The organism is Variovorax sp. GW821-FHT09B01 (genome assembly GCF_059418345.1).
In genome coordinates, this window is the sequence record NZ_JBWKPQ010000012.1 from 165,690 (window position 1) to 221,582 (window position 55,893).

53 protein-coding genes, 1 tRNA gene and 1 pseudogene (2 of these 55 running past the window's edge) are annotated in these 55,893 nt (G+C 69.4%); 33 read left to right on the forward strand and 22 right to left on the reverse strand.

The window, feature by feature from the left end; genetic code table 11:
- The 4 genes in view from AC07RV_RS28345 to AC07RV_RS28360 are tightly spaced (at most 58 nt apart) and all read left to right on the forward strand, a layout consistent with a single transcriptional unit that may run on beyond the window.
- Positions 1–535, forward strand: the end of a protein-coding gene (locus tag AC07RV_RS28345; protein WP_296775992.1) for an efflux RND transporter periplasmic adaptor subunit. It extends 911 nt beyond the left edge of the window; the window shows 535 of its 1,446 coding nt (coding positions 912–1,446); its start codon lies off the left edge, out of view; it ends in the stop codon at positions 533–535.
- 9 nt (positions 536–544) lie between these two features.
- Entirely contained in the window at positions 545–3,808 is a 3,264-nt protein-coding gene (locus tag AC07RV_RS28350) for a CusA/CzcA family heavy metal efflux RND transporter (protein WP_296775989.1), read from the forward strand.
- Complete coding sequence (locus tag AC07RV_RS28355; protein ID WP_296775986.1) at positions 3,798–4,700, forward strand: cation diffusion facilitator family transporter; 903 nt, start codon at positions 3,798–3,800, stop codon at positions 4,698–4,700. The genes AC07RV_RS28350 and AC07RV_RS28355 overlap by 11 nt, the downstream gene beginning before the upstream one ends.
- A 58-nt stretch (positions 4,701–4,758) precedes the next feature.
- The gene (locus AC07RV_RS28360) at positions 4,759–5,133 is read left to right on the forward strand and encodes a hypothetical protein (RefSeq protein WP_296775982.1); all 375 of its coding nucleotides are present in this window, start codon (positions 4,759–4,761) and stop codon (positions 5,131–5,133) included.
- 4 nt (positions 5,134–5,137) lie between these two features.
- On the opposite strand, the gene mog is transcribed toward AC07RV_RS28360, so the two are convergent.
- Together mog and yjgA are read right to left on the reverse strand one after the other, a co-directional pair.
- Positions 5,138–5,728, reverse strand: a complete 591-nt coding sequence (mog, locus tag AC07RV_RS28365) for a molybdopterin adenylyltransferase (RefSeq protein ID WP_296775980.1) — start codon at positions 5,726–5,728, stop codon at positions 5,138–5,140.
- Positions 5,725–6,381, reverse strand: coding sequence for a ribosome biogenesis factor YjgA (yjgA, locus tag AC07RV_RS28370; RefSeq protein WP_296775977.1), 657 nt, complete (start codon positions 6,379–6,381; stop codon positions 5,725–5,727). Before yjgA ends, mog begins: the two co-directional genes overlap by 4 nt.
- Positions 6,382–6,486: 105 nt before the next feature.
- On the opposite strand from yjgA, the gene pmbA reads away from it, so the two are divergent.
- The 11 genes from pmbA (at position 6,487) to AC07RV_RS28425 (ending at position 18,595) form a co-directional block, all read left to right on the forward strand.
- On the forward strand, positions 6,487–7,857 hold the full coding sequence (gene pmbA, locus AC07RV_RS28375) for a metalloprotease PmbA (protein WP_296775974.1): 1,371 nt from the start codon (positions 6,487–6,489) through the stop codon (positions 7,855–7,857).
- 68 nt (positions 7,858–7,925) lie between these two features.
- Positions 7,926–8,897, forward strand: coding sequence for a helix-turn-helix domain-containing protein (locus AC07RV_RS28380; protein WP_208513028.1), 972 nt, complete (start codon positions 7,926–7,928; stop codon positions 8,895–8,897).
- A 166-nt stretch (positions 8,898–9,063) separates the two neighbouring features.
- A complete protein-coding gene (locus tag AC07RV_RS28385; protein ID WP_093339452.1) occupies positions 9,064–10,356 on the forward strand; it encodes an ABC transporter substrate-binding protein in 1,293 nt (430 codons plus the stop codon).
- A gap of 34 nt (positions 10,357–10,390) precedes the next feature.
- Positions 10,391–11,260, forward strand: a complete 870-nt coding sequence (locus AC07RV_RS28390) for a carbohydrate ABC transporter permease (RefSeq protein ID WP_093339449.1) — start codon at positions 10,391–10,393, stop codon at positions 11,258–11,260.
- The gene (locus tag AC07RV_RS28395; protein ID WP_296775965.1) at positions 11,257–12,156 is read left to right on the forward strand and encodes a carbohydrate ABC transporter permease; all 900 of its coding nucleotides are present in this window, start codon (positions 11,257–11,259) and stop codon (positions 12,154–12,156) included. Before AC07RV_RS28390 ends, AC07RV_RS28395 begins: the two co-directional genes overlap by 4 nt.
- Before the next feature lie 38 nt (positions 12,157–12,194).
- A complete protein-coding gene (locus tag AC07RV_RS28400) occupies positions 12,195–13,298 on the forward strand; it encodes an ABC transporter ATP-binding protein (RefSeq protein ID WP_296775962.1) in 1,104 nt (367 codons plus the stop codon).
- Between the two features lie 31 nt (positions 13,299–13,329).
- Positions 13,330–14,376: an NAD(P)-dependent alcohol dehydrogenase gene (locus AC07RV_RS28405; RefSeq protein ID WP_296775958.1), complete on the forward strand. Its 1,047-nt coding sequence runs from the start codon at positions 13,330–13,332 to the stop codon at positions 14,374–14,376.
- A gap of 106 nt (positions 14,377–14,482) precedes the next feature.
- Positions 14,483–15,331, forward strand: a complete 849-nt coding sequence (locus AC07RV_RS28410; RefSeq protein ID WP_296775955.1) for an SDR family oxidoreductase — start codon at positions 14,483–14,485, stop codon at positions 15,329–15,331.
- 8 nt (positions 15,332–15,339) lie between these two features.
- Entirely contained in the window at positions 15,340–16,668 is a 1,329-nt protein-coding gene (locus AC07RV_RS28415) for a flavin-containing monooxygenase (protein WP_296775951.1), read from the forward strand.
- Between the two features lie 26 nt (positions 16,669–16,694).
- Complete coding sequence (locus AC07RV_RS28420) at positions 16,695–17,597, forward strand: bile acid:sodium symporter family protein (protein WP_093339441.1); 903 nt, start codon at positions 16,695–16,697, stop codon at positions 17,595–17,597.
- Positions 17,594–18,595 (forward strand): NAD-dependent epimerase/dehydratase family protein, encoded by a 1,002-nt coding sequence (locus tag AC07RV_RS28425; RefSeq protein ID WP_296775946.1) that lies wholly within the window; start codon positions 17,594–17,596, stop codon positions 18,593–18,595. The genes AC07RV_RS28420 and AC07RV_RS28425 overlap by 4 nt, the downstream gene beginning before the upstream one ends.
- Here AC07RV_RS28425 and AC07RV_RS28430 read toward each other — a convergent pair.
- Complete coding sequence (locus AC07RV_RS28430; RefSeq protein WP_093339439.1) at positions 18,592–19,488, reverse strand: LysR family transcriptional regulator; 897 nt, start codon at positions 19,486–19,488, stop codon at positions 18,592–18,594. The two genes, AC07RV_RS28425 and AC07RV_RS28430, sit on opposite strands and share 4 nt — an antisense overlap.
- A gap of 102 nt (positions 19,489–19,590) precedes the next feature.
- Here AC07RV_RS28430 and AC07RV_RS28435 point away from each other — a divergent pair, with 102 nt between their 5' ends.
- Positions 19,591–20,364, forward strand: coding sequence for a sulfite exporter TauE/SafE family protein (locus tag AC07RV_RS28435; RefSeq protein ID WP_208513307.1), 774 nt, complete (start codon positions 19,591–19,593; stop codon positions 20,362–20,364).
- 12 nt (positions 20,365–20,376) lie between these two features.
- On the opposite strand, the gene AC07RV_RS28440 is transcribed toward AC07RV_RS28435, so the two are convergent.
- From AC07RV_RS28440 to AC07RV_RS28525, 18 genes and pseudogenes are all read right to left on the reverse strand, one after another.
- A complete protein-coding gene (locus tag AC07RV_RS28440; RefSeq protein ID WP_296775937.1) occupies positions 20,377–20,868 on the reverse strand; it encodes an NUDIX domain-containing protein in 492 nt (163 codons plus the stop codon).
- 5 nt (positions 20,869–20,873) lie between these two features.
- A complete protein-coding gene (locus AC07RV_RS28445; protein ID WP_093339432.1) occupies positions 20,874–21,323 on the reverse strand; it encodes a GatB/YqeY domain-containing protein in 450 nt (149 codons plus the stop codon).
- Positions 21,324–21,450: 127 nt separating this feature from the next.
- Positions 21,451–21,663, reverse strand: coding sequence for a 30S ribosomal protein S21 (gene rpsU, locus AC07RV_RS28450; RefSeq protein ID WP_007833691.1), 213 nt, complete (start codon positions 21,661–21,663; stop codon positions 21,451–21,453).
- A gap of 112 nt (positions 21,664–21,775) precedes the next feature.
- Entirely contained in the window at positions 21,776–23,008 is a 1,233-nt protein-coding gene (locus AC07RV_RS28455; RefSeq protein ID WP_296775933.1) for a BaiN/RdsA family NAD(P)/FAD-dependent oxidoreductase, read from the reverse strand.
- Positions 23,009–23,069: 61 nt separating this feature from the next.
- The gene (locus AC07RV_RS28460; protein ID WP_296775931.1) at positions 23,070–23,858 is read right to left on the reverse strand and encodes a YaeF family permuted papain-like enzyme; all 789 of its coding nucleotides are present in this window, start codon (positions 23,856–23,858) and stop codon (positions 23,070–23,072) included.
- Positions 23,858–24,988: a sterol desaturase family protein gene (locus AC07RV_RS28465; RefSeq protein WP_203201933.1), complete on the reverse strand. Its 1,131-nt coding sequence runs from the start codon at positions 24,986–24,988 to the stop codon at positions 23,858–23,860. Before AC07RV_RS28465 ends, AC07RV_RS28460 begins: the two co-directional genes overlap by 1 nt.
- Positions 24,989–25,049: 61 nt before the next feature.
- Positions 25,050–25,940, reverse strand: a complete 891-nt coding sequence (locus tag AC07RV_RS28470) for an ABC transporter permease (RefSeq protein WP_093339423.1) — start codon at positions 25,938–25,940, stop codon at positions 25,050–25,052.
- 304 nt (positions 25,941–26,244) lie between these two features.
- The gene (locus tag AC07RV_RS28475) at positions 26,245–27,162 is read right to left on the reverse strand and encodes an ABC transporter permease (protein WP_208513301.1); all 918 of its coding nucleotides are present in this window, start codon (positions 27,160–27,162) and stop codon (positions 26,245–26,247) included.
- 4 nt (positions 27,163–27,166) lie between these two features.
- A complete protein-coding gene (locus AC07RV_RS28480; protein ID WP_093339417.1) occupies positions 27,167–28,435 on the reverse strand; it encodes an ABC transporter substrate-binding protein in 1,269 nt (422 codons plus the stop codon).
- A 55-nt stretch (positions 28,436–28,490) separates the two neighbouring features.
- Positions 28,491–29,594: an ABC transporter ATP-binding protein gene (locus AC07RV_RS28485; RefSeq protein WP_296775919.1), complete on the reverse strand. Its 1,104-nt coding sequence runs from the start codon at positions 29,592–29,594 to the stop codon at positions 28,491–28,493.
- A gap of 93 nt (positions 29,595–29,687) precedes the next feature.
- On the reverse strand, positions 29,688–30,500 hold the full coding sequence (gene cobA / locus AC07RV_RS28490; RefSeq protein WP_296775916.1) for a uroporphyrinogen-III C-methyltransferase: 813 nt from the start codon (positions 30,498–30,500) through the stop codon (positions 29,688–29,690).
- A complete protein-coding gene (gene ybiB, locus AC07RV_RS28495) occupies positions 30,497–31,402 on the reverse strand; it encodes a DNA-binding protein YbiB (protein WP_296775913.1) in 906 nt (301 codons plus the stop codon). The genes cobA and ybiB overlap by 4 nt, the downstream gene beginning before the upstream one ends.
- A gap of 206 nt (positions 31,403–31,608) precedes the next feature.
- Complete coding sequence (locus AC07RV_RS28500; protein ID WP_472922538.1) at positions 31,609–34,338, reverse strand: nitrate reductase; 2,730 nt, start codon at positions 34,336–34,338, stop codon at positions 31,609–31,611.
- Positions 34,324–35,636, reverse strand: a pseudogene (locus AC07RV_RS28505) (FAD-dependent oxidoreductase); the annotation flags it as partial. The pseudogene AC07RV_RS28505 and the gene AC07RV_RS28500, both read right to left, overlap by 15 nt.
- A gap of 90 nt (positions 35,637–35,726) precedes the next feature.
- Positions 35,727–36,536, reverse strand: coding sequence for an ABC transporter ATP-binding protein (locus AC07RV_RS28510; protein ID WP_093339406.1), 810 nt, complete (start codon positions 36,534–36,536; stop codon positions 35,727–35,729).
- Positions 36,533–37,450 (reverse strand): nitrate ABC transporter permease, encoded by a 918-nt coding sequence (gene ntrB / locus AC07RV_RS28515; protein ID WP_296775905.1) that lies wholly within the window; start codon positions 37,448–37,450, stop codon positions 36,533–36,535. Before ntrB ends, AC07RV_RS28510 begins: the two co-directional genes overlap by 4 nt.
- A 10-nt stretch (positions 37,451–37,460) precedes the next feature.
- Positions 37,461–38,705 (reverse strand): CmpA/NrtA family ABC transporter substrate-binding protein, encoded by a 1,245-nt coding sequence (locus AC07RV_RS28520; RefSeq protein WP_261212594.1) that lies wholly within the window; start codon positions 38,703–38,705, stop codon positions 37,461–37,463.
- A gap of 339 nt (positions 38,706–39,044) precedes the next feature.
- A complete protein-coding gene (locus AC07RV_RS28525) occupies positions 39,045–40,337 on the reverse strand; it encodes a nitrate regulatory protein (protein WP_296775900.1) in 1,293 nt (430 codons plus the stop codon).
- Positions 40,338–40,417: 80 nt separating this feature from the next.
- Between AC07RV_RS28525 and tsaD the strand changes: the two genes are divergently transcribed.
- Positions 40,418–41,470 (forward strand): tRNA (adenosine(37)-N6)-threonylcarbamoyltransferase complex transferase subunit TsaD, encoded by a 1,053-nt coding sequence (gene tsaD / locus AC07RV_RS28530; RefSeq protein ID WP_296775896.1) that lies wholly within the window; start codon positions 40,418–40,420, stop codon positions 41,468–41,470.
- Between the two features lie 70 nt (positions 41,471–41,540).
- Here tsaD and AC07RV_RS28535 read toward each other — a convergent pair whose 3' ends face one another.
- The gene (locus AC07RV_RS28535; protein WP_093339397.1) at positions 41,541–41,915 is read right to left on the reverse strand and encodes an Hsp20/alpha crystallin family protein; all 375 of its coding nucleotides are present in this window, start codon (positions 41,913–41,915) and stop codon (positions 41,541–41,543) included.
- A 122-nt stretch (positions 41,916–42,037) separates the two neighbouring features.
- On the opposite strand from AC07RV_RS28535, the gene AC07RV_RS28540 reads away from it, so the two are divergent.
- The 16 genes from AC07RV_RS28540 to nuoF all read left to right on the forward strand — a co-directional run.
- On the forward strand, positions 42,038–43,318 hold the full coding sequence (locus tag AC07RV_RS28540) for a branched-chain amino acid ABC transporter substrate-binding protein (protein ID WP_296775893.1): 1,281 nt from the start codon (positions 42,038–42,040) through the stop codon (positions 43,316–43,318).
- 5 nt (positions 43,319–43,323) lie between these two features.
- Complete coding sequence (locus AC07RV_RS28545; protein ID WP_296776212.1) at positions 43,324–44,532, forward strand: pyridoxal phosphate-dependent aminotransferase; 1,209 nt, start codon at positions 43,324–43,326, stop codon at positions 44,530–44,532.
- Positions 44,533–45,330 carry a helix-turn-helix transcriptional regulator gene (locus tag AC07RV_RS28550; RefSeq protein WP_296775891.1) on the forward strand — a complete coding sequence of 266 codons (798 nt, stop codon included), beginning with the start codon at positions 44,533–44,535 and terminating at the stop codon, positions 45,328–45,330. It abuts the gene before it with no gap.
- Between the two features lie 87 nt (positions 45,331–45,417).
- A complete protein-coding gene (locus AC07RV_RS28555; protein WP_296775889.1) occupies positions 45,418–46,335 on the forward strand; it encodes a DMT family transporter in 918 nt (305 codons plus the stop codon).
- Between the two features lie 90 nt (positions 46,336–46,425).
- Positions 46,426–46,692: a 30S ribosomal protein S15 gene (gene rpsO / locus AC07RV_RS28560; protein ID WP_007837783.1), complete on the forward strand. Its 267-nt coding sequence runs from the start codon at positions 46,426–46,428 to the stop codon at positions 46,690–46,692.
- A 206-nt stretch (positions 46,693–46,898) separates the two neighbouring features.
- Positions 46,899–49,244, forward strand: a complete 2,346-nt coding sequence (gene pnp / locus AC07RV_RS28565; RefSeq protein WP_296775885.1) for a polyribonucleotide nucleotidyltransferase — start codon at positions 46,899–46,901, stop codon at positions 49,242–49,244.
- Between the two features lie 96 nt (positions 49,245–49,340).
- The gene (locus tag AC07RV_RS28570) at positions 49,341–50,339 is read left to right on the forward strand and encodes an NAD(P)H-quinone oxidoreductase (RefSeq protein ID WP_296775882.1); all 999 of its coding nucleotides are present in this window, start codon (positions 49,341–49,343) and stop codon (positions 50,337–50,339) included.
- A 13-nt stretch (positions 50,340–50,352) separates the two neighbouring features.
- Positions 50,353–51,114, forward strand: a complete 762-nt coding sequence (gene tpiA, locus AC07RV_RS28575) for a triose-phosphate isomerase (protein ID WP_296775879.1) — start codon at positions 50,353–50,355, stop codon at positions 51,112–51,114.
- Between the two features lie 37 nt (positions 51,115–51,151).
- Positions 51,152–51,556, forward strand: a complete 405-nt coding sequence (gene secG, locus AC07RV_RS28580; RefSeq protein WP_057592163.1) for a preprotein translocase subunit SecG — start codon at positions 51,152–51,154, stop codon at positions 51,554–51,556.
- Positions 51,557–51,673: 117 nt separating this feature from the next.
- A tRNA-Leu gene (locus tag AC07RV_RS28585) sits at positions 51,674–51,758 on the forward strand.
- Positions 51,759–51,821: 63 nt separating this feature from the next.
- Positions 51,822–52,181, forward strand: a complete 360-nt coding sequence (locus tag AC07RV_RS28590; protein ID WP_012748607.1) for an NADH-quinone oxidoreductase subunit A — start codon at positions 51,822–51,824, stop codon at positions 52,179–52,181.
- Between the two features lie 12 nt (positions 52,182–52,193).
- Complete coding sequence (locus AC07RV_RS28595; RefSeq protein ID WP_057592164.1) at positions 52,194–52,673, forward strand: NuoB/complex I 20 kDa subunit family protein; 480 nt, start codon at positions 52,194–52,196, stop codon at positions 52,671–52,673.
- A gap of 12 nt (positions 52,674–52,685) precedes the next feature.
- Positions 52,686–53,297: an NADH-quinone oxidoreductase subunit C gene (locus AC07RV_RS28600; protein ID WP_093339376.1), complete on the forward strand. Its 612-nt coding sequence runs from the start codon at positions 52,686–52,688 to the stop codon at positions 53,295–53,297.
- A gap of 1 nt (position 53,298) precedes the next feature.
- The gene (locus AC07RV_RS28605) at positions 53,299–54,552 is read left to right on the forward strand and encodes an NADH-quinone oxidoreductase subunit D (RefSeq protein WP_093339373.1); all 1,254 of its coding nucleotides are present in this window, start codon (positions 53,299–53,301) and stop codon (positions 54,550–54,552) included.
- A gap of 10 nt (positions 54,553–54,562) precedes the next feature.
- Positions 54,563–55,102 carry an NADH-quinone oxidoreductase subunit NuoE family protein gene (locus tag AC07RV_RS28610; RefSeq protein WP_296775874.1) on the forward strand — a complete coding sequence of 180 codons (540 nt, stop codon included), beginning with the start codon at positions 54,563–54,565 and terminating at the stop codon, positions 55,100–55,102.
- Positions 55,102–55,893, forward strand: partial view of an NADH-quinone oxidoreductase subunit NuoF gene (gene nuoF, locus AC07RV_RS28615; protein ID WP_093339368.1) — the 5' portion only. The gene runs 549 nt beyond the window's last position; the window shows 792 of its 1,341 coding nt (coding positions 1–792); its start codon is at positions 55,102–55,104; the stop codon falls past the right edge of the window. Before AC07RV_RS28610 ends, nuoF begins: the two co-directional genes overlap by 1 nt.

A 55,893-nucleotide genomic window follows, 5' to 3' on the forward strand; every position in this document is an offset into this window, starting at 1 on the left:
GAAGCACATCTCGCTCGGCGAATCGGTCAAGGAGGACGCCAACGTCTTCACCGTGTCCGACCTGTCCACCGTCTGGGCCGAGATCAGCGTGCCGGCGCAGCACCTGCCGCTGGTGCGCACCGGCGAGACGGTCCGCATCCGTTCCACCGCCTTCGACCAGGTGGCGCAGGGTAAGGTGTCGTACGTGGGCGCGCTGCTCGGCGCGCAGACGCGCACCGCGACCGCGCGCGTGACGCTGACCAACCCGCAGCGCGTGTGGCGCCCGGGGCTGTTCGTCAATGTCGAGCTGGTGGCCTCGGAACTGCAGGCGCCGGTCACGGTGTCGGCCGAGGCGGTGCAGAGCGTGGAGGACAAGCCCACCGTGTTCCTGCGCGTGCCGGGCGGCTTCCTGCCGCAGGCGGTGCAGACCGGGCGCAGCGACGGACAGCGCATCGAGATCACCGGCGGGCTGAAGCCGGGCCAGGCCTATGCCGCCGCGGGCAGCTTCGTCGTGAAGTCGCAGCAGGGCAAGGCCTCTGCGACCCACACCCACTGAGGACGCACGATGTTCGAACGTGTGATCCGATTCGCCATCGAGCAGCGCTGGCTGGTGCTGCTCGCGGTGCTGGGCATGGCCGCGCTCGGCGTGTTCAGCTACCAGAAGCTGCCCATCGACGCGGTGCCCGACATCACCAACGTGCAGGTGCAGATCAACACCGCCGCGCCCGGCTACTCGCCGCTCGAGACCGAGCAGCGCGTGACCTACCCGATCGAGACCGTGATGGCCGGCCTGCCGGGCCTGCAGCAGACGCGCTCGCTGTCGCGCTACGGCCTGTCGCAGGTGACCGTGATCTTCAAGGACGGCACCGACATCTACTTCGCGCGCCAGCTCGTCAACGAGCGCATCCAGTCGGCGCGCGAGAAGATGCCCGAGGGGATCTCGCCGGTGGTGGGGCCGATCTCCACCGGCCTGGGCGAGATCTACCTCTGGACCGTGGAGACGGGGGAGGGCGCGAAGCGGCCCGACGGCCAGCCCTACACGTCCACCGATCTGCGCGAGATCCAGGACTGGATCATCAAGCCGCAGCTGCGCAACGTGCCGGGCGTGACCGAGATCAACTCCATCGGCGGCTATGCCAAGGAGTTCCAGATCGCGCCCGATCCCGCCAAGCTGCTCGCGCACGGCCTCACGATGACCGACATCGTGACCGCGCTCGAGCGCAACAACGCCAACGTGGGCGCGGGCTACATCGAGAAGCGCGGCGAGCAGTACCTGATCCGCGCGCCGGGCCAGGTGAAGTCGGCCGAGGACATCGGCAACGTGATCCTCGGCAACGCGCAGGGCGTGCCGCTGCGCGTGTCCGACGTGGCGCAGGTCGGCATCGGCCAGGAGCTGCGCACGGGCGCGGCCACCGACAACGGCCGCGAGGTGGTGCTCGGCACGGTGTTCATGCTGATCGGCGAGAACAGCCGCAGCGTCTCGCAGGCGGTCGACCGCAAGATGCAGGAGATCAACCGCACCCTGCCCGAGGGCGTGAAGGCGGTGACGGTGTACGACCGCACGGTGCTGGTCGACAAGGCCATCGCCACGGTGAAGAAGAACCTGCTCGAGGGCGCGGTGCTGGTGATCGCGATCCTGTTCCTGTTCCTCGGCAACATCCGCGCGGCCATCATCACCGCGCTGGTGATCCCGCTGTCGATGCTGTTCACCTTCACCGGCATGGTGAACCAGCGCATCAGCGCCAACCTCATGAGCCTGGGCGCGCTCGACTTCGGCATCATCATCGACGGCGCGGTGGTGATCGTGGAGAACTGCGTGCGCCGCCTGGCCCATGCGCAGGCCCACAAGGGCCGGCCGCTCACGCGCAGCGAGCGCTTCCACGAGGTCTTCGCGGCCTCGCAGGAGGCGCGCCGGCCGCTGCTGTTCGGCCAGCTCATCATCATGATCGTGTACCTGCCGATCTTCGCGCTCACCGGCGTCGAGGGAAAGCTGTTCCACCCGATGGCCTTCACCGTGGTGATCGCGCTCCTGGGCGCGATGATCCTGTCGATCACCTTCATCCCCGCGGCCGTGGCGCTGTTCATCGGCAGCAAGGTCGGCGAGAAGGAGAACCGGCTGATGTCGTGGGCGCGCCGCGCCTATGCGCCGCTGCTGGCACGCGTGATGAACGCCAAGCCGCTGGTGATCACGCTGGCCTCGGTGGCGGTGGTGCTGTCGGGCCTGCTGGCCACGCGCCTGGGCACCGAGTTCGTGCCCAGCCTCAGCGAGGGCGACTTCGCGATCCAGGCGCTGCGCATCCCGGGCACCAGCCTCACGCAGTCGGTCGAGATGCAGCAGCAGCTCGAGCGCACGCTGAAGACCAAGTTTCCCGAGATCGAGCGCGTGTTCGCGCGCACCGGCACGGCCGAGATCGCATCCGACCCGATGCCGCCGAACATCTCCGACGGCTACATCATGCTCAAGCCCGAGAGCGAATGGCCCACGCCCCGGCGCAGCCGCGCCGAGCTGCTGGTGGCGGTGCAGGAGGAGGTCGAGAAGCTGCCGGGCAACAACTACGAGTTCTCGCAACCGATCCAGCTGCGCTTCAACGAGCTGATCTCGGGCGTGCGCAGCGACGTGGCGGTGAAGATCTTCGGCGACGACATGGCGGTGCTCGAGAAGACCGCCGCGCAGGTGGCCGGCGTGCTCAACGGCATCGGCGGCGCGGCCGAGGTCAAGGTCGAGCAGACCACGGGCCTGCCGATGCTCACGGTGGAGATCGACCGCGGCAAGACCGCGCGCTACGGCCTCAACGTGGGCGACGTGCAGGACGCGGTCTCGACCGCGGTCGGCGGCCGCGAAGCGGGCATCCTGTTCGACGGCGACCGGCGCTTCGGCATCGTGGTGCGCCTGCCCGAGAACCTGCGCACCGACCTGGAGGCGATCCAGCGGCTGCCGATCGCGCTGCCGCGCGGCACGGCGGCGCCCGCGGGCATCGCCGGCAGCACGGTGCAGGGCTCCACCGGCGCCGCGCCCGAGGGCCAGCGTCTGAGCTTCATCCCGCTCGGCGAGGTCGCCACGCTGTCGGTCGCGCCCGGTCCCAACCAGATCAGCCGCGAGGACGGCAAGCGCCGCATCGTGGTCAGCGCCAACGTGCGCGGGCGCGACCTCGGCTCCTTCGTGGCCGAGGCGGAGCAGGCGATGCAGTCGGTGCGCATTCCCGTGGGCTACTGGACCGACTGGGGCGGCCAGTATGAGAACCTCGAGTCGGCGACCCAGCGGCTGCAGATCGTGGTGCCGGTGTCGCTGCTGCTGGTGTTCGTGCTGCTGTTCGCGATGTTCGGCAACCTCAAGGACGGCCTGCTGGTCTTCACCGGCATCCCGTTCGCGCTCACCGGCGGCATCGTGGCGCTGTGGCTGCGCGACATCCCGCTGTCGATCTCGGCCGCGGTGGGCTTCATCGCGCTGTCGGGCGTGGCGGTGCTCAACGGGCTGGTGATGCTGTCGTTCATCCGCAACCTGCGCGAGGGCGGCCTGCCGCTCGATGCCGCGATCCGCGAGGGCGCGCTGACCCGGCTGCGGCCGGTGCTGATGACCGCGTTGGTCGCCTCGCTGGGCTTCGTGCCGATGGCCATCGCCACCGGCACCGGCGCCGAGGTGCAGCGGCCGTTGGCCACGGTGGTGATCGGCGGTATCCTGTCCTCGACCGCGCTCACGCTGCTGGTGCTTCCGCTGCTCTACCGCATCGCGCACCGGCGCGACGAGGAAGAGACCGAGGAGGAGGCCCGCGAACGGCAGCAGGGCGCGCCGATCGACCCCGAACCGCGAGCCGCATCCCATGGCCCATGAGCATTCGCACGGCGCCGGCGCGAACGAGAAGGCACTGCGCTGGGCGCTGCTGCTGACCTCGACCTACCTCGTGGCGGAGGTGGTCGGCGGGCTGGTCTCGGGCAGCCTCGCGCTGCTGTCCGATGCCGCCCACATGTTCACCGACACGGTGGCGCTGGCGATCTCGCTGGCCGCCATCCGCATCGGCCAGCGGCCGGCCGACCGGCGCCGCACCTTCGGCTACCACCGCTTCGAGATCCTCGCGGCGGTGCTCAACGCGGTGCTGCTGTTCCTGGTGGCGATCTACGTGCTGTACGAGGCCTGGCGGCGCATCGCGGCGCCGGCCGAGATCCAGTCGACCATGATGCTGCTGGTGGCCGCGGGCGGGCTGGTCGTCAACCTGATCGGCATGCGCCTGCTGGCCGGCGGCAAGGACAAGAGCCTCAACGTCAAGGGCGCCTACCTCGAGGTCTGGGCCGACATGCTGGGCTCGGTGGGCGTGATCGTCGGCGCCCTGGTGATCCGCTACACCGGCTGGGCCTGGGTCGATTCGCTGATCGCGGTGGCCATCGGCCTGTGGGTGCTGCCGCGCACCTGGCGCCTGCTGCGCGAGAGCCTCAACGTGCTGCTCGAGGGCGTGCCCGACGAGGTCGACCTGCCCGAGGTCGAGCGCGCGCTGCTCGCGAGCGAGGGCGTGGCCAGCCTGCACGACCTGCACGTGTGGGCGCTGTCCAGCGGCAAGGTGAGCCTCAGCGTGCACGTGGTGAGCGCGCCCGAGGTCGACGACCTCGCGCCGCTGGTGCAGCGGCTGCGCGCGCTGCTGGCCGAGCGCTTCGACATCCACCATTCGACCGTGCAGGCCGAGCGCGTGCCTTGCGAGCAGGCGGGGGAGACGCACGGCTTCGGCGCCTGAGCGGTTCGTGACTCGCGGATGGCGCACAATCCGCCGCGAATCACAGCACACAGGACCGATGAGCCGCAGCCACCGCCAGTCTTATTCGCCCGCCATCGAGGCCGCCGCCGCCCGCGAGCCGCGGCGCCGCAAGGGCGACGCACCCTCGCATGCGCCGATGGCCTTCGACGCGGCATCGGCGCCCGCGACCTCCGCGCCCCCCACGAGGACCTGGCGCTCGACGGTGGTCGGCGCCGCCATCGGCTTCGGCATCGTGCTGGCGCTGGCCATGCAATGGCTCATGACCTGGCAGATCGACAACGCGCAGCAGCGCCGCGAGCAGCAGAAGCAGCTGCGCGCGGCCGCCTCGCGCTGCTACGAGCAGGCGTCGAATGCCGCGGTGCAGGCCTGCCTCAAGGAGGTCGAGGCCAGGGGCGTGGCGGCCCAGCCCTGAAGCGTCAGCGCGCGGGCCGGATCGCCGACTTCGGACGGAAGGCCTTGCAGACCGTGTCGTCGGTCTCGAGGTAGGGCCCGCCGATCAGGTCGATGCAGTAGGGCACGGCCGCGAAGATGCCGGGCACGAGCTGCGTGCCCTCGGCGTCCTTCAGGCCTTCGAGCGTTTCCGCGATCGACTTGGGCTGGCCCGGCAGGTTGATGATCAGGCTCTTGTCGCGGATCACCGCGACCTGGCGCGAGAGGATCGCGGTCGGCACGAAGCGCAGGCTGATCTGGCGCATCTGCTCGCCGAAGCCCGGCATCTCCTTGTGGGCGACCGCCAGCGTGGCCTCGGGCGTCACGTCGCGCAGCGCGGGGCCGGTGCCGCCGGTGGTCAGCACCAGCGAGCAGCCGGCGTCGACCAGCTCGATCAGCGCGGCGCTGATGCCGGGTGCTTCGTCGGGGATCAGCCGGGGCTCGAAGTCGATCGGATTCTTGAGCGCGCGGCGCAGCCAGTCCTGCAGCGCGGGCAGGCCCTTGTCTTCATAGGCGCCGCTCGAGGCGCGGTCGCTGATCGAGACGATGCCGATGCGTACCGGGTCGAAGCCGCTCATGCATCTTCCTCCCGGCCCTGTTCCGCCGCGGCCGCCGCATGGTCGTCGCCGCCATGCACCGCGAGCTGCTCGCGCACGAGCTGGAACACCTCGCGGTAGGCCTTGCCCTGGCGCGGCGCCTCGCCGGCCGGGCCGGCCTTGATGTCCTTGCGCGCCTGGCGCACGAGGGCGCGCAGCTGCTGGGCATCGGTGGCCGGGTGGGTCTCGATCCAGCCGCCGAGCGCATCGTCGTCGGCGATCAGGCGGTCGCGCCAGCGTTCGGCCTCGTGCAGCAGCGCGGTCTCGGCGGCCGGGCCACTGGACTGCTCGGCCAGCGCGGCGCGGATCGCCTCGATGGTGGGCTCGTCGAGCTTGCGCATCAGCTTGCCGATGAACTGCATCTGGCGGCGCTTGCCCTCGAAATTGGTGATGCGCTTGGCCTCGTGGATCGCCTCGACCAGCTTCTCGCCGAGCGGCAGCGCGTCGAACAGCGCGGCGCGCAGGGTCATGAGCTCTTCGCCGAGCTTCTGCAGTTCGGCGCTCTCGCGCTTGAGGTCGGTGCGGCTGGCGTCGTCGGTGCCCTTGAGCTCGCGCTTGAGCTCCAGGTCGAGTTCGCTGCCTTCGGCGACGAACTGGCCGCGGACGAAGTAGCCTTTTTTGGGTTTGCGGGACATGGGGATGGATTCTGTGCCGCGCCGCGCAGCGGTGCAACGCGGCGGGACCGAGGGGAAAACGGTGCCAAACGGGAAACGGGGGGCGCAAGTATCATAGCCACCCACATGACGACCTCTTCCTCGCGCGCCGACTCCGGCTTCGCCTACAGCCGCTCCTTCTTCGAAAACCTGGTCGATTCGGCCCTGGCCCACGCCAAGAAGCTGGGGGCCACCAACGCGGGGGCCGAAGCTTCCGAGGGCTGCGGCCTCAGCGTCTCGGTGCGCAAGGGCGAACTCGAGAACGTCGAGCGCAACCGCGACAAGTCGCTGGGCGTCACCGTCTACGTCGGCCACCGGCGCGGCAATGCCAGCACCTCCGACTTCTCCGAGGCGGCCATCGCGCAGACCGTGCAGGCGGCCTACGACATCGCGCGCTTCACGGCCGAGGACCCGGTCAGCGGCCTGCCCGACGAGGCCGACATCGCCAAGGAGCATCCCGACCTCGACCTGTTCCACCCCTGGGAGGTCACGAGCGAGCAGGCCGCCAAGCTGGCGCTCGAATGCGAGGCGGCCGCGCTGTCGACCGACAGGCGCATCACCAACAGCGAAGGTGCCGGCGTCTCGGCCCAGCAGAGCCACTTCTTCAGCGCCCACACCCACGGTTTCCGCGGCGGCTACGCGAGTTCGCGCCATTCGATCTCGGTGGCGCCGATCGCCGGCAAGGGCGACAACATGCAGCGCGACGCCTGGTACAGCTCGATGCGCTCGGCCGACGAGCTCGCGAGCCCGCAGGCCGTGGGCCGCTATGCCGCCGAGCGCGCGCTGAGCCGCCTGAAGTCGCGCAAGATCAAGACGGTGGAATGCCCGGTGCTGTTCGAGTCGCCGCTGGCCGCGGGCCTGCTCGGCGGGCTGGTGCAGGCCACCAGCGGCGGCGCGCTCTACCGCAAGAGCACCTTCCTGCTCGACTCGCTCGGCAAGCCGGTGCTGCCTTCGCACGTCGACGTGAGCGAAGACCCGCACGTGCTGCGCGGCAAGGGCAGCTCGCCGTTCGACGACGAGGGCGTGGTCACGCGGGCGCGCAAGGTGGTCGACGCGGGCCGGCTCGAGGGCTACTTCCTCTCGACCTACTCGGCGCGCAAGCTCGGCATGAAGACCACCGGCAATGCCGGCGGCTCGCACAACCTGGTGCTGAGCTCGCGCCTCACGCAGGCCGGCGACGACCTCGACGCGATGCTGCAGAAGCTGGGCACCGGCCTGTTCGTCATCGAGCTGATGGGGCAGGGCGTGAACTACGTGACCGGCGACTACTCGCGCGGCGCCAGCGGCTTCTGGGTCGAGAAGGGCCGCATCGCGTTCCCGGTGGAGGAGATCACCATCGCCGGCAACCTCAAGGACATGCTGATGGGGATTGAAGCCATCGGGGCCGATGCTTACACTTTCGGCGCCAAGACGACGGGCTCGCTGCTGGTCAACCGCATGAAGGTCGCTGGCGCCTGAGCCCACGCGGCACGGGCGCCGCGGCGGCGGCACCGGGGTTCGCCTTGCCGATCCCCGGGGAGACAACAATGAGCAGAACACAGCGCGCCGCCCGCAAACCCGAACTCGAACACGAACTGCTGCGCGACCCGCGCCTGGGCTTCGAGCCCGCGGGCGGCGGCACCGTGCGCTGCCTGCAGCACGGCGTGCCCTGGCCCTTCGACTGCTGGCACTACCACGACGAGTACGAGCTGCAGATCATCAACCGCACCACCGGCCAGGCCTTCGTGGGCAACCACATCGGCCGCTTCGAGCCCGGCTACGTGGCGCTGGTGGGGGCGCGGCTGCCGCACACCTGGATCTCCGACGACGTGCCGGCCGACGGCATCGCCGACCGCAGCATGGTGATCCACTTCCGCGAGGAGCCGCTGCGCAAGGGCTCGGCGCTGTTCCCCGAGATCGACGCGGTGCTGCCGATGCTCGACCGCGCGCGCCGAGGCATCGAGTTCTTCGGCATCGGCGAACTGGCGCGCGAGCGCTTCCAGCGCGTGCAGGCGCACGAGGGCATGGCGCGGCTGGCGGAGTTCATCGGCCTGCTGCACGAGCTCGCGCGCTGGGAGGACTGGCGCCTGATCTCGAGCGAGGACGAGCCCTCCGACGGCGATCCGGCCACCAGCACGCGCATGCGCCGCGTGCTCGACCACCTCGACGAGCATCTGGCCGAGGAGATCTCGCTGGCCTCGGTCAGCGCCATCGCGAACATGGCCGAGAGCAGCTTCTCGCGCTACTTCCACCGCCAGATGGGCAGCACCTTCACCGAGTTCGTGACCCGGCTGCGCATCGCCAAGGCCTGCCAGATGCTGCAGACCTCGGACCGCCTCGTGAGCGACATCTGCTACGAGGTCGGCTTCTTCAACATCGCCAACTTCAACCGCCGCTTCCTGCAGCACAAGGGCATGACGCCCAGCGCCTACCGCCAGCAGGCGCAGGAACGCTTCGGGCTGCGCACCGTTCACTACCCGCCCACGACCCCGGTAAAACCCCAGTCGGCCTGGTCATGAAAGTACCAGTACCCCGGTTGGGGGGTACGCGGCACCGCTGAGCCGCTGCATACGCTTCACCCCGTCCCGTCGCAGTCGCGCCGCCCCCCCAAAAGGGCGCCCGGCACGGCGGGCTTGTTCCCCGGCTTCGGCCGGCGATCCGCAACAAGTTCAACGGAGACAAGCGATGTTCAAAGAATCCGCAGGGAGGCGCGTCCGGGTCCGCACGCTGCTCGTGGCGCTGCTGGCGGCCGGTGCCGCCGGTGGAGCGCTCGCGCAGGCCGCGTCGTGCAAGGAGGACGTGCGGGTGCTGGCGCAGCCGCGTGACGGCCTGACCCTGCTCGAAAAGTACAAGGACGAGTTCAAGACCCTGGCCGGCGCCTCGTTCAGCATCGACAACCTCAACGAGAACGACCGCCGCACCAAGACGCGCGCCGATGCCTCGACCGTGGGCAAGTACCACGTCTACTACGTGGACGAGGCCAACGTGCCGCTGTTCGCGCAGTCGAAGTGGATCGTGCCGCTCGCGAAGTACTACCCGGCCGACTACGACTACGCCGACTTCGATCCCGGCCGCCAGAAGGTCGCCACCTACGCGGGCGAGGCCTGGTTCGCGCCGCTGACCGGCGGCGGCGACCTGATGGTCTACCGCAAGGACCTGCTCGAGAAGGCCGGCATCAAGCCGCCGGCCACGCTCGAGGAGTTCGTGGCCGCCGCGAAGAAGCTCAACGACCCGGCCAACGGCGTCTACGGCGTGGCGCTGCGCGGCCAGCGCGGCTCGGGCGCCAACGTGTGGCGCTGGATGCCGTACTTCCGCGGCTATGGCGGCCAGTGGTTCGACGGCGACAAGCCGGTGTTCGACTCGCCCGCAGCACTCAAGGCCACGCAGACCTACCTCGAGCTCTTCAAGTACTCGGCGCCCGGCACCAAGACCGGTGGCTGGGACGAGGCCACCGGCGCCTTCCTCGCGGGCAAGGTCGCGATGCTGGTCGAGTCGACCCCGCTCGCGGGCAACGCGCTCGATCCCAAGATGTCGACCGTGATCGGCAAGATCGCCTATGCGACGCCGCCCGCGCCGCTGACCGGCGGCGGCTACGGCCACGGCCTGGCGATCGGCGCCAAGGCCAACAAGAGCGAGGAGGCGAAGAAGTGCGCCGGCCTCTTCGTCGCCTGGGCCACCTCGAAGAAGAACGAGCAGCGCCGCCTCGCCGAGGGCCAGTTCGGCGAACTGAACCGCACCAGCGTGCTGGGCAGTCCCGAGTTCTCCAAGCGCTATGGCGCCGACCTCGGCAAGGCGCTGGCCGACACCGGCAAGCTCACCGCGGTCAACTTCTGGCAGGACCCGGCCTGGCCCGACCTCGGCGACCGCTGGGGGATCATCCTCGAGGAGCTGATCACCGGCTCGCGCACCGACATCCAGGCCGGCCTCGACGAGCTCGACGGCTATGCCAAGCAGCTGATCGCGCGGCGCCGCAAGTGAGCCGCCCGGCCCCGCGTTCCTTGCGAGTCCCGCGATGACCCTTCACAAGACCCGACTGCCGCTCGTCTTCATCGGCCCCGGCCTGCTCGTGCTCGCGGTGCTGGCGCTGGTGCCCACCGTGTTCGCCATCGCCGTGTCGCTGCAGGACCGCGAGCTCGGCCAGTCCGACATCGGCTGGGTGTGGTTCTCCAACTACCTGCAGCTGTTCTCGGACCGGCGCTTCCTCAACTCGGTCGGCGTCTCGCTGACCTGGGAGCTGCTGACCGTGAGCGCCACCATGGGGCTCGCGGTGCTGCTCGGCGTGCTGCTGTTCCAGAGCGCCACGCCGCGCTGGCGCAACCTGCTGTGCATGCTGTTCATCGTGCCGGTGCTGCTGCCGCGCGTGTCGGCCGCCTTCGTCTGGAAGTTCGCCTTCCATCCGCTGTTCGGCCTCTTGACCTGGCCCTACAAGGCGATCACCGGCGAGCCGCTGGACCTGCTCGCGCAGCCGCTCACGGCGCTGCTCACGGTGGCCTTCGTCGACGTCTGGCAGTGGGGCCTGTTCTTCGCGGTGATCGTGCTCAAGCTGCTCGAGACCCTGCCGCCGCAACCCTTCGAGGCGGCGCGCATGGACCATGCGAAGCCCTGGGAGGTGTACGCCTTCGTCGCGCTGCCGATGCTGCGCGCGCCGCTGATCAGCCTGAGCTTCGTGAAGATGATCGAGTCGCTGCGCGCCTTCGACCTGATCTACGTGATGACGCGCGGCGGCCCCGGCATCTCGACCGAGACCCTCGACATGTACGCCTTCTCGCAGGGCTTCATCGAGTCGGGCCGCATCTCCTACGCCTCGAGCATGGCCGTGCTGATGATGGTGGCCTCGACCGTGGCCTTCACCTACCTCTGGAAATGGACCCGGCCCGCATGACCCCCGCCACGACTTCCGCCGCGCCCGTGCTGCGCGTCGGCGATGCGCCCGCCCTCCGCCCGGCCGCGCGCCGACGTCTTGGCCTCGGCACCCTGGTGGCGCGGCTGGTGCTCGCCGCCGCCGCGCTCTCGGCGCTGGTGCCGGTGCTCTGGACCTTCCTCAACTCGTTCAAGAACCGGGTCGACATCGTCTCGGCGACGCCGAAGTTCCTCTTCACGCCCACGCTCGAGAACTACGCCTACGTGCTGGGCCGCGAGGCGGTGGCGCAGGGGCTCGTCAACTCGCTCGTGGTGGTGGGCTCGGCGGTGCTGATCGGCGCGCTGCTGGGCCTGCCCGCGGCCTATGCGCTGGCGCGCTACCCGGTGCGGCGCGCCGACGACATCCAGTTCTTCGTGCTGTCGATGCGCTTTCTGCCGCCGGTGGCGGTGGCGATCCCGCTGATGGTGATCTGGCTGCAGCTCGAGCTCTACGACACGCGCATCGCGCTGATCGTGACCTACACGCTGCTCACGCTGTCGACCGTGATCTGGCTCGCGATCCCGGCCTTCAAGGCGGTGCCCCGGGAGGTGGAGGAGGCCGGCCGCGTCGACGGCTACGGTCCCTACGCGATCTTCTTCAAGGTGGCGCTGCCGATCGCCGCGCGCTCGCTGGTCGGTGCCATCGCCTTCGGCTTCGTGCTGGTGTGGAACGAGTTCCTGATCGCGCTGATGCTGACCACCTCGGACGCCAAGACGCTGCCCATCGTGGCCTCGGAGCTGAGCCAGCTCGGGCGCGACGTGCCCTGGGGCATCCTGAATGCGTCCGTGATCCTGCTGTCGCTGCCGCCGCTCTTGATGATCGGCGTGCTCAGCGGCTTCCTCAACGCGGCGTTCAAGCGCAAGCGCGACGCGGCATGAAGGCCGCACGCCCCCTTCCCGAAGAAAGAACGAACGACATGTCCGCGATCAGCTGCCACCAGATCATCAAGCGCTACGGCGACACCCAGGTGGTGCACCAGTTCGACCTCGACGTCTCCGACAACGAGTTCGTCGTCTTCCTCGGCCCCTCGGGCTGCGGCAAGTCGACCATCCTGCGCATGCTCGCGGGCCTGGAGGACATCAGCGGCGGCGAGCTGCTGATCGGCGGCACGCGCGTCAACGACCTGCCGCCGCAGGAGCGCGGCATCGCGATGGTGTTCCAGAACTACGCGCTCTATCCGCACATGAGCGTGCGCGACAACATCGCCTTCGGGCTCAAGCGCCTGAAGGTGCCGAAGAGCGAGATCGCGCGCCGCGTGAAGGAGGTGTCGGACACGCTGGGCCTGGAGCGCTACCTCGAGCGCCGGCCGACCGAGCTTTCGGGCGGCCAGCAGCAGCGCGTGGCGATCGCGCGCGCCATGATCAAGACGCCCAAGGTGTTCCTGTTCGACGAGCCGCTGTCGAACCTCGACGCCAAGCTGCGCAACCACATGCGCGTGGAGATCGCGCGGCTGCACCAGACGCTGCGCACCACCACGGTCTACGTCACGCACGACCAGCACGAGGCCATGACCCTGGCCGACCGCATCGTGCTGCTGCGCGACGGCCGCATCGAGCAGGTGGGCTCGCCGCGCGAGATCTACGAGAACCCGCGCTCGGCCTTCGTGGCCGGCTTCATCGGCACGCCGCCGATGAACCTGCTCGAGATGACGGTGGCGCACGGCGACGGCGGCGCCGTGCTGCGCGGGCACGGCGGCACGGTGCGCGTGGATGCGCGCCGCTTCGCGCTCGAGGGGCGCGAGCGCGTCACGCTCGGCATCCGGCCCGCCCACCTGCTCGCGCGGCCCGACGACGCGGGCGCCTTCGTGGGCGAGGTGCAGCTGGTGGAGTACCTCGGCAACGAGGTGCTCGTGAGCATCGGCGACGAACCCGGCAGCGAGATCGCCGCGCTGGTGCATTCGGCGCAGGCGCCGCGGCTCGGCGAGCGCGTGCGCTTCGGCATCGACGCGGCCCAGCTCCACCTGTTCGACGCCCACACCGGCGCCTCGCTGCGGCGCGACGCGGTGGCTGCGCTGCACTGAATACCTCATCGACCCTTTGCAAGAACCTTCCATGAAAGCCCTTGTCCTCGAGAAAGCCCACGAACTCGCGCTGCGCGAGATCGCGCTGCCGCCGCAACCGGTCGGCCCGCGCGACGTGAAGATCCGCATGCACACCGTCGGCGTCTGCGGCAGCGACGTCCACTACTACCAGCACGGCGGCATCGGGCCCTACGTGGTCGACGCGCCGATGATCCTCGGCCACGAGGCCTCGGGCACGGTGGCCGAGGTCGGCTGCGAGGTCACGCACCTGCGGCCCGGCGACCGGGTCTGCATGGAGCCCGGCATTCCGCAGCTCGACTCGCGCGCCGTGCGCGAGGGCATCTACAACCTCGACCCGGCCGTGCGCTTCTGGGCCACGCCGCCGATCCACGGCTGCCTCACGCCCTACGTGGTGCATCCCGCGGCCTTCACCTTCCGCCTGCCCGACAACGTGAGCTTCGCCGAGGGCGCGATCGTCGAGCCGCTGGCGATCGGCCTGCAGGCCGCGAAGAAGGCCGCGCTCAAGCCCGGCGACGTGGCGGTGGTGGTGGGCGCCGGCACCATCGGCGCGATGACCGTGCTGGCCGCGCTCGCGGGCGGCGCGGCGCGCGTGATCCTGGCCGACCTGGTGCCCGAGAAGCTCGCGCTGTTCGCCGGCAACCCGGCCGTGAGCACGGTGGACATCCGCGAGCGCAAGCTGGCCGACGCGGTGCGCGAGCTGACCGACGGCTGGGGCGCCAACGCGGTGTTCGAGGCCAGCGGCAGCGTGCGCGCCTTCGAAGGCATCTTCGAGCTCGCCTGCCCCGGCGGCTGCGTGGTGCTGGTGGGCATTCCGCCGGCGCCGGTGGCCTTCGACATCGTCGCGATCCAGGCGAAGGAACTGCGCATCGAGTCGGTGTTCCGCTACGCCAACATCTTCCCGCGCGCGCTCGCGCTGATCGCCTCGGGCCAGGTCGACGTCAGGCCCTTCATCTCGCGCACCTTCGCGTTCGAGGACGGCATCCGCGCCTTCGAGGAGGCCGCGGCGGGGCGGGCGACGGACGTGAAGATCCAGATCGAGTTTCCGGCCGAGGCCTGAGCGGCGCCGGGCCCTGCGGCCCGGCGTGCAAGGGAAAACGCCGGGGCGGCGCGGCAAAACGCGCCGCTACATTGGGGCGCATCTTTTTTCGAGCCGCGCTTCCCCGATGCCCCCTCGCTTTCGCAATGCCGTGCTGACGGGCGCCTGTGGCGGCCTGGGCCAGGCCTTGGCGCGCGGGCTGATCGCCGACGGCACGCAGGTGGCGCTGGTGGGGCTCGACCGCGAACGGCTGCGCGCGCTCGAGGCGCTGGCGCCCGATCGCTGCGCGGTCTACACGCCCGACGTGGCCGACACGGCGGCGATGCAGGCCATGGCCGCCGACTGGATGGCCCGGGCCGGCACGCCCGACCTGGTGATCGCCAACGCGGGCGTGGCCGGCGGCTTCGACACCGCGCAGGCCGAGGACCTCGCGGTGCTGCGCCGCATGCTCGAGATCAACCTGCTGGGCGCCGCCACCACCTTCCAGCCCTTCGTGGCCCCGATGCGCGGCGAAGCGCGCGGCGCGCTGGTCGGCATGGCCAGCATCGCGGGCTGGCGCGGCATGCCGGGTAACGGCGCCTACTGCGCGAGCAAGGCCGGACTGATCCGCTACCTCGAGAGCCTGCGCGCCGAGCTGCGCGGCAGTGGCGTCGGGGTGCACACGGTGAGCCCGGGCTACATCCGCACCGCGCTGACCGCCGGCAACCGCTTCGCGATGCCGGGGCTGCTCGAGCCCGAGGAGGCCGCGCGCCGCACGCTCGCGGCGGTGGCCGCGGGCCGCGAGCGCATCGTGCTGCCGCGGCGCATCGGCTGGCTCTCGAAGGCGCTGGCTTGCCTGCCCGAGGCACTGCACGACCGGCTCTTGCGCGGCCAGCCGCGCAAGCCGCGCGCGGGCGAGGCCGGCGCCACGCCGATCCCCGGGCTGCCACCCTTTTCATCACCGCCCTCGCCGAAGGAAGGCTCGCCGCCAACGTGACAGTGACAGTGCCCACCCACGAACAGATCGCGCTGATCGGCGCCGGCCCCTCGGGCCTCGCCGGTGCCCGCAACCTGCAGAAGCACGGCATTCCCTTCCAGGGTTTCGAGGCGCACAGCGACGTGGGCGGGCTGTGGGACATCGCGAACCCGCGCTCCACGGTCTACCACTCGGCGCACCTGATCTCGAGCAAGAGGACCACCGAGTTCAGCGAATTCCCGATGCCCGACACGGTGGCGGACTATCCGAGCCACCGCGAGCTGCGCCGCTACTTCAGCGACTTCGCCACGCGTTTCGGGCTGCGCGAGCACTACCGCTTCGGCACGCGCGTGCTGCGCGTGGAGCCGACCTCGGACGCGCCCGACACCACCTGGCAGGTCAGCGTGGGCCCGGCCGACGGCGATGGCGAGGAGGGCGTGGAGACCTTCGAATTCAAGGGCGTGGTGATCGCCAACGGCACGCTGTCCGAGCCCAAGCATCCGCGCTTCGACGGCCACTTCGAGGGCGAGCTGCTGCACACCAGCGACTACAAGCATGCCGAGATCTTCAAGGGCAAGCGGGTGCTGATCGTGGGCGCGGGCAACTCGGGCTGCGACATCGCGGTCGACGCGGTGCACTACGCGAAGTGCGTGGACATCTCGGTGCGGCGCGGCTACTACTTCGTGCCCAAGTACGTGTTCGGCAAGCCGGCCGACACGCTCGGCGGCAGCAAGCCGCTGCCGCCATGGCTCAAGCAGCGGCTGGACGCCATGGTGCTGCAGTGGTTCACCGGCGACCCCACGCGCTTCGGCTTTCCGAAGCCCGACTACCGCATGTACGAGTCGCACCCGATCGTCAATTCGCTGATCCTGCACCACATCGGCCATGGCGACATCGCGGTGCGCGCCGACGTCGAGCGGCTGGCCGGCCACACCGTCTACTTCAAGGACGGCGGCACGCACGACTACGACCTGATCCTCACCGCCACCGGCTATGCGCTGCACTACCCGTTCATCGACCGCGCGCTGCTCGACTGGCAGGGCATGGCGCCGCGGCTGCACCTCAACATCTTCTCGCCGCGCTTCGAGAACCTCGCGGTGCTCGGCATGATCGAGGCCAGCGGCATCGGCTGGCAGGGGCGCTACGAGCAGGCCGAGCTGGTGGCGCGCTATCTGCGCGCGCAGGCGGCGGGCTCGCCCAAGGCCGCGGCGCTGCGCGCGGCCGCCAAGGGACCGCCGCCCGACCTGTCGGGCGGCTACAAGTACCTGCAGCTCGAGCGCATGGCCTACTACGTGCACAAGGACACCTACCGCGCCGCGGTGCGCGCCGCCTCGGCGGCGCTGGCCGATCCTTCCTGAGCCGACGAAAAAAGGACACGCGCCCCATGCTGCCCGTCGACGAGATCCGCCTGCACTTCAATCCGGCCTCGCTGGTGCTGCTCAACGTGGTGCTGGGCTTCCTGATGTTCGGCATCGCGCTCGACACACGCATCGAGGACTTCAAGCGCGTGGCGCGCATGCCCGGCGCGATGGCGGTGGGCATCGGCGCGCAGTTCGTCGTGTTGCCGGCCGTGACCTTCGCGCTCACGCTGGTCCTGAAGCCCGCCCCGAGCATCGCGCTCGGCATGATCCTGGTGGCCTGCTGCCCCCCGGGCAACATCTCGCAGATCCTCACGCACCGCGCGGGCGGCAACGTGGCGCTGTCGGTGTCGATGACCGCGATCTCGAACGCGCTGTCGATCGTGCTGATGCCGCTGAACTTCGCCTTCTGGGGCGGGCTGCATCCGACCGCCGCGCCGCTGCTCCAGACCATCGCGCTCGATCCGCTCGACATGCTGGGCCACATCGTGATGATCATCGGCATTCCCTTCGTGCTCGGCGTGGCCTGTGCGCATCGGCTGCCGGGGCTCACGGCGCGCATCAAGAAGCCGGCGCGGATCCTGAGCTTCCTCGCGCTGATCGCCTTCATCGTCGGCGCGATCGCGGGCAACTGGCGCTACTTCCTCGACTACGTGGGGCTGGTGCTGCTGGCCGTGGTGCTGCACGACGCGCTGGCCTTCGGCACCGGCTACCTCTGCGCGCGGCTGTCGGGGCTGGCCGACTACGACCGGCGCGCGGTGGCGATCGAGGTCGGCATCCGCAACGCGGGGCTCGGGCTGGTGCTGATCTTCAGCTTCTTCGGCGGGCTCGGCGGCATGGCGGTGGTGGCCGGGGTCTGGGGCTTCTGGGACATCATCGCGGGCCTCGCGCTCGCGAGCTGGTGGGGCCGCCGGCCCGCCGTGCCATGACCGCCGCCGCGCGCCGCGTGCTGGTGACCGGGGCCGACGGCTTCCTGGGCCGCGGCGTGCTGGCCGCGCTCGCGCCGCGGCTCGGCCATGGGCAGCTCGAGGGCCTGGTGGCGCTCGACGTGCGCGAGGTGCCGCCCGCGCGCCGGCTGCCGGGCGTGGCCTACCTGGCGCAGGACGTGCGCGAGGCCGGCATCGGCAAGGCCTTCGCCGACCATGCCATCGACACCGTGGTGCACCTGGCCTCGATCGTCACGCCGGGCAGGGACTCGAACCGCGAGTTCGAGCATTCGGTCGACGTGGGCGGCACGCGCAACGTGCTCAAGGCCTGCACCATGTACCGGGTCGCGCACATCGTGGTGTCGTCGAGCGGCGCGGCCTACGGCTACCACGCCGACAACCCGGCCTGGATCGACGAGCGCCAGCCGCTGCGCGGCAATGCCGTGTTCGCCTATGCCGACCACAAGCGCCAGGTCGAGGAGCTGCTGGCCGACTGGCGCGCGCGCCATCCCTCGCTGGCGCAGACGGTGCTGCGCATCGGCACCATCCTCGGCGAGCGGGTCGACAACCAGATCACGGCGCTGTTCGAGAAGCGGCGGCTGATCGCGATCCGCGGCAGCGCGAGTCCCTTCGTCTTCGTCTGGGACGAGGACGTGACCGGCGCCATCGCCCATGCGCTCGAGGGCGGCGCGCCGGCCGGCTGCTACAACCTCGCGGGCGATGGGGCGCTGCCGATCCACGAGATCGCCGCGCGGCTGGGCAAGCGCACCATCGACTTTCCCGCGGGCGTGCTGAAGACGGCGCTGGCGGTGGGCTCGACGCTCGGCGTGAGCCGCTACGGGCCCGAGCAGCTCGACTTCCTGCGCTACCGGCCGGTGCTGTCGAACACCGCGCTGAAGGAGCGCTTCGGCTACCGCCCGCGCAAGACCAGCGCCGAGGCTTTCGAGGCCTTCGTGGCGGCGCGCGCAGCGCAGGGGCGGCCGGTCACGCGCGGGGCTTAAGGCTTCTCCACCGGCTCCAGCAGGTAGGCGAGCATGCGCCGCGCGTTCAGCGGCAGCTCCTGCGAATTGCGCACGCAGGCCATCAGCGTGCGCTCGGCCCAGGCATCGGCCAGCGAGGCGCGCGCGATCTTCATCGAACGCGCGCAGCGCGCGGCCGCGGTCTGCGGCAGGATGCCCACGCCGATGCCCTGCTCGACCATGCGGCACACGGCCTCGAAGTTGCGCACCCGCACGCGGTAGGACAGGTGGCGCCCGAGCGCGCGCGCATGCATGGTCACGAGCTGCTGCAGCGCGCTGTCGGCGGGCAGGCCGACGAACTCGCTGTCGACCACCTCGGCCAGCTTCACGCGCCGGCGCCCGGCCAGCGCATGGCCGCGCGGCATCACCAGCACCAGGTCGTCGCGCCGGAACGGATGGCATTCGAGGCCCTCGGTGTCGATGGCGTCGGAGACGATGCCGATGTCGCACAGGCCGGCGCGCAGCGCCTCCACGGTGTCAGGGCTGGGCCGTTCCTCGAGGTCGATCGACACCCGCGGATGCTGTGCCAGGAAGCGCGCCAGCACCTCGGGCAGGTGCTCGGTCAGCGCCGAGGTGCCGCAGAGGAAGCGCACATGGCCCTTGAGGCCCTGGCCGTATTCGCCGAGCTCGCCGCGCAGCCGTTCCATCTGCTGCAGCACCACGCGCGCATGGTGCAGCAGGGTGCGGCCGGCCTCGGTGGGGCGCACGCCCTGGGCATGGCGCGTGAGCAGCGGGGTGCCGAGCGCGTCCTCCATGCCGCGCACGCGCTGGCTGGCCGAGGCCAGCGTCATGTGCGAGCGCTGCGCGCCGGCGGTCAGGCTGCCGGCCTCGACGACGTGGAGGAAGAGCCGCAGGTCGGTGAGATCGAATCGCATGATGAGCCCGCAAGGTAGCACGCCGGCCTCAGTCTGTGCCTGAGGCTCGCTGCGCGAATGCCGGATTCCCGGCCGGCGCCGCGGTCGGCAGACTGCGCGCCAATGACGTCTTCCTCCTTTTCGAACGAACTGGCCGGCCTCGCGGGGCACGGCTTCGCCGCCGCGGCGGTCTTCCTGCTGGCCGGCGTGATCAAGGGCGTGATCGGCCTCGGGCTGCCCACGGTGTCGATGGGCCTGCTCGCGCTGTGGATGCGGCCGGTGCAGGCGGCGGCGCTGCTGATCGTGCCCTCGCTGGTCACCAACGTCTGGCAGACCGGGCCGCGCGCGAGCTTCCTGCCGGTGCTGCGGCGCATCGGCGGCATGCAGGCCGGCATCGTGGCGGGCACGCTGGGCGGCGCCTGGTGGCTGGGCGTGCCGGCCGGCGCCTGGGCCTCGGTGGCGCTCGGCGTGGCGCTGGTGGCCTATGCGCTGTGGGGTCTGACCGGGCGGCAACTGAAGGTGGCGCCCGCGCACGAGCGCTGGCTCGGGCCGCTGGTCGGCATCGCGACCGGGTTGGTGACGGCCGTGACCGGGGTGTTCGTGGTGCCGGCCGTGCCCTACTTGCAGGCGCTGGGCTTCCAGCGCGACGCGCTGATCCAGGCGATGGGCATCTCGTTCACCACCTCGACCGTGGTGCTGGCGATCGGGCTCGCGGGCAACGGCGGCTACCCGCTGGCGGTGCTCGGCGGCTCGGCGCTGATGCTGGTGCCGGCGATCGTGGGGATGGTGCTGGGCACCTGGCTGCGCCAGCGGCTGCCGGTGCCGGTGTTCAGGCGCTGCTTCCTGATCGGGCTGGGGCTGCTGGGGGCCTACATGGCCGTGCGGGCCATGGGATGAGCGCGCTGGGGTTCAGCCCGCGGCCACGGGCTGGGCGGCCGCCAGGGCCTGCGCGGCGCGCACGCGCTCGATGGCCTGGCGGTAGGGCAGGGCGTAGCCGTCGATCGGATCCTCGGGCGCCAGCCAGCTGAACGAGAACACCAGGCCGTCCTCCTCGGGGCTGCCCATGGCCACGTGGTCGAAATGCTCGGGCAGCGGCCCTTCGGCGTGGATCAGGAACAGGTGCCACAGCTGCGGATGGCGGTGGGTGTTGCCCTCGACGCCGGCCTCGCAGTCGCGCTGCAGGGTGCCCAGCGAGATCAGCGCGCCGGCATGGTCGATGCCCGATTCCTCGAGCAGCTCGCGCCGCACCGCGAACTCGGGCGACTCGCCCGGTTCGATGGTGCCCTTGGGCAGCTGCATGTTGCCGTCCTCGGGATGGCGGAACACCAGCAGCCGGCCGCGCGCGTCGACCAGGCAGGCGCAGGCCTTCGGGATCGCGGCGGCCTCGGTGCCGGCGGTCATGGCGATCAGGCGCCGGTCAGCGCGGCCTTGACCGCGGCGCTCACCAGGCCCATGTCGGCCTTGCCGGCCAGGCGCGTCTTGACCGCGCCCATCACCTTGCCCATGTCGCCCGGGCCCGCGGCACCGAGCTCGGCCACGATGGCCTTGACCTCGGCGGCGATCTCGTCGGCGCCCAGGCGCTGCGGCAGGTAGACCTCGAGCACCTTGATCTCGGCCGCTTCCTTGTCGGCCAGGTCGGTACGGCCGCCCTGGGTGAAGGCGGTGACCGAGTCCTTGCGCTGCTTCACCAGCTTGTCGACGATGGCCACGACCATGGCGTCGTCGAGCTCGACGCGCTCGTCGACTTCCTTCTGCTTGAGCGCGGCCAGCAGCAGCCGGATCGTGCCCAGGCGCTCGGAGTCCTTGGCGCGCATCGCGGTCTTCATGTCTTCGGTGATCTGTTCTTTGAGGCTCATGGGGTCTCCTGCGGGAAAAAACAAAGCCGCGGCAGGTTTCCCTGGCGCGGCTGGAAGGCAGTTGGCGGGGCGGAGGGCGGCGGGTTCGGTTTGTCGAATCGGCCGCTGTCTCCGGTGCCAGGGTGCGTCAGTACAGCTTCTTGGGCAGCTGCATGCTGCGAACGCGCTTGTAATGGCGCTTCACGGCGGCTGCCTTCTTGCGCTTGCGCTCGGCGGTCGGCTTTTCGTAGAACTCGCGGGCGCGCAGGTCGGTCAGCAGGCCGAGCTTTTCGATGGTGCGCTTGAAGCGGCGCAGGGCGACGTCGAAGGGCTCGTTTTCTTTAACGCGGATGGTGGTCATCAGGAATCGTTGATTTGAAATTTGGCCGGGGGAGGATCGAGAGCCCCAGGCCGGGGTTCCTCAACAAGAAAAAGTGTGTGGCCGTTGAGGGAAGGCCAAAGTTAGCCGGCGATTATAGCGCGTTTGCGCAGGCGTGGGCACTCGCCCAGGCCCATTGGAAGTTGTAGCCGCCGAGCCAGCCGGTGACGTCGACCACTTCGCCGATGAAATAGAGGCCCGGATGCTTCGATTCCATCGTCTGGGACGACAGGTCGCGCGTGTCGACGCCGCCGGCCGTGACCTCGGCCTTCTTGTAGCCCTCCGTGCCCGAGGGCACGATCTGCCAGCGCGCGATGCGCTCGGCCAGCGCGGCCAGCGCGCGGTCGGCGGCCTCGTTGATCGGCCGCTGCAGCGCGCCGTCCTGGCCGACCCAGGCATCGGCCAGCCGCGAGGGCACCAGGGCGGCGAGCTCGTTGGCGATGCGTTTCTTCGAGCGCAGCTTGGCCTCGGCGAAGGCCGCTGCCACGTCCACGCCAGGCGCGAAATCGAGCGTGAGCGGCGCGCCGGGCTTCCAGTAGCTCGAGATCTGCAGCACGGCCGGGCCCGAGAGGCCGCGGTGGGTGAACAGCAGGTCCTCGAGGAAGGCCATCTTCTCCTTCTTGGCCCCGGTCTCGATGCGCACCGGCAGCGCCAGCCCGGCCAGTTCGGCATAGGGCACCCAGGCCTCGCCGCCGAAGGTCAGCGGCACCAGCGCCGGGCGCGGCGTGACCATGCGCAGGCCGAACTGCTCGGCGATGCGGTAGCCGAAGTCGCTGGCGCCGATCTGCGGGATCGACAGGCCGCCCGTGGCGACCACGATCTTCGGCGTCTCGATCGGGCCGCGGCTGCTCTCGATTCGATAGCTGCCGACGCTCGTCCCATCTGCGTTTTCGGCCGAGAACGTGATCTGACCGATGCGGCAGGGCTGCCAGCGCTCGACCCCGCCGGCCGTGCATTCGGCCAGCAGCATGTCGACGATCTGCTGCGAGGAGCCGTCGCAGAACAGCTGCCCCTTGTGCTTCTCGTGGAAGGCGATGCCGTGCTTCTGCACCAGCTCGACGAACTGCTGCGGCGCATAGCGCGACAGCGCCGAGCGGCAGAAATTCGGGTTCTCGCCGATGAAATGGCGCTGCGGCGCGCGCACGTCGAGGTCGCGGTTGGTGAAATTGGCGCGGCCGCCGCCCGAGATGCGGATCTTCTCGCCCACCTTCTCGCTGTGGTCGAGCAGCAGCACCCTGAGCCCGCGCTGGCCCGCCACGCCCGCGCAGAACAGCCCGGCGGCGCCGGCACCGATCACCACGGCGTCGAAACGCGCGACTTCGCTCACTGAAGTACCTCCGTGCTTCGCACTGCGGTGCGAGCTTGCTTGGGGCGGCCCGGCGCGGCGCTCATGGCCCGTCGGCCGCCAGCACCGGCGGCGGGTTGTACTTGAGGTGGCCCACGTAGCGCAGCGGCTGGGTGGCGGCGATCGAGGGCACGTCGCCCTCGCGCATGTGCAGCAGGTCGGCCGGGCTGACCCAGCGCGGGTCGGCGCTGGTGATCGGCAGGCCGGCCTGGTTGTAGGCCTCGAGCACGAACTGCGAGCAGAAGAACTGGTCGTCGCGGCTCGCGCCCAGCTGCACCATGGCCATGCCGCTCATGCAGTAGTGGCTGACCGCACCCGGCATCAGCGGCAGCTCGCACAGCCGGCGGTTCAGCACGAAGGGCGCGTTGAGCAGCACGCCCACGGTGTTGTAGCGCACGCCGACCTGCGACAGCGCCCAGGCACGCATGCGTTCGGCGCCGGCCGCGTCCACGCCGGGCACGCGGAAGGCCACCACCATCTGTTCCTCGTCGACCACCTCGGCCAGCGCCCGCGCGCGCACGCCGCTGCCCACGGCCTCGGCGATCCGGCCGTCGCCGAGGTAGAGCACCGCATGGCTCACGGGCGAGAAGGTGCCCAGCCGGATGCCGAAGGAGTTCACCGTGGCGATCGAGGTCAGCAGGATGTCGCCGGGCTCCAGTGCATCGGCCGCGATCAGCTCGCCGCCGTTGCCCGGCGCGATCACCGAGCTCTGCACCCGCAGGCGCAGGCCGCTGTCTTGCGAGGGCAGGTCGAGCCGGGTGGCGCAGGCCCCGAGCAGCAGGGCGGCGCCCGCGGCAGCGAGGGCCGCGAAGGTCTGGCGGAACGCGCGCATCAGCCCTTCCAGAGGAACGGGAACTTCAACTGCTTGAAGAAGCCGTTCGGCACGTAGTCGCCGAGCACGCCGTACTTCTCGGGCCAGAGCCGGGTGGTCTTCACGGCCGTGCCGAACAGGTAGTCGAGGAAGGCGTAGTGCGCCGCGTAGTTCTTGTCGAGCGCTTCCTGGTCCTGGCTGTGGTGCCAGTGGTGGAAGTTGGGCGTCACGATCACGTAGCGCAGCGGGCCGAGCCGCACGCTCACGTTGCAGTGGTTGAACACCGCCTGGAAGCCCACCACCACGATGTAGGCGTCGATCACTTCCTTGCTGAAGCCCAGCACGTAGATCGGCGCCAGCACCAGCGTGCGCGTGATCAGCAGCTCGAGGATGTGCTGGCGCGAGCCGGCCATCCAGTCCATGCTCTTCACGCTGTGGTGCACCGCGTGCAGCCGCCACAGCACCGGCACCTCGTGGTAGGCGCGATGGGTCCAGTACTGCACCAGGTCGGCCACCAGGATGATCAGCAGCAGCCCGGCCCAGAACGGCAAGTTGCCGACCCAGCCGCGGATGCCGTCGTTGGCAGCCCAGCCGAACAGCTTGTGCACCATGAGGTTGGTGGCCAGCAGCACGAAGCCCACGATCATGTGGTTGACCACGAAGTGGTGGAAGTCGGTCTGCCATTCGGCGCGGAACACGGGCTGGTCCTTGCGCAGCGCGAACAGCTTCTCGATGAAGATGAAGATCAGCGAGGAGCCGAGCAGGTCGAGGATGAACCAGTCGAGGCCGATGTAGGGGGTGTTGTCGGCGAAGTCGTTGACGGGGACCTTGTGGCCGCCGAGCAGGGCCGACAGCACGATCAGCAGGAAGGCGAAGGACGAGAGCCAGCGCGTGCGGTTGAAGATGATGTTGACCAGCGAGAGGCCGCCCGAGACCACCATGGCGACGAGCAGCACCCAGCGCATGAGGTCGACGTTGTAGCTCTTGCGCAGCTCGGGCGTGCTCAGGTACTGCGGGAAGTGGAACACCAGCACGCCGAGGAAGCACAGCACCGCGAGGCTGATGGCGATGGTGCCCGTGACCATGCCCTTGCCACGGCGCAGCTCGCCGTGGCTTTCGGCGAGTTCATTGAGTTTGTCGATTTCCAGCATGCCCGCCTCTGTCTTGCTTTTTTGTAGGGGCGCGATTTTAGGTCGGGCGGCGCCAAAGCGGTCACCCCCTTCGGGTGGAGCGTCGCCGCAGCAGCGCGGCCGCCCCCAGCGCCGCGGCCATGACCAGCAGCGACACCACGGTCGTCACCGTGCCGAGGGCATAGATCGAAGGGGTGGTCACGGTCGAGGTCAGGCCCTGCAGCTCGAGCGGCAGGGTGTTGACGTCGCCGATGGCCTGCGAGGTGCGTGCGATCTCGTCCCACGAGAGGGTGAAGCCGAACATGCCGATGCCCACGATCGAGGGGCCGATCAGCGGCAGCACGACGAAGCGGAAGGTCTGCCAGGGCGTGGCGCCGAGGTCGCGCGCGGCCTCCTCGTAGGCTGGGTTGAAGCGGTTGAACACCGCGAACATGATGAGCAGCCCGAAGGGCAGGGTCCAGGTCAGGTGGGCGCCGAGGGCGGAGCTGAACAGGCCGAGCGCGGTGCCGTAGCCCTCGAGCAGGGTGGTGGCGTCGATGGCGGTCAGCAGGGCCTTGATGCCGGTGTCGAGCAGCCGGAACTGCAGGCCGATGCCCAGCGAGATGATGATCGACGGCATGATCAGGCTCGCGACCGTGACGAAGAACAGGGTGTTGCCGCCCGCGAGCTTCTTGCGGAACGCGAGGCCGGCGAGCACCGAGAGCACGACGGTGAAGCCCATGACCACGGCGCCCAGCGCGAGCGAACGCCGGAACGCGGCGCCGATGTCGACCGTGCCCAGGCCCTCGGCGAGCTTGTGGAACCAGTGCAGCGAGACGCCGCGCAGCGGGAAGGTCAGGCCGCCTTCGGGGCCCTGGAAGCTCAGCACGAAGATCGTGATCATCGGGCCGTAGAGGAACAGCACGAAGAGGGCGAAGACGGTGGCCAGGGGCCAGAAGCCCTTGTTGCGTTTCTCTCGGATGTGGTCGGTCATGGTGTGTCTTTTTTCGGGGCGGATGCACGGGGCACCGGGTACTCCCCTCCGCGAATGTCCCCCGCCCTTCGGGCTCCTCCTTGATTTCGCTGCGGGGAGTACCCGGTACCCCGTGCATCTGGACGCGACCGTGGAGCCTGGCCCGTCATCACGGCCGTGCCTCGCTCGCGTCGATGGGGTGCTCTGCGCAGCGAAATCAAGGAGGAGGCCGAAGGCCGGGGGACATTCGCGGAGCAGAGCACCCCGTCGGCGCGAGCGCGTCCCGCAGGTCGAACTTCGAATCGAAGCAGGCAACGCAAAAGCACTAGAGCTCCTTGCGTATGTCCACCAGCCGCGTCAGCCCCCAGATGATCATCAGCACCACGGCCAGCAGGATCATCGCGTTGGCCGCCGCCAGCGGGAACTGCAGGTACGAGGTCTGCACCTGGATGATCTTGCCGATCGAGGCGATCTGCTGGCCGCCCATCACGCCGATGGTCACGAAGTCGCCCATCACGATCGTGATGACGAAGATCGAGCCGATCAGGATGCCCGTGCGCGACAGCGGCACCACCACGTTCCACAGCGTCTGCCAGCCCGAGGCGCCCGCGTCGTTCGCGGCCTCGAGCAGCGAGCGGTCGATGCGCATCATGCTGTTGAAGATCGGCACGATCATGAACATCGTGTAGAGGTGCACGAAGGCCAGCACCACCGAGAAGTCGGAGAACAGCAGCCACTCCACCGGCTGCTGCACCAGCCCCAGGCCCATCAGCGCCTGGTTCACCAGCCCGTTGCGGCCCAGAAGCGGCACCCACGAGATCATGCGGATCACGTTCGAAGTCCAGAACGGCACCGTGCACAGCACGAACAGCACCGTCTGCATCGTCGACGAGCGCACGTGGAAGGCCAGGAAGTAGGCCACCGAGAAACCGATCAGCAGCGTGATGCCCCAGACCAGCAGGCAGAACTTGAAGGTGCTCAGGTAGGTGTTGAGCGTCACGCAGAGGTCGCCGTTGTCGGTCAGCCGCGAACAGCCCTCGAACAGGCTCAGGTAGTTGCGCAGCGTGAACGCCGGGATCAGCTCGTACTCGTTGAAGTTCCACAGGCTCACCATCGCCACCAGCGCCAGCGGAACCAGGAAGAACAGCAGGAACACCAGCGCGAACGGCGCCGCCTGCCACCACGCCTTCACGGCATGCAGCGGCTCGGTGGCGGCGTTCGCGCGGGCGGCGGGTGCACTCACGGGATCAGGCCGCGACGAACTCGTTCCACTTGCGGACCATGTACTCGTTCTCGTCCATCACCGCGTTCCAGCAGGCGATGCCGCCCATGCGCTGCTCGTAGCTGCCGCCGTCGCGCACCGCGCCGGCCTTGGCGATCACGTCGCCCTGCGGGCTCTTGATGTCCTGCGCCGCGGGCTTGCCCTCCATCCAGTAGGCCCACTCGTAGGCTTCCATCTTGGCCTTCGCCGTGTCGAGCACCGCGCTGTAGTAGCCCTGGCGGTTGAGGTAGGCGCCGGCCCAGCCGTCGAGGAACCAGTTGATGAACTCGTAGGCCGCGTCGAGCTTCTTGCCCGACAGCGTGGCCGGCAGGCCGAAGCCCGAGGCCCAGGCGCGATAGCCTTCCTTGAGCGGCTGGAAGGTGCAATCGATGCCCTTGCTGCGCACGGCCGTCACGGCCGGTGACCACATCGACTGGATCACGACCTCGCCCGAGGCCATCAGGTTCACCGATTCGTTGAAGTCCTTCCACAGCGCGCGGAACTGGCCGGCCTTCTTGGCCTCGATCAAGGTCTTGATCGTGAGGTCGATCTCGGCCTTGGTCATGTTGCCCTTGTCGGCGTACTTGTGGATGCCCTTGGCCTCCACCACCATCGCCGCGTCCATGATGCCGATCGAAGGGATGTTGAGGATCGCGGTCTTGCCCTTGAACTCGGGGTTCAGCAGCTCGGCCCAGGAGCCGATCGGGCGCTTGATGAGGTCGGGGCGGATGCCCAGCGTGTCGGCGTTGTAGGTGGTCGGGATCAGCGACATGAACTGCGTGGCCGACTTGGCGAAGGCCTTGCTCTTCTCGCCCTCGAGGTAGATCACCTTCACGGGCGCCGTGCCCTGGTCGCCGACCTTCTTGCCCGCCACCTCGCCCTTGGTGAACAGCGAGGTGATCTTGTCGGCGTTCTTCACGCGCTTGCTGTCGATGCCCTTGAGGTTGCCGGTCGGCACGATCTTCTTGAGCGAGAAGAACTCGGTGTCGATCAGGTCGAAGCTGTTGGGCGCCGTCACCGCGCGCTTGGTCACGTCGTCGGTGGTCACGGCCACGTACTGGATCTCGATGCCGGTGTCGGCCTTGAACTTCTCGGCGATCGCCTTGTCCTGGTTCACGGCCGTGCCGAGATAGCGCAGCACCACCTTGTCCTGCGCATGCACGAAGGGCGCGATGCCCGTGGCCAGGATGCCGGCCGTGCCTTGCAGCAGCGTGCGGCGCTTGAGTCCGAGGGTCGGGTCGATGATGTCGGTCATGCTGAGTCTCCTGAAAGAAAGGGAAGGAACGCGGAAGGGGGAAGGGAAAGAGGGCCTAGAGCGTCATCGCGAGCGCGGCCGTGTCGTCGCGCAGCGCGGCGGTAGGCTCCGGCGCGCGCTCGCCCGGCGGCTTCGCGCCCGGCCCGAGCACGCGCGCATCGGCGTCGGCCCACGACAGCCGCACGGCCTCGCCGAGCGCATAGGGCTTCGCGAGGAACGCGGCCTCGCCGAGCTGCACCGAGACGTTCGCGCGCCCGGGTGCTGCCGCGTCGAGCGCGAGGCCCAGCAGCACGTAGGTGCCCTGGTATTCGACGTCGGTGACGGTGGCGGCGAGGCCTTCCGACACCTCGGCGGCCGGCGCGATCCGCATGCGGTCGTTGCGCACCGCGATCGGGCCGGCGGGCGTGTCGAGCACGTTGTGGCCGCCCATGAAGCGCGCGACGAATTCGCTGGCCGGATGGTTGTAGACCGCGTGCGGCGAACCGACCTGCTCGATCACGCCGTGGTTCATCACCACCATGGTGTCGGCCAGCGCCATCGCCTCCTCCTGCGAGTGCGTGACGTGCACGAAGGTCAGGCCCAGCTCCTTCTGCCAGCGCCGCAGTTCGGCGCGCATCTGGATGCGCAGGAAGGGGTCGAGCGCCGACAGCGGTTCGTCGAGCAGCAGCACGCGCGGCTCGGTGATGAGCGCGCGCGCCAGCGCCACGCGCTGCTGCTGGCCGCCCGAGAGCTCGCCGGGCTTGCGCGCGGCCAGGTGGCCCATCGCGACGCGCTCGAGCAGCGCATTGGCGCGCTGCTGGCGCTCGGCTTTGGCCACGCCCTTCATCTTGAGGCTGAAGGCCACGTTGTCGGTGGCCGACAGGTGCGGGAACAGCGCGAAGCTCTGGAACATCATCGCCGTGCCGCGCGCGGCGGCCGGCAGGTCGGTGATGTTGCGGTTGTCGAGCAGGATGTCGCCGCTGGTCACCGACTCGTGGCCCGCGATCATGCGCAGCGTGGTGCTCTTGCCGCAGCCCGAGGGGCCGAGCAGGCAGCAGTAGCTGCCGCTGGCGATGCGCAGGTCGATCCGGTCGACGGCGGCCGGGGTGCCAGGGGCGTAGCGCTTGCTCAGCGCGACGATCTCGATGGCTGCGGGGACGGGCGTGGCGACGGCATTCATTGCCCGTGGCCGAGCACGATCCATGCCACGCGCTCGGGCGCGCGGGCCGCCTGGTTCGCCGCTACGCCTTAGGGCGTACGGCGCGTGCCGGGATCAGGTGCCGAAGCGGTCGGCGTCCGCCGGCAGGCCGGCGGCGGCCAGGCCGCGCAGCACGTCGCCCACCACGATCACGGCCGGGCTCGCGAGGCCGGCCTCGGCGATGCCGCGCTGCAGCCGGCCCAGCGTGGTCGCGACGTAGCGTTGCTGCGGCAGGCTCGCATGCTGGATCACGGCCACCGGCGTGTCGGCCGGCAGGCCGTGCAGCAGCTCGCGCTCGATGCGGGCCGCGCCCGATACGCCCATGTAGATCACCAGCGTGAGCCGCGCTGCATGCGCGGTCGCGGCCAGCGTGCGCCAGTCGGTCGGATCGTCGGCGGCGCCGGCGCCCGTCTTCGCATGGCCGGTGACGAACACCACGCCCTGCGCATGGTCGCGGTGCGTGAGCGGCACGCCCAGCGCGGTGACGGCCGCGAGGCCGGCCGTGATGCCGTTGACCACCGCGCATTCGATGCCGGCCTCGCGCAGGTGCTCGACCTCCTCGCCGCCGCGGCCGAAGATGAAGGGGTCGCCGCCCTTGAGCCGCACCACCGTCTCGCCCTCGCGCACCGCGGTGATCATCAGCCGCTCGATGAAGGGCTGCGGCGTGCTCTTGCAGCCTCCGCGCTTGCCCACGTGCACGATGCGCGCATCGGGCCGGGCATGGGCCTGCACGATGGCGTCGTTCACGAGGTCGTCGACCAGCAGCACCGTGGCGGCCTGGATCGCCTTCACCGCCTTGATGGTCAGCAGTTCGGGGTCGCCCGGGCCGGCGCCCACCAGCGTGCAGCGGCCGGCGATGAGGGAGGGGGTGGGGGCGTTGGTTGTCATGCGTGGGATGCCAGTTGCGTGATGTACCGGACCTGCGTAGTGATCGCCTCGGGCACGGGGAGCTCGCCGGCCAGCACGCGGCGCGTGTAGTCGGCCGTGGTCGCGACGTCGATGTCCTTCGGCAGGCCGGGCACCTCGGGGTCGGTGCCGGGCTGCTGGGCCTGCAGCTCGGTGCGCACGCCGCGCACGAAGCCGTCGATCTGGGCCGTGCGGCGCGGGTCCGACACCACCTCGCCCTCGAGGCCGCGCGACAGCAGCGCCGTCATGCCGGTGAGCTCGAAGGTGTCGGCCATGACGCGCGCGTACTCGGGATGGGTGTAGCTGCCGACCACCACGCAGGCGCCGGCGCCCGGCTGCATCAGCTTGACCACGCTGTGGCCCGGGTTGCGCAGGCCGACCACGCGACGCACGTCGAGCAGCCGCTTGAGGCCCGGGCTCATCAGCTCGGTGGCGGCGAAGGCGGCCTCGCCGGCGGCGATTTCGCGCACCGCGGCCAGCGGCGCGATGCCCAGCGCCTCGAGCACGTTGGAGGCCAGCACGCGCGCGGTTTCGGTGGCGCTGCCGTGCACCAGCACCGGCAGGCCCTCGCGCGCCAGCAGCAGCGCCAGCAGCGGCGTGAGCACCGGCAGCTTGCGCGCGCCGTTGTAGCTGGGCAGCACGACCAGCGGGCGTTCGGTGGCGGGAAAGCGCGCCAGCCGCGCATGCGTGGCGTCGAGGAAGCCGGCCATCTCCTCGGGCGTTTCGCCCTTGATGCGCATCGCGAGGCAGAAGCCGCCGATCTCGAGGTCGGTGACGGTGCCGTCGAGCACCTGGCCGAACAGGTCGCAGGCCTGTTCGCGCGACAACGGCCGGGCGCCGCGCGCGCCCCGGCCGATTTCCTTGATGTAGTGGCTGATTCCCATGGGTAGGCGGATTGTCCCGCAAGGCTTATGCCGGAATGAGAGTTCGCTTATGCCTGTCCTGGACGCGGGGGCTTGTGCTCCCTCCCCCGCTGGGGGAGGGTTGGGGTGGGGGCACCGGGCGGTGGATGCGTGCCCGGCGGTGGAACGGCCCGGTGCCCCCATCCCAACCTTCCCCCAGCGGGGGAAGGAGCAAGGCAGGGCACGCCTCACGCCAGCGCCTCCACCGGCGTCGAGCGCACCCGCCGCTTGAGTTCGGGAATGCACGACCCGCAGTTGGTGCCGCATTTCAGCGCCCCCTGCAGCGCGGCCAGCCGTTCCGCGGGCGAGCCGTCGCAGCGCCGCAGCTGGCGCTCGATCGCGAGGTCGGTCACGTTGAAGCAGGTGCAGACCGGCTTGCCGCGCGACTGCACCGCCACCGGGGCGCGCGCGCCGGGCGACAGCAGCAGCCGGCCGTAGTCCTGCGCCGGCAGCTCCTCGCGCAGCACGGTGGCGATCCAGGCCTCGGCGCTGGTGTCGCCGCCCAGCAGGAAGGCCTCGAGCCGCGCGCCGTCGGCCCGGCGCGCCAGCCGCGCCGCGCGGCGCTGGCCGCGGCGGCGGTCGGCATAGCGCAGGGTGTCGGGCGCCTGCAGGCCCAGCAGGCCCTCGATGCGCGAGAGCAGGGCGTCGTCGGGCGCCTCGTGGGCGGCGGCGCGGAACAGCAGGCCGCCGCGGCTGCCGTCGGCGCCCGAGAAGGGCACGCAGGCCGCGAACGGGAAGGCCGCCATCAGCGCCTGCAGCGCGCGCCGCGCGGCCAGCGCGTCGTCGTCGGGCAGCCAGGCCATGGCCAGCAGCGACCAGGGCAGCTCGGCCTTGAGGATCTGGACCGGCACGTGCTTGAGCTCGGGCTGCTTCGAGACGGGGCAGTACGCCGGCGTGGTGACGGCATTGATGCCCGCGAGCGGCGTGCCCGTGGAGGACGAGCCGCCCAGGTATTCGCCGCCCCAGTGCATCGCGACGAAGGCCTGGTCGGGCGCAATCTCCTCGCTGGCGCGCGCGGGCAGCAGGATCGAGCCGCGCCGCGAGCTCAGGTGCACCAGGTCGCCCTCGCGCAGCGCGCGCCGCGCCATGTCCTGCGGGTTCATTTGCACCGCGGGCTCGGCCACGTGGCCGAACAGCCGGCCGACGTTGCCGGTGCGGCTCATGCCGTGCCACTGGTCGCGCAGCCGGCCGGTGTTGAGCGAGAACGGCCAGCGCGGCTCGCGCGGCTCGGCGAGCGGGCGGTAGACGGTGTCGACGAAGCGCGCGCGGCCGTCGGGCGTGGGGAACACGCCGTCCTCGTAGAGGCGCGCGCGGCCGGCCGTCTCGCCCTCGCGCAGCGGCCATTGCTGCGGGCCGGCGTGCTCGAGCAGCGCCCAGCTCAGGCCGGTGATGTCAAGGTCGCGCCCGCGCGTCGATTCGCGGTGCTCGTTCCAGACCGATTCGGCGTTCTCGTAGGGAAACAGCGTGGCCGCGCGGCCCAGCCGGGCCTCGAGCCGGCGCGCGAATTCAGCCGCGATCGACCAGTCGTGGCGCGCCTCGCCGGCCGGCGGCACGGCGGAGCGCACGCGCGAGATGCGGCGTTCGCTGTTGGTCACCGTGCCTTCCTTCTCGCCCCAGGTGGTGGCCGGCAGCAGCAGGTCGGCGTAGGCGCAGGTGGCGGTGGTGGCGAAGGCTTCCTGCACCACCACGAACTCGGCGCGCTCGAGCGCGCGGCGCACCGTGGCCTGGTCGGGCATCGACTGGGCCGGGTTGGTGCAGGCGATCCACAGCGCGCGGATCTCGCCGTCGGCCGCGGCCTGGAACATCTCGACCGCGGTCTTGCCGGGCTGTGCGGGCACCGAGGGCACGCCCCAGAGCGCGGCGACCTCGGCGCGGTGCGCCGGGTTCGCGAGATCGCGGTGCGCGCTCAGCAGGTTCGCGAGGCCGCCGACCTCGCGCCCGCCCATCGCATTGGGCTGGCCGGTGAGCGAGAACGGCCCCGCGCCCGCGCGCCCGATCTGACCCGTGGCCAGGTGCAGGTTGATCAGCGCGGCATTCTTCGCGGTGCCGCTCGAGGACTGGTTCAGGCCCTGGCAGTACAGGCTCAGCGTGGCCGGCGCGGTGGCGAACAGCCGGGCCGCCTCGAACAGCTGCCCGGTGGAGAGGCCGCAGACCCGTGCCACCGTCTCGGGCGTGCAGTCGCCCACCGTGGCTTTCAGTACCTCGAAGCCGCTGGTGTGGGCTGCGATGTAGTCCGCGTCGATCCAGCCTTCGCGCAGCATCAGGTGCAGCATGCCGTTGAACAGCATCACGTCGGTGCCCGGCTGCAGCGGCAGGAACAGGTCGGCGATCTCCACCGTGTCGGTGCGGCGCGGGTCGGCCACCACGATCTTCAGCGCCGGGTTGACGGCCTTCGCGTCCTCGATGCGTCGAAACAGGATCGGATGGGCCCAGGCGGTGTTGCTGCCGACGATGAACAGGCACTGCGCATGCCGCAGGTCGTCGTAGCAGGCAGGCGGCGCGTCGGCGCCCAGCGTCTGCTTGTAGCCGGCCACCGCGCTGCTCATGCACAGGCGCGAGTTGGTGTCGATGTTGTTGGTGCCGACCAGGCCCTTGGCGAGCTTGTTGAAGACGTAGTAGTCCTCGGTGAGCAGCTGGCCCGAGACGTAGAAGCCGACCGCGTCGGGGCCGTGCGCCTGCACGATGCCGGCGAAGCGGCCGGCCGCCTGGTCGAGCGCCGCGTCCCAGTCCAGTGGCTGCGGCGCCTCGCCGCGGCGCGCGCGCTGCATCGGGCGCAGCAGCCGCGTCTGGCGCGTGATCGGTGCGCTGGCCGTCAGGTGCAGCGTCGAGCCCTTGGTGCACAGCCGGCCGAAGTTGGCCGGATGGTCCGGGTCGCCGCGCACGCCGGTGATCTGCGCGCCCTCGGACTCGATGATCACGCCGCAGCCGACGCCGCAGTAGGGGCAGGTGGAGCGGGTGTCGGTCATGCGGCCGCCTTGGGTTCGCCCTCGCCACCGGCATCGCCGGCCAGGGCCTCGCCGAACATCAGCCGATCGCGGATCTCCTGCACGCTGCGCCCCTCGCGCACCAGCGCGTAGTACCAGCTGCCGTCCACCGTGTCGCCGTAGAGGCAGGCGCCCACCAGCTTGTCGTCCTTGAGCACCAGCTTCTTGTAGACGCCGCCGAAGGGATCGCTCATCACGATCTCCTCGGTGCCTTCGCCGCCCATGAACTCGCCCGCGCTGAACAGGTCGATGCCCGTGACCTTGAGCTTGGTCGAGGTCAGCGAGCCCTGGTAGCGGCCGATGCCGAACTGCGCGAGGTGGTTGGCTGCCACCTTGGCCTGCTCGAACAGCGGCGCCACCAGGCCATAGGCGATGCCGCGGTGCGCCGCGCATTCGCCGACCGCGTAGATGCGCGCGTCGGTCACGGTCTGCAGCGTGTCGGTGACCACGATGCCGCGGTGGCAGTGCAGCCGCATGCGTTCGGCCAGCTCGACGTTGGGGCGGATGCCCACGGCCATCACGACCAGGTCGGCCCGGACCTCGCTGCCGTCCTTGAAGCGGATGGCGGTGACGCGGCCATGCTCGCCGCCGACCAGTTCCTGGGTCTGCGCGCCCATCCTGAACTTCAGGCCGCGTTCCTCGAGCGACTGCTGCAGCAGCCGGGCCGCGGCCTCGTCGAGCTGGCGCTCCATGAGCCAGGGCATGACGTGCACCACGGTCACCTCCATGCCGCGCCGCATCAGGCCGTTGGCGGCCTCGAGGCCCAGCAGGCCGCCGCCGATCACCACCGCGTGGCGGTGCGTGCGCGCGGTCTCGATCATGCAGTCGGTGTCGGCGATGTCGCGGTAGGCGATCACGCCCTCGAGATCCTTGCCGGGCACCGGCAGCATGAAGGGGGTGGAGCCGGTGCAGACCAGCAGGCGGTCGTAGGCGGCCTCGGTGCCGTCGTCGGCGCGCACGATGCGCTTCACGCGGTCGACCTCGACCACCTTCTTCCCGGCATGCACCGCGATGCCGTGGTCCCGGTACCAGTCCCAGCCGTTGAGCACGATCTCGTCGAGCGTCTGCTCGCCCGCGAGCACCGGCGACAGCATGATGCGGTTGTAGTTGGGGTGCGGCTCGGCGCCGAACACCGTGATGTCGTAGAGGCCGGGCGCGATCTTCAGCAGCTCCTCGAGCGTGCGCACGCCGGCCATGCCGTTGCCGATCAGCACGAGTTTCATCTTCTTCATGGGGCCCTGCCTTTCTGCGACCGAGCGGATATCAAGCGGGCGAGGCGCGGGTGTGCACCCATGCGCCGGGCGGCCCGGCGCGCACCCGAGTCAGGCCGCGGCCTTCTCCACGTGCCCCTGGCGCGTGTAGAGGAAGTCGATCACGGCCTTGCGCGCATGCACGTAGGCCGGGTCCTCCGCGAGTTCGACGCGGTTGCGCGGGCGCGGGATGTCGACCGTGAGCACCTCGCCGATGGTGGCGGCCGGGCCGTTGGTCAGCATCACGATGCGGTCGCTCAGCAGCACGGCCTCGTCCACGTCGTGCGTGACCATCACGACCGTGCTGCGGGTCTTCTGCACGATCGCCAGCAGTTCGTCCTGCAACTTGGCGCGCGTGAGGGCGTCGAGCGCGCCGAAGGGCTCGTCCATCAGCAGCACCTTGGGCTCCATCGACAGCGCGCGCGCGATGCCCACGCGCTGCTTCATGCCGCCCGAGATCTCGCCGGGGCGCTTCTGCGCCGCGGGCGTGAGGCCGACCAGCGCCAGCGCCGCGTCGGTGCGCGCGCGCAGCTGCGCCTTGTTCTCGGTGGCGGCGAACACGCGCTCGACCGCGAGGTAGACGTTCTCGAAGCAGGTGAGCCAGGGCAGCAGCGAGTGGTTCTGGAACACCACCGCGCGCTCGGGGCCCGGGCCCTTGATCTCCTTGTTGGCGCACAGCAGCGCGCCGGCGGTGGGCGTGGTGAGGCCGGCGATCAGGTTCAAGAGCGTGGACTTGCCGCAGCCCGAGTGGCCGATCAGCGTGATGAACTCGCCCTTGGCCACACCGAGGTGCACGTCGCGCAGCGCGACGAAGCGGCCCTTGGGTGTCTTGAAGGCCTGCTCCACGCCGTGGATCTCGATGTACTTCGACTCGTCGATCATGATTTCACCTCTTCGAACGTGAAGGCCGTCGCGAGCTTGATCAGCGCGAACTCGAGCACCAGGCCGACGATGCCGATCACGAAGATCGCGATGATGATGTTGGCGACGTTGAGGTTGTTCCACTCGTCCCAGACCCAGAAGCCGATGCCCACGCCGCCGGTCAGCATCTCGGCCGCCACGATCACCAGCCAGGCGGTGCCCACGGCCAGCCGCACGCCGGTCAGCATGTAGGGCAGCACGGCCGGGAACAGGATCTTGGTGAGGATCTTCCATTCGCTGAGGTTCAGCACCTTGGCCACGTTCATGTAGTCGCTCGGCACGCGCTGCACGCCCACGGCGGTGTTGATGACCATCGGCCAGATCGAGCAGATGAAGATGGTCCAGATCGCGGCCGGGTTGGCGCCCTTGAACACCAAGAGGCCGATCGGCAGCCAGGCCAGCGGCGAGACCGGGCGCAGCAGGCTGATCAGCGGATTGAACATGCGCGCGAGGAACTCGAAGCGCCCGATCGCGAAGCCGGCCGGAATGCCGACCAGCGCCGCGAGGCCGAAGCCCAGCGCCACGCGCTGCAGCGAGGACAGCACGTTCCAGCCCACGCCCTGGTCGTTGGGGCCCTTGCTGTAGAAGGGATCGCTGAACACCGTGAGCGCTTGCTGCCAGACCGCCAGCGGCGAGGGAAAGCCGGTGGTGCTGCGCATGGCCACGATCTCCCACACCAGCAGCAGCAGGCCGAAGCCCGCGAGCGGCGGCAGCACGCGCATCCAGAAGGCGCGCAGGTCGAGCGGGGTGCGCGCCCGCGTCTCGCGCACGGGGCGAACGGGTGCCGCGGTGGCGGCGACCGGCTTGGCCGCAATGGCCGGGGCCGATGGCACGGAGACCGCCTCGAGCGGCGAATGGAAGACTGCGCTGACCATGGTGTTCTCCCTATGCATGAAGCTTGAAGGACTCGGCGTACTTCTTCGGGTCCTTGCCGTCCCAGACCGAACCGTCGAACAGCTTGCTGCTGCGCATCGGGTCCTTGGGCACCGGCGTCTGCGTGGCGGCCGCGGCCTGCTTGTAGATGTCGATGCGGTTGATCTCGGTCGCGACCTTGAGGTAGTCGGGATGCTCCTTGAGCAGGCCCCAGCGCTTGTGCTGCGTGAGGAACCACATGCCGTCGGACAGGTAGGGGAAGCTGACCGCGCCGCCGTTGTAGAACTTCATGTGGTTCGGGTCGTCCCAGCTCTTGCCCAGGCCGTTGACGTAGCGGCCCAGGATGCGCTGGTTGATCGCGTCCACGCTGGTGTTGACGTAGCTCTTGTCGGCGATGGTCTCGGCCATCTTGTTCTTGTTCTGCAGGCCGGCGTCGATCCACTTGCCGGCCTCGAGCACGGCGGCGGTCACGGCGCGCGCGGTGTTCGGATACTTCTTCGCGAACTCGGCCGTGGTGCCGAGCACCTTCTCGGGGTGGTCCTTCCAGATGTCCTGCGTGGTGATGGCCGTGATGCCGATGCCGTCCATGATCGCGCGCTGGCCCCAGGGCTCGCCCACGCAGTAGCCGTCCATGTTGCCCACGCGCATGTTGGCCACCATCTGCGGCGGCGGCACGGTGATGTTCTTGACGTCCTTGAACGGGTCGATGCCGGCCGAGGCGAGCCAGTAGTAGAGCCACATCGCGTGGGTGCCGGTCGGGAAGGTCTGGGCGAAGGTGTATTCGCGCTTCTCGCTGGCGATCAGCTTGGCGAGCGAGGCCGCGTCGACCGCGCCCTTGTCGGCCAGCTTCTTCGACAGCGTGATCGCCTGGCCGTTGTTGTTGAGGGTCATGAGCACGGCCATGTCCTTCTTCGGGCCGCTCAGGCCCAGGTGCATGCCGTAGACCAGGCCGTAGAGCACGTGGGCCATGTCGAGGTCGCCGTTGGCCAGCTTGTCGCGCACGCCGGCCCAGCTCGCCTCCTTGCTCGGCACGATCTTCACGCCGTACTTCTTGTCGATGCCCAGCACCGAGGCCATCACCACGCTGGCGCAGTCGGTCAGCGGGATGAAGCCGATCTTGACTTCCTCCTTCTCGGGCTTGTCGGAGCCCTGGGCCCAGACGGCGGCGCGCAGCGCGGGATCGATCCCGACGGCGCCGATGGCGGCGGCCTGCAGCACGCGGCGCCGGCTCAGTTTGGTTTGCAGCGGATCGGACATGGGGCGGACTCCTGCGAAGAGAAAGGCGGAAGACAAAAACGAAAAGGCGTCCTCACCACCGCAGCGGGCTGCTCGCAAACGAGCCAGCCCCGCGGGATAAGGACGCCTTTGTCCGGGTCGGTGGACGGCCCCCGCCATTGGGGGCCCTCTGCCTGGAGGCCCGAAGGCCTCATGCACTGTCTTGAGCAAAGCGCGTGCCAGCCTCGCCGTGCGTAGTTTTGCTATGGCTTTGCTAGCTCGATGCGCCGTATGGGTGCGCCCTGAACTCGGATTGCGCGGGGAAGGGTGGTCGGCGCGTCGGCAGGCACGGTTGTTGTGCACTGCACCAGAGCGGACCGATCAGCGTGGCAGGTAGTCGGCCATCGCGAGCACCGACTCGGCCACGTCGACCAGCCGGCGGTTCTGGTTCATCGCGGTCTGGCGCAGCATCTTGTGCGCCTCTTCCTCGCTCATCCGGCGATGCGCCATCAACAGGCCCTTGGCGCGCTCGACCAGCTTGCGCTCGTTGAGCGAGGCGCGCACGGTCTCGAGCTCGTCGCCCATGGCCTGCAGCCGGCGCGACTGGGCCTGCACCATGTCGAGCACCGAGCGCTCGAGCGTGCGGCCATAGAGCGTGGCGGCCTCGGGCGCGGCGGGACGCGCGGCGGCCGGTACCGGCGCCAGCACGTCGTCGAAGAAGCGCTCGCCGTCGTCGTGCGGCGCCAGGGTGTCGAGCAGGCGCCGGTAGTCCTCGAGCTCGCGCCGCGCCTGTTCGGTCTTGTGGCCGCACTGCAGCCGCAGGTCATCGGCCAACTGGTCCTCGACGATGCGCATGGCGTCGATGCGCGCGCTGCAGCAGTCGAACCAGGCCTGGCTCAGCCGCGGATCGGGCAGGCCGCCCGCGGGCGCCGCGCCCGGATGCACGGTGCCGATGCGGCGCATGCGCTCGAGCCCGGCCAGCGTGCTGTCGCTCTGGCTCTGGCGCCACAGCGCGAGCAGCGCGGGATTGGAGAACTCGGTGAAGACCTGGAAGCAGCGCTCCTGCGACTCGACCAGGTGCAGCCACTGGGCCCGCTGCGCGTCGTCGACGCGGCCCGTGGCGAGGGCGGCGGCGCCGAGGGCGCGCTCCTGGCCCGCGAACTCCTTGCCTTGCATGAAGTTGAACAGTGCCACCAGCAGGCGCGAGATCTCGGGGTCGGTGGCGCCGTCGGCGGCCTCGAACACCACCGACAGCAGCCCCGCGACCAGCTTGGCGAAGGCCGCGGTGGCCTGCGCGGGCTGCAGTTCGAGCGCGCCGATGCGCCGGCGCAGGGCCGGCAGGCCATCGAGGCCCGGCAGCACCCAGGCGATGCGGCTGAACAGCCGCGTGTGATTGCCGTCGCCCGCGCGGCCTTGCGCCTCGGCCTCGAGCCGGTCGAAGCCCAGCCGCACCGCCTGCTCGAGCGCCACGCACTCGGCGATCTGCGGATCGCGCTGGTCGCCGAAGCGCGTGCCGCGCGAGGCCAGGAAGACGTTCGACAGGCCGCGCTCGCGCTGCAGCGCATGCACGAGCCGGCCGACGGCGCCGACCAGCTCGCTGGTGCGCGCGAGCTGCTCGAGCGCGTCGATCTCGCTGCGCCGCGCGGCGATCAGGAAGTGCAGGCCGGATTTCATGGGGTGCCGGACGAGCAGCAACATCCGTGCCGTACCCCCGCGCCAGCAGCCCCTATCGCCCGCCGCCTACACTCGCGGCCATGCTGCTTCTAGGAATCGAATCCTCCTGCGACGAGACCGGCGTGGCGCTGGTCGAGTCGCATGGCGACGCGCTGCCGGTGCTGCGCTCGCATGCGCTGCACAGCCAGATCGCGATGCACCAGGCCTATGGCGGCGTGGTGCCCGAACTCGCGAGCCGCGACCACATCCGCCGCGTGCTGCCGCTGACCGATGCCGTGATGGCCGAGGCCGGGCGCACGCTGGCCGAGGTCGACGTGGTCGCCTACACGCGCGGCCCCGGCCTTGCGGGCGCGCTGCTCGTGGGCGCGGGCGTGGCCTGCGCGCTGGGCGCGGCGCTCGGCAAGCCGGTGCTGGGCGTGCACCACCTCGAGGGCCACCTGCTGTCGCCGTTCCTGAGCGCCGACCCGCCCGAGTTCCCCTTCGTGGCGCTGCTGGTCTCGGGCGGCCACACCCAGCTGATGCGCGTGGACGGCGTGGGCCGCTACGAGCTGCTCGGCGAGACCATCGACGACGCGGCCGGAGAGGCCTTCGACAAGAGCGCCAAGCTCATGGGCCTGCCGTACCCCGGCGGCCCCTGGCTCGCCAAGCTGGCCGAGGGCGGCGACCCGGCGGCCTTCAAGCTGCCGCGCCCGCTGCTGCACAGCGGCGACCTCGACTTCTCCTTCGCCGGCCTCAAGACGGCCGTGCTCACGCAGGCCAAGAAGCTCGGCGACGCGCTCGAGGCGCGCAAGCCCGACCTCGCGGCCTCCACGCAGGCGGCGATCGTCGAGGTGCTGCTGAAGAAATCGCTGGCCGCGCTCGACCAGGCCGGCCTCAAGCGGCTGGTGGTGGCCGGCGGCGTGGGCGCGAACCGCATGCTGCGCGAGCAGTTGAATGCCGCCTGCGCCAAGCGCGGCGTGCGCGTGCACTACCCCGAGCTGCACCTGTGCACCGACAACGGCGCGATGATCGCGATGGCCGCGGCGATGCGGCTGCAGTCGGGGCTGTCGCAGCCCACCGAGCGCTATGCCTTCGACGTGAAGCCGCGCTGGCCGATGGCCTCGCTGTCGGCGGATCTGCCCGCCACCGCCTGAGAACGCCCATGAAAAAGCCCGCGCGGCTCGTCGCCGCGCGGGCTTTTTCGCAGGTCGGTTGCGTCTGTGATCAGTTGATCTGCAGCTGCGAGACCTGGCTGACCGGCACCACCTTGGCGAGCTTCAGGGTCAGCACGCCGTTCTCGAGCTTGGCTTCGCTGGCAGCCGCGTCGATGTCCAGCGGCAGCTCGTAGGCGGCCTTGAACTGGCGCTTGGCGTCGGCCTTGCTCTCGATGCGGACCACGGCGCCTTCGATGCCGATGCTCAGGTCTTCGCGGGCGAAGCCGGGCACGTCGAGCGACAGGGTCCAGCTCTTGTCGTCCTGCTCGACCAGCGGCGAGCGGCGCGCGGTGCCGGCGAAGGCATCGTTCACGAAGCGTTCGAAGGCGCGATCATGGGCGCGGGGGGTGAAGCGGGTGGCGCGGAGAGCGGGTGCGAAAAACATGGAAGTACTCCTGAATGAACACAATGGGGACATGGAATGTGTGTCCCTTACACTGCGCGGCCGTTCAATCCTGAGTGCCGCTTGAAACCTCATCTAGGCCCAGCGGCGCGCGTTTCAAGTCAATGAATTCCAGCTTTTTCGAGCGCCGCCAGGCCTTGAAATTCGCGGCACTGTCGCTATGCGCGAGGCCCTTCGCGGCGCTCGCGCAGACCCCGCCCGCACCCATCCGCCTCGCGCTGATCGAGAGCATGAGCGGCCCGTTCGCCAACACCGGCGAGGCGGTGTTCCGCAACCTGCTGTGGGCCGTGGAGCGCGTGAATGCACGCGGCGGCATCAAGCTGCCGGGCGGCGCGCGGCCACTGCAGCTCGACCGCTACGACAGCAAGGGGCAGAACGAGGAAGCGCTGTCGGCGCTGCGCGCCGCGATCGATGATGGCGCGCGCATCGTGCTGCAGGGCAACTCCTCGGCCACTGCGGCGGCGCTGATCGATGCGATCGACAAGAACAACGAGCGCGACCCGCAGCGGCGCATGCTGTTCCTCAACTACGCGGCGGTCGAGCCCTCGCTGACCAACGAGCGCTGCAGCTTCTGGCACTTCCGCTTCGACGCCCATGCCGACATGCGCGTGGCCGCGCTGATGGACGTGGTGAAGGACGACGCCGCGCTCAAGCGGATTTACCTGCTGGGACAGGACTACAGCTTCGGCCAGGCGGTGCTGCGCGAATCGCGGCGCCAGCTCGGCGCGCTGCGGCCCGACGTGGAGATCGTCGGCGACGAGCTGCATCCGCTGGGCAAGGTCAAGGACTTCGCGCCCTACGCCAGCAAGATCATCGCGAGCAGCGCGCAGGCGGTGGTCACTGGCAACTGGGGCAACGACCTCACGCTGCTCGTGAAGGCCGCGCGCGAGGCCGGCTTCAACGGCACCTTCTACACCTTCTACGGCAATGCGCTGGGCGCGCCCGCGGCCATCGGCGATGCCGGCATCGGCCGCGTGATCGCGGTGGCCGACTGGCTGCCGAACGTGCAGACGCCGCAGTCGGAGGCCTTCTACCGCGCCTTCCGCACGCGCTTTCCGAAGCCCGCGGACGATTACGTGCACATGCGCATGCAGCTCTTGATCGAGTCGCTGGCGCAGGCGCTCGAGCGCGCGGGCAGCACCGACACCGTGGCGGTGGCGCGCGCGCTCGAGCAGGCCGACGTCACGCTGTACGGCCAGCGCGGGCGCATGCGCGCGGCCGACCACCAGTTCCAGCAGCAGCTCGTGGTCGGCGTGATGGACAAGCAGGGCCGGCCGGGCGTGCAGTTCGACGTCGAGGGTTCTGGCTACGGCTTTCGCGTGATCAAGACCATTGCCCCCGAGCGCGCGGAGCTGCCGACTTCGTGCAAGATGAAGCGCCCCTGAGCGGGCTGCCACGAAGCGAAGACACGACGACAACGAAAGAAGAACACAGCATGCGCCAAGCCATCCACAACCTCGAAGCCTCCAAGATCCGCGAAGTCGCCAATGCCGGCCTCGGCCGCAGCGACGTGCTCGCCTTCTGGTTCGGCGAGAGCGACGAGGTCACGCCCGAAGTCATCCGCCAGGCGGCGATCGATTCGCTGCAGCGCGGCGAGACCTTCTATGCCCACAACCTCGGCCTGCCCGAGCTGCGCGCGGCGATCGCGCGCTACACCAGCAGCCTGCATCCCGCGGTCGATGCCTCGCGCATCGCCGTCACATCGGGCGGCGTGAGCGCGCTGATGCTCGCGGTGCAGGCGCTGGTCGATGCCGGCGACGAGGTGGTCGCGGTGACGCCCGTGTGGCCCAACCTCACGGCACAGCCCGCGATCCTCGGCGCGACGGTGCGCACGGTGCCGCTGGTGCCGGTGCAGGGCGAATGGACGCTCGACCTGCAGGCGCTGCGCTCGGCGGTCACGTCGACCACCAAGCTGCTGATCGTCAACGCGCCGAACAACCCGACCGGCTGGACGATGACGCGCGAGGAGCAGCAGGCCGTGCTCGACCATTGCCGCGAGACCGGCACCTGGATCCTCGCGGACGAGGTCTACGAGCGCCTGTACTTCGAACCCACGGCCAACGGCTGCGCGCCGAGCTTCCTCGACATCGCCCGGCCCGACGACCGGCTGGTGGTCACGCACAGCTTCTCGAAGAGCTTCCTGATGACCGGCTGGCGCCTGGGCTGGCTGGTGCTGCCGCCCGCGCTGGTCGAGGGCATCGGCAAGCTGATCGAGTTCAACACCTCGTGCGCGAGCGTGTTCACGCAGCGCGCCGGGGTGGCGGCGATCGAGCACACGGCCGAGATCACGCCGCGCGTGGTGGCGCATCTCAAGCATTGCCGCGACACGCTGGTGCCGCTGCTGGCGGCCGTGCCGGGCGTGCAGGTGGCGCCGGCCAAGGGCGGCATGTATGCCTTCTTCCGGCTCGAGGGTTTCGACGATTCCTTCGAGGTGGCCAAGCGGCTGGTGGTCGAGGCCGGGCTCGGACTCGCGCCCGGCAACGCCTTCGCGCCCGAGGGGCAGGGTTGGCTGCGCTGGTGCTTCGCCTCGAAGGATCCGCAGCGGCTGGTGCAGGGCGTGGAGCGGCTGCGCGGCTGGCTCGCGAAGCAGCAGGGCTGAATGACGCCGAGGCCCGTGCCCGTCGACGCCGTGCGCATCCGCGGCTCGGCGCTGCCGGGCCTGCAGACGATCGCGGCCGAATCGGCGCGCAGCTTTCCGCGCCACATGCACGACGTCTACGGCATCGGTGTGATCGACCGCGGCGGCCAGCGCTCGGCCAGCGGCCGCGGCGCGGTCGAGGCGGTGCGCGGGGACGTCATCACGGTCAATCCCGGTGAGGTGCACGACGGCGTCGCGCTGCGCGGCGAGGCGCGCGCCTGGCGCATGCTGCACCTGGCGCCCGCGTTGCTGGCCGATGCCGCGCCCGGGCTCGAGCTGACGCGGCCGGTGCTCAACGATCCGGCGCTGCGGCACGGGGTCGAACGGCTGCTCGCGGGCGTGGCCGAGGGCGCCGATGCGCTGGCGCTCGAGCAGGGCGTGCTCGAGTTGCTGCGCGATGCGCCGGGCGCGCTTATGCCGGAACCCGTGCCTCGCATCGCTTCCGTGGCGCTGGAGCGCGCGCGGGCACGCATCGCCGACGACTGCGTGGCCGCGCCCACGCTGGCCGAGCTCGCGCACGAGGCCGGCCTGAGCCGCTGGCAGCTGCTGCGCGGCTTCGCGGCCGCCTTCGGGCTGCCGCCGCATGCCTGGCTGCAGCAATGCCGGTTGTCGCGCGCGCGGCGGCTGATCGCGCAGGGCCGGGCGCTGGCCGATGCCGCGGCCGGTGCGGGTTTCGCCGACCAAAGCCACATGACGCGGGCTTTCGTCCGTTTCCTGGGCTTCACGCCTGGCGCATACGCGGCCGCGCACGGCGCCTGAGCCGGTCCCCTGCAATTTCGTTCAAGACCGCCGCGCCTCCGGCGGGAGACGCTCGCGCTTTCTGCAAATGAAAGAAGGGCGAAAAGCATGTCGGAACGCAGCAAGGGGATGTGGCTGTGCGCGCTCGCGATGGTCACGGTCGGCAGCACGGTGGTCGCGAGCAAGCTGATCGCGAGCGGCCTGCCGCCGTTCACGGCGACCGCGCTGCGCTTCGCGCTGGCGCTGCCGGTGTTCCTGGTGCTGATGCGGTGGATGCGCGTGCGCTGGCCGCGCCCGGACCGGCACGATGCCTGGCTGCTGCTGTGCCAGGCGGCCGCGGGCAGTGTCGGCTACACGGTGCTGCTGATCCTGGGCCTGCGCTGGGCGCCGGCGGCCGACGCGGGCGTGGTGGCCGGCACTCTGCCGGCCATCGCCGCGCTGGTGGCGGTGCTCGCGCTGCGCGAGCGGCCCGGGCGCTACCTGCTGGGCGGGATCGTGCTCGCGAGCCTGGGCGTGCTGGCGATCACGCTGCGGCCGGGCGGGGAGGGCGGTGCCCGCACGCCGGCCGCGCTGCTCGGCAACCTGCTGGTGCTGAGCGCGGTGGCCTTCGAATCGCTGTTCATCCTGCTCAACAAGCGGCTGCGCGTGCCGCTGCCGCCGCTCGCGCAGTCGAGCGCGATGACCGCGCTGGGGCTGCTGCTGTCGCTGCTGCCCGCGCTGCTGGAGCGTGCCTGGCTGCAGCCCCTGCCGGCCGAGGCGCTGGCCGGTGTGGCCTACTACGCGCTGGTGCCGACGGTGGCGGGCTTCCTGCTCTGGTACGCGGGCGCGGCCCGGCTCAGCGGCGCCGAGGCGGCGCTGTTCACGGCGCTGATGCCGGTGTCGGCACTGGCCCTCGCGGCCTGGTGGCTCGGCGAACCGGTGGGCTGGCCCCAGATCGCCGGCGCGGCCTGCGTGCTGGGGGCGGTGGCGCTGGTCTCGCTCGACGGCCGGCACCGGGAAGGGGCGCCCAGGACGGCCGATGTATAATCCCAAGGCTTTGCATGCCGCAAGGCGCACGGTGAGCGCAGTTCCAGCACCCACCGCAAGTCAAACACCACCGGAACAAAGGAAAAACCAATGATCGCAGCCTCCATCAAGGCCGAAGTCGTCAAGGACAACGCCCGCGCAGCCAACGACACCGGCAGCCCCGAAGTGCAAGTTGCACTGCTGACCGCCCGCATCAACGAGCTCACCCCCCACTTCAAGACGCACGCCAAGGACCACCACGGCCGTCGCGGCCTGCTGCGCATGGTGAGCCGCCGTCGCAAGCTGCTCGACTACCTGAAGTCCAAGGACGCCGACCGTTACACCGCGCTGATCGCCAAGCTGGGCCTGCGCAAGTAAGCCGAATCGCATGAAAAAACGCCTGGGTTAGTCCGCTAGCTCAGGCGTTTTTTACTTCGCGAACCACTTTCGGGGTGCCCTACAGAGCGAAGCTGTGTCATTCCAGGGAAGTTCGAATCGAGCTTCGCTGGAATGGCATCGTGTTCTGAAAAAGCCCTCCGAGCCGTGCGGATCTTCGATGATCTGCTACTAAAACAGGAGCAAACATGAGCCTCTTCAACAAAGTCACCAAGTCCTTCCAATGGGGCGACAAGACCGTCGTCATGGAAACGGGCGAAATCGCCCGCCAGGCCACGGGCGCCGTGCTGGTCGACATCGACGGCACCGTCGTGCTGGCCACCGTGGTCGCTTCCAAGACCGCCAAGCCGGGCCAGGACTTCTTCCCGCTGACCGTCGACTACATCGAGAAGACCTATGCCGCCGGCAAGATCCCCGGCAGCTTCTTCAAGCGCGAAGCCAAGCCCAGCGAACATGAAACCCTGACCAGCCGCCTGATCGACCGCCCGATCCGTCCGCTGTTCCCCGAGGGCTTCCTCAACGAAGTGCACGTGGTGATCCACACCGTGTCGCTGAACCCCGAAGTCGACGCCGACATCGCCGCGATGATCGCCGTGAGCGCTGCCCTGTCGGTCTCGGGCATTCCGTTCGACGGCCCGATCGGCGCCGCGCGCGTGGGCTACATCAACGGCCAGTACGTGCTGAACCCGGGCCAGACCGCGCGCAAGGATTCGCAGATGGACCTCGTCGTGGCCGGCACCGAAGCCGCCGTGCTGATGGTCGAGTCCGAAGCCCAGCAACTGGCCGAAGACATCATGCTCGGCGCCGTGGTCTTCGGCCACGAGCAGGGCAAGCTGGCGATCAACGCCATCCACGAGCTGGTGCGCGAGGCCGGCAAGCCGCTGTGGCTCAAGGAAGGCACCTGGGCGCCCGAAGCCAAGGACGAGGACTTCATCGCCAAGGTCAACGGCCTGGCCGAAGAGAAGCTGCGCGCCGTCTACCAGATCCGCAGCAAGCAGGCCCGCACCCAGGCCCTGCGCGAAGCCAATGCCAGCGTCTACGAGGCCCTGAAGGCCGAAGGCGCCGCATTCGACGCGGGCAAGGTCAGCGACCTGCTGTTCGCGATCGAAGCGCGCATCGTGCGCAGCCAGATCCTGCAAGGCGAGCCGCGCATCGACGGCCGCGACACGCGCACCGTGCGCCCGATCGAGATCCGCAACTCGGTGCTGCCGCGCACCCACGGCTCGGCGCTGTTCACGCGCGGCGAGACCCAGGCGCTGGTCGTGACCACGCTGGGCACCGAACGCGACGCGCAGCGCATCGACGCGCTGGCCGGCGAGTTCGAGGACCGCTTCCTGTTCCACTACAACATGCCTCCCTTCGCCACCGGTGAAGTCGGCCGCATGGGCTCGACCAAGCGTCGCGAAGTCGGCCACGGCCGCCTCGCCAAGCGCGCGCTCGTCGCCGTGCTGCCGAACAAGGAAGAGTTCCCCTACACCGTGCGCGTGGTGTCGGAAATCACCGAGTCGAACGGCTCCTCGTCGATGGCTTCGGTCTGCGGCGGCTGCCTCTCGATGATGGACGCCGGCGTGCCGATGAAGGCCCACGTGGCCGGCATCGCCATGGGCCTGATCAAGGAAGACAACCGCTTCGCGGTGCTGACCGACATCCTGGGCGACGAGGACCACCTCGGCGACATGGACTTCAAGGTGGCCGGCACGACCAACGGCATCACCGCCCTGCAGATGGACATCAAGATCCAGGGCATCACCAAGGAAATCATGCAGGTCGCGCTGGCGCAGGCCAAGGAAGCGCGCATGCACATTCTGGGCAAGATGCAGGAAGCGATGGGCGAGGCCAAGGCCGACGTGTCGCAGTTCGCGCCGCGCCTGACCACGCTGAAGATCAACCCCGAGAAGATCCGCGACGTGATCGGCAAGGGCGGCGCGGTCATCCGCGGCCTGCAGGAAGAAACCGGCACGCAGATCAACATCGACGAAGACGGCACCATCACCATCGCGTCGACCGATCCGGCCAAGGCCGAAGAGGCCAAGAAGCGCATCGAGCAGATCACGGCCGAGGTCGAGATCGGCAAGATCTACGAAGGCCCGGTCACCAAGATCCTGGACTTCGGCGCGCTGATCAACCTGCTGCCCGGCAAGGACGGCCTGCTGCACATCAGCCAGATCGCGCACGAACGCGTCGAGAAGGTGACCGACTACCTGAGCGAAGGCCAGATCGTGAAGGTCAAGGTCCTCGAGACCGACGACAAGGGTCGCGTCAAGCTGTCGATGAAGGCACTGACCGAGCGTCCGGCCGGCATGGAATACAGCGAGCGCCCGCCGCGCGAAGACCGTGGCGACCGTGGCGGCGAGCGCCGTGACCGTGGCGACCGCGGCGACCGTGGTGGTGATCGCGGCGATCGCGGTGACCGCGGCGGCGACCGTGGCGAGCGCGCTCCGCGCTTCAACAACGACCAGCAGCAGCCGCGCAACGAGCAGGCTCCGGCCGGCGAGTCGCAGCAGCCGCAGGCTCCGCGCGAGTCGCAGGAGTAAGAAGGCCATGGCGGCCGCGGCATGCGCCGCGCGCCGCCTTTGCCTTTCCGATTGCTGAATGCGCCCGTCGCACGGGCGGCTGGAGGCCAGGAGACCATGAAAGCCATTGAAATCGCTTCGTACGGCGCCCCCGAGGTGCTGCGCGTCACGGATCGTCCCGATCCGGTCGCCGGCGCGGGCGAGCTGCTGATCCGCGTGTCGGCCAGCGGTGTCAACCGCCCCGACGTGCTGCAGCGCATGGGCCACTATCCGGTGCCGCCCGGCGCTTCCGACCTGCCGGGCCTCGAAGTGGCCGGCGAGATCGTGTCGGGCGATGCCGCGGCATTGGCCGAGGCGGGCTTCGCGATCGGCGACCGCGTCTGCGCGCTGATCGCCGGCGGCGGCTATGCGCAGCTGTGCGTGGCGCCCGTGGCGCAGTGCCTGCCGGTGCCCAAGGGCTGGAGCGACGTCGAGGCGGCTTCGCTGCCCGAGACCTTCTTCACCGTCTGGAGCAACGTGTTCGAGCGCGGCCGCCTGCATAAGGGCGAAACCCTGCTGATCCAGGGCGGCTCGAGCGGCATCGGCGTCACGGCGATCCAGATCGCCAAGGCGCTGGGCGCGACCGTGATCGTCACGGCCGGCAGCGACGACAAGTGCGAGGCCTGCCTGAAACTCGGCGCCGATCACGCGATCAACTACCGCACGGCCGATTTCGTCGAAGTGGCGAAGTCGCTGACCGGCGGCAAGGGCGTGGACGTCATCCTCGACATGGTCGCGGGCGACTACGTGGCGCGCGAGGTCGAATGCCTGGCCGAGGACGGCCGGCTGGTGATCATCGCGGTGCAGGGCGGCGTCAAGAGTCAGATCAACGCGGGTCTGGTGCTGCGCAAGCGGCTCACGATCACGGGGTCGACGCTGCGTCCGCGGCCGGTGGCATTCAAGGGTGCGATCGCCAAGGCGCTGCGCGAGAAGGTGTGGCCGCTGCTCGATAGCGGCGCGGTCAAGCCGGTGATCCACAGCACCTTCGCGGCGGCCGGCGAGCCCAGCGGCGCGGCGCAGGCGCATGCGCTGATGGAATCGAATCAGCACATCGGCAAGATCGTGCTGACCTGGTGACGAGACGAGCACGATGACGACCCACAAGAAGCTGATCGCAGGGAACTGGAAGATGAATGGCAGCCTGGCTGCCAACGAGGCGCTGGTGACGGCGCTGCGGCAGGGGCTCGCGGCGAATGCGCCCGCGTGCGACATCGCGCTGTGCGCGCCTGCGCCGTATTTCGCGCAACTGCAGTCGCTGCTGGCGGGTTCGCCGATGGCGCTGGGCGCGCAGGACATTTCCGCGCAGGCGCAGGGCGCCTTCACGGGCGAGCAGTCGGCGGCGATGCTGAAGGACTTCGGTGTGCGCTATGCCATCGTCGGCCATTCGGAGCGCCGGCAATACCACGGCGAGACCGACGACGCTGTGGCCGCGAAGACCGCGGCCGCGCTGGCCAACGGCATCACGCCGATCGTCTGCGTCGGCGAGACGCTGGCGCAGCGCGAAGCAGGGCAGACCGAGGAAGTGGTGAAGCGCCAGCTGGCGGCGGTCATCCACGTGAACGGCCACTGCATCAGCGAGATCGTGGTCGCCTACGAACCCGTGTGGGCCATCGGCACCGGCAAGACGGCCACGCCCGAACAGGCGCAGGCGGTGCACGCGGTGCTGCGTGCGCAACTGCACCATGCCGCGAGCGAGCACGCGGCCGGCATCAAGATCCTCTACGGCGGCAGCATGAATGCCGCCAACGCGGCCGAGCTGTTGGCGCAAGCCGACATCGACGGCGGCCTGATCGGCGGCGCTTCCCTGAAGGCTCCCGACTTTTTGCAGATCATTTCCGCCGCCGCCCGCTGAAGCGGGCAGGGCAGGCATCAATTAGGAGTAAGAACGAATGAACGTGGTCCTCAACCTTCTGGTCGGCGTGCAGATGCTGTCGGCGCTGGTGATGATCGGGCTGATCCTGATCCAGCACGGCAAGGGCGCCGACATGGGCGCGGCCTTCGGCAGCGGCAGCGCCGGCAGCCTGTTCGGCGCCAGCGGCAGCGCGAACTTCCTCTCGCGCACCACGGCCGTGCTGGCCGCGGTGTTCTTCGCCTGCACGCTGCTGCTGGCCTACTTCAGCCATGCACGTCCCACGGGCGGCGGCAGCCTGCTGGAGCGCGCCGCCATCGGCGTGCCGGCCACGCCGGCTTCGGGCGCGGCAGGCCAGATTCCCTCGGGTCAGTCGGGCGCGGCACCTGCTGCGGCGCCCGCGAGCGCGCCTGCGGCTGGCGCGGGACAGATTCCCAGCAAGTAACTCTGATGTTTTCAGAGTGACCCGTAAGAAATGGCTTCATTTCAGGGTAAACTCTAAAGCTGTTCGGAAAGCCAAACCTCTTCGTAGGAACCTCATGCCATCCGAACAGAAAAAACCGCGGTCGTGGTGAAATTGGTAGACACGCTATCTTGAGGGGGTAGTGGCGAAAGCTGTGCGAGTTCGAGTCTCGCCGACCGCACCAAATCTCACCGACAGGACGCCTCATGAAGGTGCTTCTGTCGGTGGCAAGCGGTGAAAGCTCCCGATGAACCTCGATTCCTACCTTCCCGTCCTTTTGTTCATTCTGGTCGGGGTCGGCGTAGGCGTCGCTCCACAGGTCATCGGATACATCCTCGGCCCCAATCGGCCTGACGCAGCCAAGAACGCACCTTACGAGTGCGGTTTCGAGGCCTTCGAGGATGCGCGCATGAAGTTCGACGTGCGCTATTACCTGGTTGCCATTCTCTTCATCTTGTTCGATCTGGAGATTGCCTTTCTCTTCCCGTGGGCCATTGCGCTCAAGGAGATCGGTGCTGTCGGCTTCTGGGCCATGATGATCTTTCTCGCCATCCTCGTCGTGGGCTTCGCCTACGAGTGGAAAAAAGGCGCGCTCGACTGGGAATAAGGAAGTTACACGATGGCCATTGAAGGCGTTCTCAAGGAAGGCTTCGTCACGACCACCTACGACTCGGTGGTGAACTGGGCGAAGACCGGATCTCTGTGGCCGATGACGTTCGGTCTGGCCTGCTGTGCGGTCGAAATGATGCACGCCGGCGCAGCCCGCTACGACATCGACCGTTTCGGCATGCTGTTCCGTCCGAGCCCGCGTCAGTCCGATCTGATGATCGTGGCCGGCACGCTGTGCAACAAGATGGCGCCGGCGTTGCGCAAGGTCTACGACCAGATGCCCGAGCCGCGCTGGGTGCTCTCGATGGGCTCGTGCGCCAACGGCGGCGGCTACTACCACTACAGCTATTCGGTGGTGCGCGGCTGCGATCGGATCGTTCCGGTCGACGTCTACGTGCCGGGCTGCCCGCCCACCGCCGAAGCGCTGCTCTACGGGATCATCCAGCTGCAGCAGAAGATCCGCCGCACCAACACCATCGCGCGTGCCTGAGGAATTGCCGAGATGACCGACTTTGCAATTTCTCCGGAGGCGCTGCAGGCGACTCTGGTGCAGACCCTGGGCGACAAGGCCAGGAGCGTGACCGTCGCGCTCGGCGAGGTGACCGTGGTGGTGAGTGCCGCGAACTACATCGATGCTGCGCTGCTGCTGCGCGATGCGCCGGGCTGCCGCTTCGAGCAGCTGATCGACCTCTGCGGCATGGACTATTCCGACTACCGTGAAGGCGAGTGGGAAGGCGAGCGCTACGGCGTCGTCTCGCACCTGCTGTCGGTGAGCCTCAACCAGCGCGTGCGCCTGCGGGTGTTCGCGCCCAGCGAAGACCTGCCTGTGGTGGATTCGCTGCAGCCCGTGTGGAACGCGGCGACCTGGTTCGAGCGCGAAGCCTTCGACCTCTACGGCATCGTGTTCGAGGGTCACGACGACCTGCGCCGCATCCTGACCGACTACGGCTTCATCGGCCATCCGTTCCGCAAGGACTTCCCGGTGTCGGGTCATGTCGAGATGCGCTACGACGAAGAACAGAAGCGCGTGGTCTACCAGCCGGTATCGATCGAGCCGCGCGAGATCACGCCGCGCGTGATCCGCGAAGACAACTACGGCGGCGGACTCCACTGACATGGCCGAAATCAAGAACTACACCCTCAACTTCGGTCCCCAGCATCCGGCCGCGCACGGCGTGCTGCGCCTGGTGCTCGAGCTCGACGGCGAAGTGATCCAGCGCGCCGATCCGCACATCGGCCTGCTGCACCGCGCGACCGAGAAGCTCGCCGAATCGCGCACCTTCATCCAGTCGCTGCCCTACATGGATCGCCTCGACTACGTGTCGATGATGTCCAACGAGCACGCCTACTGCCTCGCCATCGAGAAGATGATGGGCCTCGAGGTGCCGATCCGCGCGCAGTACATCCGCGTCATGTTCGCCGAGATCACCCGGCTGCTGAACCACCTGCTGTGGCTCGGCGCGCACGGCCTCGATTGCGGTGCGATGAACATGCTCATCTACTGCTTCCGCGAACGCGAGGACCTGTTCGACATGTACGAAGCGGTGTCGGGCGCGCGCATGCACGCGGCCTACTTCCGTCCGGGCGGCGTGTACCGCGACCTGCCGGACGTGATGCCGCAGTACAAGGTCAGCAAGATCAAGAACGCGAAGGCGATCGAGAAGCTCAACGAGAACCGCCAGGGCTCGCTGCTCGACTTCGTCGACGACTTCTGCAAGCGCTTCCCGAAGATGGTCGACGAGTACGAGACGCTGCTCACCGACAACCGCATCTGGAAGCAGCGCACCGTGGGCATCGGCGTGGTCACGCCGGAGCGCGCGCTGAACCTCGGCTTCACCGGCCCGATGCTGCGGGGCTCGGGCGTCGAATGGGACCTGCGCAAGAAGCAGCCCTACGACGTCTACGACCGGATGCAGTTCGACATTCCGCTCGGCAAGACGGGCGACTGCTACGACCGCTACCTGGTGCGCGTCGAGGAGATGCGCCAGGCCAACAAGATCATCCAGCAGTGCTCGGCCTGGCTGCGCGCCAACCCCGGCCCGGTGATCACCGACAACCACAAGGTCGCCGCGCCCGCGCGCGAATCGATGAAGGCGAACATGGAGGAGCTGATCCACCATTTCAAGCTCTTCACCGAAGGCTTCCATGTGCCCGAGGGCGAGGCCTATGCCGCCGTCGAGCATCCGAAGGGCGAGTTCGGCATCTATCTCGTGAGCGACGGCGCCAACAAGCCGTACCGCCTGAAGATCCGCGCCCCTGGCTTCCCGCACCTCGCCGCCCTCGACGAAATGTCGCGCGGTCACATGATCGCCGACGCTGTCGCGGTGATCGGCACGATGGACATCGTGTTCGGCGAAATCGACAGGTGAGAAAGAGCGAATGACTTCCTCTACCCATGACACTCACGCGGCGCCTTCGGCGCCGCTGAAGCCTGCGACCCTCGAACGCTTCGCGCGCGAGGTGGCCAAGTACCCCGAGGCCGGCAAGCAGTCGGCCGTGATGGCCTGCCTGGCGATCGTGCAGCAGGACGAGGGCTTCGTGAGCACCCAGCGCGAGCGCGAGATTGCCGAGTACCTCGGCATGGCGCCGATCGCGGTGCACGAGGTCACGACCTTCTACAACATGTACAACCAGCATCCGGTGGGCAAGTACAAGCTCAACGTCTGCACCAACCTGCCGTGCCAGCTGCGCGATGGCGTCACCGCCCTCGTGCATCTCGAGAAGAAGCTCGGCATCAAGATGGGCGAGACCACGGCCGACGGCCTGTTCACGCTGCAGCAGAGCGAGTGCCTGGGCGCCTGCGCCGATTCGCCGGTGATGCTGGTCAACGACCGCACGATGTGCAGCTTCATGAGCAACGACAAGCTCGATCAGCTCGTCGATGGCCTGCGCAGTGCAACCTCCGGGGAGGCTTCGTGATGACGCCCGATCAGGTTCTTTCGCAGTTCCGCGCCACCGGCGTGCAGACCTGCTTCCATGACCGCCACATCGGCGCGCAGATCTATGCCGGCCTCGACGGCACCAACTGGCACCTCGCCGACTACGAGGCGCGCGGCGGCTACCAGGCGCTGCGCAAGATCCTCACCGAGGGCCTGACGCCCGACCAGGTGATCGCCGAAGTCAAGGCCTCGGGCCTGCGCGGCCGTGGCGGCGCCGGTTTCCCGACCGGCCTGAAGTGGAGCTTCATGCCGCGCCAGTTCCCGGGCCAGAAGTACCTGGTCTGCAACTCGGACGAAGGCGAGCCGGGCACCTGCAAGGACCGCGACATCCTGCAGTTCAACCCGCACATCGTGATCGAAGGCATGGCCATCGCCGCGTACGCGATGGGCATCAGCGTGGGCTACAACTACATCCACGGCGAGATCTTCCAGAGCTACGACCGCTTCGAGGAAGCCCTCGAGGAGGCGCGCGCCGCCGGTTATCTCGGCGACAAGATCATGGGCAGCACGTACAACTTCCAGTTGCACGCCGCCCATGGCTTCGGTGCCTACATCTGTGGCGAGGAAACCGCGCTGCTCGAATCGCTCGAAGGCAAGAAGGGCCAGCCGCGCTTCAAGCCGCCGTTCCCGGCCAGCTTCGGCCTGTACGGCAAGCCGACCACCATCAACAACACCGAGACCTTCGCGGCGGTGCCCTGGATCATCCGCAACGGCGGCCAGGCCTACCTCGAGTGCGGCAAGCCGAACAACGGCGGCACCAAGATCTATTCG

Excerpts from the sequence above, each read along its gene's own strand:
- AC07RV_RS28350 (WP_296775989.1), top strand. The coding sequence starts at position 545 with ATGTTCGAACGTGTGATCCGATTCGCCATCGAGCAGCGCTGGCTGGTG.
- AC07RV_RS28355 (WP_296775986.1), top strand. The coding sequence starts at position 3,798 with ATGGCCCATGAGCATTCGCACGGCGCCGGCGCGAACGAGAAGGCACTG.
- AC07RV_RS28360 (WP_296775982.1), top strand. The coding sequence starts at position 4,759 with ATGAGCCGCAGCCACCGCCAGTCTTATTCGCCCGCCATCGAGGCCGCC.
- mog (WP_296775980.1), bottom strand. The coding sequence starts at position 5,728 with ATGAGCGGCTTCGACCCGGTACGCATCGGCATCGTCTCGATCAGCGAC.
- yjgA (WP_296775977.1), bottom strand. The coding sequence starts at position 6,381 with ATGTCCCGCAAACCCAAAAAAGGCTACTTCGTCCGCGGCCAGTTCGTC.
- pmbA (WP_296775974.1), top strand. The coding sequence starts at position 6,487 with ATGACGACCTCTTCCTCGCGCGCCGACTCCGGCTTCGCCTACAGCCGC.
- AC07RV_RS28380 (WP_208513028.1), top strand. The coding sequence starts at position 7,926 with ATGAGCAGAACACAGCGCGCCGCCCGCAAACCCGAACTCGAACACGAA.
- AC07RV_RS28385 (WP_093339452.1), top strand. The coding sequence starts at position 9,064 with ATGTTCAAAGAATCCGCAGGGAGGCGCGTCCGGGTCCGCACGCTGCTC.
- AC07RV_RS28390 (WP_093339449.1), top strand. The coding sequence starts at position 10,391 with ATGACCCTTCACAAGACCCGACTGCCGCTCGTCTTCATCGGCCCCGGC.
- AC07RV_RS28395 (WP_296775965.1), top strand. The coding sequence starts at position 11,257 with ATGACCCCCGCCACGACTTCCGCCGCGCCCGTGCTGCGCGTCGGCGAT.
- AC07RV_RS28400 (WP_296775962.1), top strand. The coding sequence starts at position 12,195 with ATGTCCGCGATCAGCTGCCACCAGATCATCAAGCGCTACGGCGACACC.
- AC07RV_RS28405 (WP_296775958.1), top strand. The coding sequence starts at position 13,330 with ATGAAAGCCCTTGTCCTCGAGAAAGCCCACGAACTCGCGCTGCGCGAG.
- AC07RV_RS28410 (WP_296775955.1), top strand. The coding sequence starts at position 14,483 with ATGCCCCCTCGCTTTCGCAATGCCGTGCTGACGGGCGCCTGTGGCGGC.
- AC07RV_RS28420 (WP_093339441.1), top strand. The coding sequence starts at position 16,695 with ATGCTGCCCGTCGACGAGATCCGCCTGCACTTCAATCCGGCCTCGCTG.
- AC07RV_RS28425 (WP_296775946.1), top strand. The coding sequence starts at position 17,594 with ATGACCGCCGCCGCGCGCCGCGTGCTGGTGACCGGGGCCGACGGCTTC.
- AC07RV_RS28430 (WP_093339439.1), bottom strand. The coding sequence starts at position 19,488 with ATGCGATTCGATCTCACCGACCTGCGGCTCTTCCTCCACGTCGTCGAG.
- AC07RV_RS28435 (WP_208513307.1), top strand. The coding sequence starts at position 19,591 with ATGACGTCTTCCTCCTTTTCGAACGAACTGGCCGGCCTCGCGGGGCAC.
- AC07RV_RS28440 (WP_296775937.1), bottom strand. The coding sequence starts at position 20,868 with ATGACCGCCGGCACCGAGGCCGCCGCGATCCCGAAGGCCTGCGCCTGC.
- AC07RV_RS28445 (WP_093339432.1), bottom strand. The coding sequence starts at position 21,323 with ATGAGCCTCAAAGAACAGATCACCGAAGACATGAAGACCGCGATGCGC.
- rpsU (WP_007833691.1), bottom strand. The coding sequence starts at position 21,663 with ATGACCACCATCCGCGTTAAAGAAAACGAGCCCTTCGACGTCGCCCTG.
- AC07RV_RS28460 (WP_296775931.1), bottom strand. The coding sequence starts at position 23,858 with ATGCGCGCGTTCCGCCAGACCTTCGCGGCCCTCGCTGCCGCGGGCGCC.
- AC07RV_RS28465 (WP_203201933.1), bottom strand. The coding sequence starts at position 24,988 with ATGCTGGAAATCGACAAACTCAATGAACTCGCCGAAAGCCACGGCGAG.
- AC07RV_RS28470 (WP_093339423.1), bottom strand. The coding sequence starts at position 25,940 with ATGACCGACCACATCCGAGAGAAACGCAACAAGGGCTTCTGGCCCCTG.
- AC07RV_RS28480 (WP_093339417.1), bottom strand. The coding sequence starts at position 28,435 with ATGACCGACATCATCGACCCGACCCTCGGACTCAAGCGCCGCACGCTG.
- AC07RV_RS28485 (WP_296775919.1), bottom strand. The coding sequence starts at position 29,594 with ATGAATGCCGTCGCCACGCCCGTCCCCGCAGCCATCGAGATCGTCGCG.
- cobA (WP_296775916.1), bottom strand. The coding sequence starts at position 30,500 with ATGACAACCAACGCCCCCACCCCCTCCCTCATCGCCGGCCGCTGCACG.
- ybiB (WP_296775913.1), bottom strand. The coding sequence starts at position 31,402 with ATGGGAATCAGCCACTACATCAAGGAAATCGGCCGGGGCGCGCGCGGC.
- AC07RV_RS28510 (WP_093339406.1), bottom strand. The coding sequence starts at position 36,536 with ATGATCGACGAGTCGAAGTACATCGAGATCCACGGCGTGGAGCAGGCC.
- ntrB (WP_296775905.1), bottom strand. The coding sequence starts at position 37,450 with ATGGTCAGCGCAGTCTTCCATTCGCCGCTCGAGGCGGTCTCCGTGCCA.
- AC07RV_RS28520 (WP_261212594.1), bottom strand. The coding sequence starts at position 38,705 with ATGTCCGATCCGCTGCAAACCAAACTGAGCCGGCGCCGCGTGCTGCAG.
- AC07RV_RS28525 (WP_296775900.1), bottom strand. The coding sequence starts at position 40,337 with ATGAAATCCGGCCTGCACTTCCTGATCGCCGCGCGGCGCAGCGAGATC.
- tsaD (WP_296775896.1), top strand. The coding sequence starts at position 40,418 with ATGCTGCTTCTAGGAATCGAATCCTCCTGCGACGAGACCGGCGTGGCG.
- AC07RV_RS28535 (WP_093339397.1), bottom strand. The coding sequence starts at position 41,915 with ATGTTTTTCGCACCCGCTCTCCGCGCCACCCGCTTCACCCCCCGCGCC.
- AC07RV_RS28540 (WP_296775893.1), top strand. The coding sequence starts at position 42,038 with ATGAATTCCAGCTTTTTCGAGCGCCGCCAGGCCTTGAAATTCGCGGCA.
- AC07RV_RS28550 (WP_296775891.1), top strand. The coding sequence starts at position 44,533 with ATGACGCCGAGGCCCGTGCCCGTCGACGCCGTGCGCATCCGCGGCTCG.
- AC07RV_RS28555 (WP_296775889.1), top strand. The coding sequence starts at position 45,418 with ATGTCGGAACGCAGCAAGGGGATGTGGCTGTGCGCGCTCGCGATGGTC.
- rpsO (WP_007837783.1), top strand. The coding sequence starts at position 46,426 with ATGATCGCAGCCTCCATCAAGGCCGAAGTCGTCAAGGACAACGCCCGC.
- pnp (WP_296775885.1), top strand. The coding sequence starts at position 46,899 with ATGAGCCTCTTCAACAAAGTCACCAAGTCCTTCCAATGGGGCGACAAG.
- AC07RV_RS28570 (WP_296775882.1), top strand. The coding sequence starts at position 49,341 with ATGAAAGCCATTGAAATCGCTTCGTACGGCGCCCCCGAGGTGCTGCGC.
- tpiA (WP_296775879.1), top strand. The coding sequence starts at position 50,353 with ATGACGACCCACAAGAAGCTGATCGCAGGGAACTGGAAGATGAATGGC.
- secG (WP_057592163.1), top strand. The coding sequence starts at position 51,152 with ATGAACGTGGTCCTCAACCTTCTGGTCGGCGTGCAGATGCTGTCGGCG.
- AC07RV_RS28590 (WP_012748607.1), top strand. The coding sequence starts at position 51,822 with ATGAACCTCGATTCCTACCTTCCCGTCCTTTTGTTCATTCTGGTCGGG.
- AC07RV_RS28595 (WP_057592164.1), top strand. The coding sequence starts at position 52,194 with ATGGCCATTGAAGGCGTTCTCAAGGAAGGCTTCGTCACGACCACCTAC.
- AC07RV_RS28600 (WP_093339376.1), top strand. The coding sequence starts at position 52,686 with ATGACCGACTTTGCAATTTCTCCGGAGGCGCTGCAGGCGACTCTGGTG.
- AC07RV_RS28605 (WP_093339373.1), top strand. The coding sequence starts at position 53,299 with ATGGCCGAAATCAAGAACTACACCCTCAACTTCGGTCCCCAGCATCCG.
- AC07RV_RS28610 (WP_296775874.1), top strand. The coding sequence starts at position 54,563 with ATGACTTCCTCTACCCATGACACTCACGCGGCGCCTTCGGCGCCGCTG.